The 55000-nt window shown below is 66.6% G+C and carries 56 protein-coding genes and 2 pseudogenes (1 of these 58 cut by a window edge); 47 read left to right on the forward strand and 11 right to left on the reverse strand.

Annotated elements, in window-relative coordinates:
- Positions 1 to 380 precede the first annotated feature (380 nt).
- Positions 381 to 554 (forward strand): hypothetical protein, encoded by a 174-nt coding sequence (locus H165_RS19790; RefSeq protein ID WP_169333532.1) that lies wholly within the window; start codon positions 381 to 383, stop codon positions 552 to 554.
- A 109-nt stretch (positions 555 to 663) separates the two neighbouring features.
- Here the strand turns inward: H165_RS19790 and H165_RS0113740 are convergent, their stop codons facing one another.
- The 3 genes from H165_RS0113740 to H165_RS0113745 all read right to left on the reverse strand — a co-directional run bounded on the left by H165_RS0113740 (position 664) and on the right by H165_RS0113745 (position 4067).
- Positions 664 to 3204 (reverse strand): penicillin acylase family protein, encoded by a 2541-nt coding sequence (locus H165_RS0113740; RefSeq protein ID WP_017939514.1) that lies wholly within the window; start codon positions 3202 to 3204, stop codon positions 664 to 666.
- A 170-nt stretch (positions 3205 to 3374) separates the two neighbouring features.
- Positions 3375 to 3566 (reverse strand): SEC-C metal-binding domain-containing protein, encoded by a 192-nt coding sequence (locus H165_RS19255; RefSeq protein WP_040640654.1) that lies wholly within the window; start codon positions 3564 to 3566, stop codon positions 3375 to 3377.
- Positions 3567 to 3572: 6 nt separating this feature from the next.
- Entirely contained in the window at positions 3573 to 4067 is a 495-nt protein-coding gene (locus H165_RS0113745) for an LEA/WHy family protein (RefSeq protein WP_026146631.1), read from the reverse strand.
- Between the two features lie 113 nt (positions 4068 to 4180).
- Between H165_RS0113745 and H165_RS0113750 the strand changes: the two genes are divergently transcribed.
- Positions 4181 to 4714 (forward strand): hypothetical protein, encoded by a 534-nt coding sequence (locus tag H165_RS0113750; RefSeq protein WP_017939516.1) that lies wholly within the window; start codon positions 4181 to 4183, stop codon positions 4712 to 4714.
- Between the two features lie 92 nt (positions 4715 to 4806).
- Here the strand turns inward: H165_RS0113750 and H165_RS0113755 are convergent, their stop codons facing one another.
- Together H165_RS0113755 and H165_RS0113760 are read right to left on the reverse strand one after the other, a co-directional pair.
- Positions 4807 to 5274 carry a YchJ family protein gene (locus H165_RS0113755; protein ID WP_026146632.1) on the reverse strand — a complete coding sequence of 156 codons (468 nt, stop codon included), beginning with the start codon at positions 5272 to 5274 and terminating at the stop codon, positions 4807 to 4809.
- Between the two features lie 2 nt (positions 5275 to 5276).
- Positions 5277 to 5774 carry a DUF6231 family protein gene (locus H165_RS0113760; protein ID WP_017939518.1) on the reverse strand — a complete coding sequence of 166 codons (498 nt, stop codon included), beginning with the start codon at positions 5772 to 5774 and terminating at the stop codon, positions 5277 to 5279.
- Between the two features lie 133 nt (positions 5775 to 5907).
- On the opposite strand from H165_RS0113760, the gene H165_RS0113765 reads away from it, so the two are divergent.
- From H165_RS0113765 to H165_RS18625, 3 genes and pseudogenes are all read left to right on the forward strand, one after another.
- On the forward strand, positions 5908 to 6603 hold the full coding sequence (locus H165_RS0113765; RefSeq protein ID WP_026146633.1) for a PA1041 family peptidoglycan-binding anchor lipoprotein: 696 nt from the start codon (positions 5908 to 5910) through the stop codon (positions 6601 to 6603).
- Between the two features lie 187 nt (positions 6604 to 6790).
- Positions 6791 to 7099: a DUF1145 domain-containing protein gene (locus H165_RS0113770; RefSeq protein WP_017939520.1), complete on the forward strand. Its 309-nt coding sequence runs from the start codon at positions 6791 to 6793 to the stop codon at positions 7097 to 7099.
- Positions 7092 to 7909 (forward strand): annotated as a pseudogene (locus H165_RS18625) (collagen-like protein). Before H165_RS0113770 ends, H165_RS18625 begins: the two are co-directional and overlap by 8 nt.
- Positions 7910 to 7965: 56 nt before the next feature.
- On the opposite strand, the gene H165_RS0113780 reads toward H165_RS18625, so the two are convergent.
- The gene (locus H165_RS0113780; protein ID WP_017939522.1) at positions 7966 to 8430 is read right to left on the reverse strand and encodes a CopD family protein; all 465 of its coding nucleotides are present in this window, start codon (positions 8428 to 8430) and stop codon (positions 7966 to 7968) included.
- A 91-nt stretch (positions 8431 to 8521) separates the two neighbouring features.
- Here H165_RS0113780 and dinG point away from each other — a divergent pair, with 91 nt between their 5' ends.
- The 5 genes from dinG to pdxH all read left to right on the forward strand — a co-directional run bounded on the left by dinG (position 8522) and on the right by pdxH (position 16043).
- Positions 8522 to 10666 carry an ATP-dependent DNA helicase DinG gene (dinG, locus tag H165_RS0113785; RefSeq protein WP_017939523.1) on the forward strand — a complete coding sequence of 715 codons (2145 nt, stop codon included), beginning with the start codon at positions 8522 to 8524 and terminating at the stop codon, positions 10664 to 10666.
- A 166-nt stretch (positions 10667 to 10832) separates the two neighbouring features.
- Positions 10833 to 13202: a beta-agarase gene (locus tag H165_RS0113790; RefSeq protein ID WP_420493624.1), complete on the forward strand. Its 2370-nt coding sequence runs from the start codon at positions 10833 to 10835 to the stop codon at positions 13200 to 13202.
- A gap of 77 nt (positions 13203 to 13279) precedes the next feature.
- Complete coding sequence (locus H165_RS0113795; RefSeq protein WP_017939525.1) at positions 13280 to 14428, forward strand: EstA family serine hydrolase; 1149 nt, start codon at positions 13280 to 13282, stop codon at positions 14426 to 14428.
- Positions 14429 to 14563: 135 nt separating this feature from the next.
- Positions 14564 to 15244, forward strand: coding sequence for an OmpA family protein (locus H165_RS0113800; RefSeq protein ID WP_017939526.1), 681 nt, complete (start codon positions 14564 to 14566; stop codon positions 15242 to 15244).
- Positions 15245 to 15395: 151 nt separating this feature from the next.
- Positions 15396 to 16043: a pyridoxamine 5'-phosphate oxidase gene (gene pdxH, locus H165_RS0113805; protein ID WP_026146634.1), complete on the forward strand. Its 648-nt coding sequence runs from the start codon at positions 15396 to 15398 to the stop codon at positions 16041 to 16043.
- Positions 16044 to 16055: 12 nt separating this feature from the next.
- On the opposite strand, the gene H165_RS0113810 is transcribed toward pdxH, so the two are convergent.
- Entirely contained in the window at positions 16056 to 16298 is a 243-nt protein-coding gene (locus tag H165_RS0113810) for a hypothetical protein (RefSeq protein WP_017939528.1), read from the reverse strand.
- 166 nt (positions 16299 to 16464) lie between these two features.
- Between H165_RS0113810 and H165_RS0113815 the strand changes: the two genes are divergently transcribed.
- Entirely contained in the window at positions 16465 to 16929 is a 465-nt protein-coding gene (locus H165_RS0113815) for an outer membrane lipoprotein (protein WP_017939529.1), read from the forward strand.
- A 70-nt stretch (positions 16930 to 16999) separates the two neighbouring features.
- On the opposite strand, the gene gap is transcribed toward H165_RS0113815, so the two are convergent.
- Both gap and H165_RS0113825 read right to left on the reverse strand, forming a co-directional pair.
- Positions 17000 to 17998, reverse strand: coding sequence for a type I glyceraldehyde-3-phosphate dehydrogenase (gap, locus tag H165_RS0113820; RefSeq protein ID WP_017939530.1), 999 nt, complete (start codon positions 17996 to 17998; stop codon positions 17000 to 17002).
- A gap of 86 nt (positions 17999 to 18084) precedes the next feature.
- Positions 18085 to 18732, reverse strand: coding sequence for a COG3650 family protein (locus H165_RS0113825; RefSeq protein ID WP_017939531.1), 648 nt, complete (start codon positions 18730 to 18732; stop codon positions 18085 to 18087).
- 69 nt (positions 18733 to 18801) lie between these two features.
- Between H165_RS0113825 and H165_RS0113830 the strand changes: the two genes are divergently transcribed.
- The gene (locus H165_RS0113830; protein WP_017939532.1) at positions 18802 to 19206 is read left to right on the forward strand and encodes a DUF488 domain-containing protein; all 405 of its coding nucleotides are present in this window, start codon (positions 18802 to 18804) and stop codon (positions 19204 to 19206) included.
- Between the two features lie 12 nt (positions 19207 to 19218).
- Here the strand turns inward: H165_RS0113830 and H165_RS0113835 are convergent, their stop codons facing one another.
- Together H165_RS0113835 and H165_RS0113840 are read right to left on the reverse strand one after the other, a co-directional pair.
- The gene (locus tag H165_RS0113835; RefSeq protein ID WP_017939533.1) at positions 19219 to 19992 is read right to left on the reverse strand and encodes an MlaA family lipoprotein; all 774 of its coding nucleotides are present in this window, start codon (positions 19990 to 19992) and stop codon (positions 19219 to 19221) included.
- Positions 19985 to 21286 carry an alpha/beta fold hydrolase family protein gene (locus tag H165_RS0113840; protein WP_017939534.1) on the reverse strand — a complete coding sequence of 434 codons (1302 nt, stop codon included), beginning with the start codon at positions 21284 to 21286 and terminating at the stop codon, positions 19985 to 19987. Before H165_RS0113840 ends, H165_RS0113835 begins: the two co-directional genes overlap by 8 nt.
- 198 nt (positions 21287 to 21484) lie before the next feature.
- Between H165_RS0113840 and H165_RS0113845 the strand changes: the two genes are divergently transcribed.
- The 35 genes and pseudogenes from H165_RS0113845 to fliN all read left to right on the forward strand — a co-directional run.
- Positions 21485 to 21862 carry a hypothetical protein gene (locus tag H165_RS0113845; RefSeq protein WP_017939535.1) on the forward strand — a complete coding sequence of 126 codons (378 nt, stop codon included), beginning with the start codon at positions 21485 to 21487 and terminating at the stop codon, positions 21860 to 21862.
- A gap of 181 nt (positions 21863 to 22043) precedes the next feature.
- Complete coding sequence (gene flgB / locus H165_RS0113850) at positions 22044 to 22451, forward strand: flagellar basal body rod protein FlgB (protein ID WP_017939536.1); 408 nt, start codon at positions 22044 to 22046, stop codon at positions 22449 to 22451.
- Positions 22452 to 22465: 14 nt separating this feature from the next.
- Positions 22466 to 22915: a flagellar basal body rod protein FlgC gene (flgC, locus tag H165_RS0113855; protein ID WP_017939537.1), complete on the forward strand. Its 450-nt coding sequence runs from the start codon at positions 22466 to 22468 to the stop codon at positions 22913 to 22915.
- A gap of 21 nt (positions 22916 to 22936) precedes the next feature.
- Positions 22937 to 23617 carry a flagellar hook assembly protein FlgD gene (gene flgD / locus H165_RS0113860; protein WP_017939538.1) on the forward strand — a complete coding sequence of 227 codons (681 nt, stop codon included), beginning with the start codon at positions 22937 to 22939 and terminating at the stop codon, positions 23615 to 23617.
- A gap of 44 nt (positions 23618 to 23661) precedes the next feature.
- Positions 23662 to 24975: a flagellar hook protein FlgE gene (gene flgE, locus H165_RS0113865; protein ID WP_017939539.1), complete on the forward strand. Its 1314-nt coding sequence runs from the start codon at positions 23662 to 23664 to the stop codon at positions 24973 to 24975.
- 219 nt (positions 24976 to 25194) lie between these two features.
- Positions 25195 to 25935 carry a flagellar basal body rod protein FlgF gene (locus tag H165_RS0113870; RefSeq protein ID WP_017939540.1) on the forward strand — a complete coding sequence of 247 codons (741 nt, stop codon included), beginning with the start codon at positions 25195 to 25197 and terminating at the stop codon, positions 25933 to 25935.
- Between the two features lie 47 nt (positions 25936 to 25982).
- Positions 25983 to 26768 carry a flagellar basal-body rod protein FlgG gene (gene flgG / locus H165_RS0113875; RefSeq protein WP_017939541.1) on the forward strand — a complete coding sequence of 262 codons (786 nt, stop codon included), beginning with the start codon at positions 25983 to 25985 and terminating at the stop codon, positions 26766 to 26768.
- A gap of 32 nt (positions 26769 to 26800) precedes the next feature.
- Positions 26801 to 27493, forward strand: coding sequence for a flagellar basal body L-ring protein FlgH (flgH, locus tag H165_RS0113880; RefSeq protein ID WP_017939542.1), 693 nt, complete (start codon positions 26801 to 26803; stop codon positions 27491 to 27493).
- Between the two features lie 8 nt (positions 27494 to 27501).
- Positions 27502 to 28815, forward strand: a complete 1314-nt coding sequence (locus H165_RS0113885; RefSeq protein ID WP_017939543.1) for a flagellar basal body P-ring protein FlgI — start codon at positions 27502 to 27504, stop codon at positions 28813 to 28815.
- Positions 28816 to 28824: 9 nt separating this feature from the next.
- The gene (gene flgJ / locus H165_RS0113890) at positions 28825 to 29964 is read left to right on the forward strand and encodes a flagellar assembly peptidoglycan hydrolase FlgJ (protein WP_017939544.1); all 1140 of its coding nucleotides are present in this window, start codon (positions 28825 to 28827) and stop codon (positions 29962 to 29964) included.
- A 12-nt stretch (positions 29965 to 29976) separates the two neighbouring features.
- Positions 29977 to 31992 carry a flagellar hook-associated protein FlgK gene (gene flgK / locus H165_RS0113895; RefSeq protein WP_017939545.1) on the forward strand — a complete coding sequence of 672 codons (2016 nt, stop codon included), beginning with the start codon at positions 29977 to 29979 and terminating at the stop codon, positions 31990 to 31992.
- Positions 31993 to 32141: 149 nt separating this feature from the next.
- On the forward strand, positions 32142 to 33395 hold the full coding sequence (gene flgL, locus H165_RS0113900; protein ID WP_017939546.1) for a flagellar hook-associated protein FlgL: 1254 nt from the start codon (positions 32142 to 32144) through the stop codon (positions 33393 to 33395).
- Between the two features lie 457 nt (positions 33396 to 33852).
- Positions 33853 to 34770: pseudogene (locus H165_RS20260) on the forward strand (flagellin N-terminal helical domain-containing protein); the annotation flags it as partial.
- A gap of 60 nt (positions 34771 to 34830) precedes the next feature.
- Positions 34831 to 35331, forward strand: coding sequence for a flagellin (locus H165_RS20265; protein WP_420493625.1), 501 nt, complete (start codon positions 34831 to 34833; stop codon positions 35329 to 35331).
- Between the two features lie 74 nt (positions 35332 to 35405).
- On the forward strand, positions 35406 to 35756 hold the full coding sequence (locus H165_RS0113910) for a flagellar protein FlaG (RefSeq protein ID WP_026146635.1): 351 nt from the start codon (positions 35406 to 35408) through the stop codon (positions 35754 to 35756).
- 90 nt (positions 35757 to 35846) lie between these two features.
- On the forward strand, positions 35847 to 37280 hold the full coding sequence (fliD, locus tag H165_RS0113915; RefSeq protein WP_017939549.1) for a flagellar filament capping protein FliD: 1434 nt from the start codon (positions 35847 to 35849) through the stop codon (positions 37278 to 37280).
- A gap of 2 nt (positions 37281 to 37282) precedes the next feature.
- The gene (gene fliS, locus H165_RS0113920; RefSeq protein ID WP_026146636.1) at positions 37283 to 37660 is read left to right on the forward strand and encodes a flagellar export chaperone FliS; all 378 of its coding nucleotides are present in this window, start codon (positions 37283 to 37285) and stop codon (positions 37658 to 37660) included.
- Between the two features lie 105 nt (positions 37661 to 37765).
- A complete protein-coding gene (gene fliS, locus H165_RS0113925) occupies positions 37766 to 38152 on the forward strand; it encodes a flagellar export chaperone FliS (RefSeq protein ID WP_017939551.1) in 387 nt (128 codons plus the stop codon).
- Between the two features lie 14 nt (positions 38153 to 38166).
- Positions 38167 to 38463 carry a flagellar protein FliT gene (gene fliT, locus H165_RS0113930; RefSeq protein WP_017939552.1) on the forward strand — a complete coding sequence of 99 codons (297 nt, stop codon included), beginning with the start codon at positions 38167 to 38169 and terminating at the stop codon, positions 38461 to 38463.
- Between the two features lie 249 nt (positions 38464 to 38712).
- Entirely contained in the window at positions 38713 to 40185 is a 1473-nt protein-coding gene (locus H165_RS0113935) for a sigma-54 dependent transcriptional regulator (RefSeq protein ID WP_017939553.1), read from the forward strand.
- Positions 40186 to 40399: 214 nt separating this feature from the next.
- A complete protein-coding gene (locus tag H165_RS0113940) occupies positions 40400 to 41629 on the forward strand; it encodes a sensor histidine kinase (RefSeq protein ID WP_017939554.1) in 1230 nt (409 codons plus the stop codon).
- Positions 41626 to 43017 carry a sigma-54-dependent response regulator transcription factor FleR gene (fleR, locus tag H165_RS0113945; RefSeq protein ID WP_017939555.1) on the forward strand — a complete coding sequence of 464 codons (1392 nt, stop codon included), beginning with the start codon at positions 41626 to 41628 and terminating at the stop codon, positions 43015 to 43017. The genes H165_RS0113940 and fleR overlap by 4 nt, the downstream gene beginning before the upstream one ends.
- A 192-nt stretch (positions 43018 to 43209) precedes the next feature.
- A complete protein-coding gene (gene fliE / locus H165_RS0113950; RefSeq protein WP_017939556.1) occupies positions 43210 to 43539 on the forward strand; it encodes a flagellar hook-basal body complex protein FliE in 330 nt (109 codons plus the stop codon).
- A gap of 15 nt (positions 43540 to 43554) precedes the next feature.
- The gene (gene fliF / locus H165_RS0113955) at positions 43555 to 45351 is read left to right on the forward strand and encodes a flagellar basal-body MS-ring/collar protein FliF (RefSeq protein ID WP_017939557.1); all 1797 of its coding nucleotides are present in this window, start codon (positions 43555 to 43557) and stop codon (positions 45349 to 45351) included.
- Positions 45344 to 46360 carry a flagellar motor switch protein FliG gene (fliG, locus tag H165_RS0113960; RefSeq protein ID WP_017939558.1) on the forward strand — a complete coding sequence of 339 codons (1017 nt, stop codon included), beginning with the start codon at positions 45344 to 45346 and terminating at the stop codon, positions 46358 to 46360. Before fliF ends, fliG begins: the two co-directional genes overlap by 8 nt.
- Before the next feature lie 74 nt (positions 46361 to 46434).
- Entirely contained in the window at positions 46435 to 47232 is a 798-nt protein-coding gene (gene fliH / locus H165_RS0113965) for a flagellar assembly protein FliH (RefSeq protein WP_017939559.1), read from the forward strand.
- Complete coding sequence (gene fliI / locus H165_RS0113970; protein ID WP_017939560.1) at positions 47222 to 48568, forward strand: flagellar protein export ATPase FliI; 1347 nt, start codon at positions 47222 to 47224, stop codon at positions 48566 to 48568. The genes fliH and fliI overlap by 11 nt, the downstream gene beginning before the upstream one ends.
- 16 nt (positions 48569 to 48584) lie before the next feature.
- Positions 48585 to 49031: a flagellar export protein FliJ gene (gene fliJ, locus H165_RS0113975; protein ID WP_017939561.1), complete on the forward strand. Its 447-nt coding sequence runs from the start codon at positions 48585 to 48587 to the stop codon at positions 49029 to 49031.
- Between the two features lie 96 nt (positions 49032 to 49127).
- Positions 49128 to 49433, forward strand: coding sequence for an STAS domain-containing protein (locus H165_RS0113980; RefSeq protein ID WP_017939562.1), 306 nt, complete (start codon positions 49128 to 49130; stop codon positions 49431 to 49433).
- 2 nt (positions 49434 to 49435) lie between these two features.
- On the forward strand, positions 49436 to 51121 hold the full coding sequence (locus tag H165_RS0113985; protein ID WP_017939563.1) for an ATP-binding SpoIIE family protein phosphatase: 1686 nt from the start codon (positions 49436 to 49438) through the stop codon (positions 51119 to 51121).
- An 80-nt stretch (positions 51122 to 51201) separates the two neighbouring features.
- The gene (locus tag H165_RS0113990; protein WP_017939564.1) at positions 51202 to 51558 is read left to right on the forward strand and encodes an Hpt domain-containing protein; all 357 of its coding nucleotides are present in this window, start codon (positions 51202 to 51204) and stop codon (positions 51556 to 51558) included.
- A gap of 74 nt (positions 51559 to 51632) precedes the next feature.
- Positions 51633 to 52865: a flagellar hook-length control protein FliK gene (locus H165_RS0113995; RefSeq protein ID WP_017939565.1), complete on the forward strand. Its 1233-nt coding sequence runs from the start codon at positions 51633 to 51635 to the stop codon at positions 52863 to 52865.
- Positions 52866 to 53080: 215 nt separating this feature from the next.
- Positions 53081 to 53602, forward strand: a complete 522-nt coding sequence (fliL, locus tag H165_RS0114000; protein WP_026146637.1) for a flagellar basal body-associated protein FliL — start codon at positions 53081 to 53083, stop codon at positions 53600 to 53602.
- A 9-nt stretch (positions 53603 to 53611) separates the two neighbouring features.
- Positions 53612 to 54583 (forward strand): flagellar motor switch protein FliM, encoded by a 972-nt coding sequence (fliM, locus tag H165_RS0114005; RefSeq protein WP_017939567.1) that lies wholly within the window; start codon positions 53612 to 53614, stop codon positions 54581 to 54583.
- A 33-nt stretch (positions 54584 to 54616) separates the two neighbouring features.
- Positions 54617 to 55000, forward strand: the 5' portion of a protein-coding gene (gene fliN / locus H165_RS0114010; protein WP_017939568.1) for a flagellar motor switch protein FliN. It continues 75 nt past the right edge of the window; the window shows 384 of its 459 coding nt (coding positions 1–384); it begins with the start codon at positions 54617 to 54619; the stop codon falls past the right edge of the window.

Here is a 55000-nt window from a genome sequence, read left to right on the forward strand (position 1 = left end):
TCGAACCAGTCTCGATCGCGCACCCGGCGTCGCCGGCGCTCGTGGAGCAGAACACAGTCGCTACCGCAGCGCCCACATCGCGGGCGGTGTGAGGGGTCTTCAGAGAGGGTGAGAAGCAGCGAACCGTCGGCTCGCTCCTGGCATGAATCGACGAGGCGGCCTTCCCAGAAGACCACGCCCAACATAGCATCGCACATGACGGGGAAGAGGAAGGGGATCGGTTTGTTTGGCGACTGCCAATCTACCAACCTCCGAACCGTCAACCACTACTTCCCCCAGATCGCGCGAAGAACCTTTTTTCTTGGACAGTCGTCGTCGGCCCCTGGCGCCCGGGCGGGACGCGGGCAAGACTTCAGCAAAAAGTCATGGAGATGGAGACGATGCCTGCAAGCGAACCCAAGGGCACTCGGTCAGTGCGGATCGGCGTCGGCGGCATTCCCGGTCAGCCGGAGCCGGACCTGCCCGACCAGCCGGCCAGACCGTTGCCGCCGCAGCCCACCGAGCCGGACGAACCCGGGGTGCCGGACCAACTGCCGCTGGTGTCGAGCGCCTGAGCGTGGGCAAAAGAAAGGGGCGCCCGTGGCGCCCCGAAGTGATCTCTAGGAGTAAGTCCGTTCACTGGGACCCTGATACCGGCGGGAAGTTCAGCGCCGGGAGTTCCGGTCATTTCTGCGGAATCAGCATCAGCCGCCGGGTGCCGTAGACCTTGTCGAGGTTCTGCGGCTGGAACGGGAAGCTCTGATACTGGCCGTTGCGCCAGGCCTCGATGCCGTCGGCGTAGTGCGGGCTGGCTGGGTTGCCGGACTGCCCGGAGCTGTTGGCACCATACATCGGCTCCTCCTGGGCGAAGTCCACCACGATGCGCATCGCTGGGATCAGCCAGGTGTCGAAGTTCTGGCCCCAGTGGTAGGCGGAAACGTTGAGGGTGGTGTGGTCGCCACCGGCCGGATAGGGGCCGCGGTCCAGGTAGCCCTTGATGGCGTTGATCCCGGCGCGCTGGCTGGCGCTCAGGTAGGGCGCCAGCTTGGTGGTCTCGGTGGCCCAGGTGTAGCTGTGCAGCTTGCCCCACTGCCAGGCCTTGCGGTCGCTGCCCAGACGTTTTTCCAACAGGCTCACCGCCGCCGCCAGGCTGCGCGCGAGTATCGCTGGCTTGTCCTCCTGCTGCGGAGTGCCGACGTCGTCCCAGAACGGGCTGTCGTCCCGGCCGAGCAAGTGGTCGGCTTGCGCCGAGTAGGAGAGGTCTGCCAGGTCCACCAGGGCCTGCCAGGCCGGGCTATCCTCCGGGCCCAGCTCGTCGAGGAAGATGTGTCGGGCGCTTTCATGAAGGAAGGCCGAGTAGAGCGCGGCGTCTGCGGAGGCGGGCGAGAGGTTGCCGTCAAAGGCCAGCAGCCGGTCGAGGGCTGCCTGCGCCTTGCCGCGCTCGGTGGCCGGCAGGGCACGGATCGCCTGGCGCAGCGGCTCGGCCATGCCGGGGGCCTGGAACATCGCCTGCAGCTTGGCGACGAAGGGCGAGGTCTGGTCCAGCTGCATGGCCATCATGCTGCGGGCGTCGTGGCGACTGCCAGCAGCCAGCTGGGCGATGCGCTCGGCGCGTTCCGGGTAGTACCAGGAGTTCGACAGCTGCATGCCGTAGCCGGCCGGAACCGTGCGCTGGTTGGCGGTGCCCAGCCAGCCCTGGGGTGGATCCTGGTCGTAGGGATGCAGCATCGGATCGGCGAAGCCGTCCCACTCGTAGCGTCCGTCCCAGCCCGGAGAGGGCAGCAGGCCGGTGCCCTCCAGGCGGTTCGGGTAGCGTCCGGTGACCTGCCAGCCGATGTGCTGGGCGTCGGCGAACAGCATGTTCAGGGCGATGGCGCGGATCTCGCGACTGGCCTCGAAAGCTTGCTCCACCGACTGGGCGCGGGACAGTTCGAAGAAAGCGTCCAGGCTGCGGTCATCGTCCACTGGCGCGCGGCGCAGCGCCAAGCCGTAGCCGGAGCTTAGGTGCAGCGGCTGGAGCATGTGCTTGCGCTCACCGAGCACGCTGTTGAGCAGCGGGCCGTGGCGGGTTTCGTAGATGGTCTCGCGGATCGGTCGGCCGCCCTTGACGAAGAAGGTCTCCTGACGCTCGCGGGCCGGCAGCCACTGGCCGTCTGCCAGGTAGTAGAGGCGCTCGCCCTGGCGGCGCACCTGCTCGAGGAACAAGTCCTGATTGTCGCCCATCACCATGGTCATGCCCCAGGCGAGCTTGCCGTTGTAGCCGGCCACCACCGCGGGCACCCCGGCGACGCTGACCCCAGCGGCCTGGAAGCGTGGCGAGCGGATCTGCACGAAGTTCCACGCCGAAGGCATGGACAGCGGCAGGTGGGTGTCGTTGGCCAGCAGGCTCTTGCCGCTGCGGCTGAGCTGTGGGGCGATCGCCCAGTTATTGGAGGCGGCGACGCCGAGCTTGTCGAGGCGGGCGATGGCTCCGGCGGTGGCGCCGAGAGCGGCCAGGCCGGGGATCTGTCCGCCGAGGTTGAGGCCCTTGAGCTTCTCGGCCTCGGCGAAGGGCAGCGGTTCGTCCGGGTAGGTGGGCAGCAGCCAGGCCAGCTTGTCGGCGCCGACCCGCTGGGCGAGCACCAGCGCGGCGATCTCCTCCTGCAGGTTGACCGCCAGGCCGAAGTTCAGCAGGCAGAACACCAGCACCGAGTCCTCCGGCTTCCAGTAGGCCGGGCGATAGCCGGACTGGGCCAGGTCCATCGGCAGCTTGTCGCGGTAGCGGAACAGGTAGGCGTTGACCCCGCGGGCGTACACCTCGAAGAACGCTTTCAGACGCGGCGAGGCGTTCCGGTAGAGGGTCTCAGCCTCGTCACGCAAATTGACCGCGCGCATGAAGCGGTCGATATCCAGCACCCCGGGACCGACCATCTCCGCTAGCCGGCCCTCGGCCATCAGGCGCATGCCGACCATTTGGCTGAGGCGGTCGCTGGCGTGCACGTAGCCCAGGGCGAACAGAGCGTCGTGGAAGTTGGTGGTCTCGATCAGCGGCATGCCCAGGGCGTTGCGGCGGATGGAGACGCTTTCCGCCAGGCCCTTGATCGGCTGCGTGCCGCTGGTGGGCGGCAGGCTGGCGGCGTACTGGGCGTTCAGCCAGCTCTGGCAGCCGGCCAGGCCGGCAAGTCCGGTGAACAGGGCAGCGGCCGTGGCGAGGCCGAGGAATCGCGAGAAGGCTGGCGAGGCCATGGGGACAGGCTCCTGCGGAGGGGGTGGCATTGGGCTGCGCTACGTTAGTGAGCGACGCCGGGCCGTGCAAGACATGCCAGGGAGAATAGCCGGGGCGAAGGGCGAGAGGGCTCAGGCCCGGAAAAAGGCGGGCCCGCGTGCTGCGGGCCCGTCGGAACTGCCGGGGGCGCTCAGGCGCCGTGGCACTTCTTGAATTTCTTCCCGCTGCCGCAGGGGCAGGGATCGTTGCGGCCGACGTCTCTCAGCGCATTGCGCACTGGCGCCTGGTGGCCGTGGTTGCAATGCGGGCCGTGCACGTGACCATGGTCATGATCGTGGTCGTGATTGCAATCGGGGCCGTGAACGTGGGGTTGCTGCGTCATGAAGCACTACTCCGGGATGAAATCGCCGGGAATTATCTCGCCATTTCGGCTCAGGTGCACGCTACGGCCGAACAGGAAGCCGGTCTTCACCTCGCCCTGCAAGCGGTAGCGGATCGGCTCTTCCGGGCTCTCCAGCAGCTTGACGATGGGTTTCACGTGGCGCCAGAGGTTGGTGCGCACCGGTACCTCGAAGACCTTGTGGCCGTGGGCGGGGATGGTGAAGCGGCTATTGGACTCGCCGTCGGCGAGCTTCATCTCGTTGAGGTAGACGCTGTAGTTCAGGCCGCGGATGGTGAGGCTGGCCGGGTTCGGGTTGTCGATGCGAAAGCGCAGCAGGAAGCGCTGTTCCAGCAGCTTGGCCCTGACCACCTCCACTTCCAGCAGATGGACGGCAGGATCCTTGAAGCTGCTCCACATGGATGAGCAGCCGGAGAGCCCCAAGCTCAGAGCCAGGATGGCGACAAATCTGAGAATTCTTATCATTTGTGCCTGTAAAGGCATTTCAATACTCCGTTTGCTCCCCCAGTGTGTAACAAGCGCGTGTCTGGCTGCAACGTTGTGGGCAGGAAAAAACCTGCGCCATACTGGTCGCCGAATGGGACAGGAGTGTGACCATGAGCCTCTATGAAATCGCTTTCTCCGGTCAGTTGGTGCCCGGTGCCGATTCGGAACAGGTCCGTACCAATCTGGCCAGGCTGTTCCAGGCGGATGCACAACGCATCGCCGCGCTGTTCTCCGGCCGGCGTATCGTAATCAAGAACGGCCTGGATGCCAGCACGGCGGAGAAATATCGCCTGGCCATGGAAAGGGCCGGTGCCCGCGCCGAGGTTGTGGAAATGGCCGTGGAGGTCGAGGAGGTGGAGCTGGCTCCGCCACCGCCGGTCGAGCCCGCGCCGGCAGCGCGCCCGCGCCGCCTGCAGGTGGCGCCGCGCGACGAGTACATGGCAGCCTTCAGCGAGGTGGATGCGCCGGACTTCGGCCTCGCTCCGCTGGGGGCCGATCTGCAGGATGCTAGGCCGGAGCCGGTGGCGCCCCGGGTGGACCTGACCCAGTTCAGCCTGGCGCCGGTGGGCAGCGACATGGGGCAGGCCAAGGCGCTGCCCGCCGCGCCGCCACCGGACACCTCCCACCTGCGTCTGCAGGATTGAGGTCACTCCGGACGCGCTTCCCGCGCTCCAACGAAAAAACGCGTCAGGCCGGTTTCCCCGTCTGACGCGTTTTTCGTTGCTCCCGGGCGCGCTCAGATGAAGCCGGCGCAGCACTTCTTGAACTTCAGGCCGCTGCCGCAGGGGCAGGGGTCGTTGCGCCCCGACTTGAGCGGCACCGTGGGATCGAGGAAGTACCACTGGCCGTCGCACTGCACGAAGCCGGAGCGTTCGCGGTGCACTTGCTCGCCCTGGCCGTCGTGCCAGCGGGCGGTGAAGGTGACGAAGGCATGCTCCGGCTTGCCGCCGAGCACCTCCGAGCTTTCCACTTCCAGTCCCAGCCAGGTGCTCTGGCTGCTCCAGGCCAGCAGGGCGGCGCGGTCCAGACCGGCCTGCTGGGCCGGCAGCGTGGTCCGCACCAGATAGTCGATCAGGCCCAGCACGTAGGCGCTGTAGCGCGAGCGCATCAGATGCTCGGCGCTGGGGGCCGGCGTACCGGCATGGTAACGGCCGCAGCAGTCGTCCAGATGACTGCCGCTGCCGCAGGGGCAGGTCGTCTCCATGGTCACCACCAGTATTTCCCGAAGTTCTCCGGATTGGCCCAGAACTTGGCGTTCAGCCAGTCCGGCACCTGTTTGTACTCGTGCAGATCGTAGGTGAAAAGGGTCAGGGTCTGGGCATCGCGGCGGAAGCGTTCGCTGGCCTGTAGGGCCAGGGCGAAGAACTCGGTTTCCTGCCAGCCGCAGGCGGTGAGGTCGACCAGCACGGCGAGGCGACTGGCGTTGAGGTTGCGGATGCCGCCGAGCAGTTCCAGGGCGGTGCGTTTCGGCAGATGCTCCAGGCAGTCGGCGACCAGCGCCAGGTCGAAGCGCCGCGCGGCCAGCTCGACGGGTAGCGGACCGGCCGGTGCGCGGGCGATCTCGCGGTCCGGATGGGCCTCGGCGTAGGCGTGCAGGGCGGGCAGGTCGCTGTCGCTCACCAGCAGCAGGCTGGCCGGGGCATAACGGTCGAGCAGGGCGGCCACGGCTTGTTGCGGAGTCCGCGAGGAATGCTTGTCAGTCATCGAAAATCCTCGAACAGGGCCGCAAAGACTAGAGGGAAACGGGGAAATGGCCTAGTGCTGGCGGATTTTTGTACGGCCGTCTTTACTCAGGAAACCGTCGGTCGTCGGCCGATTCCTCTGAGGAGAAAAACGCATGAGCATCACAAGGACAGCTGTACCTCTGATTCTAGCCAGCGTCCTCCTGTCCGGTTGCGCCGGGTTGCAGAAGGACGACTGGCCCAAGTGTGCGGCCGTGGGCGGTGTGGTCGGCGCCGGCCTGGGCGCGATCGAAAGCAGCTCCTGGGCCGGTTGGGGCGTGCTGGTGGGTGGTGCGACCGCCGCCGCCTACTGCTGGGTGCATGGAGACGGTGACGAGGATGGTGATGGCGTGCCGGACAGCCGCGACAAGTGCCCGGGAACGCCGCCGAACACCCCGGTCGACGCCAATGGCTGCCCGCCACAGGTGGAAACGGTGGTGGAGGAAGCCGCCCCGATGCCGGCGCAGGAAACCATCGTGGTCCGCGACCTGCTGTTCGAGTTCGACTCCGCGCGTCTGACCGAGTCGGACAAGTCGATCCTGGACACCGTAGCCAGCCGGCTGCGCAACGAAGCGCCGAATGCCCGTCTGACCATCACCGGGCATACCGACAGCGTCGGTTCTGAGGCCTACAACCAGCAGCTCTCCGAACGCCGTGCCCAGTCGGTGGCCGACTATCTGGTGGGCAGCGGAGTGCCGCGCTCCAGCATCGTCTCGGTACAGGGCGCCGGGGAAAGCCAGCCGGTGGCCGACAACTCCACGGACAGCGGCCGGGCCCAGAACCGCCGGGTGGAAATCCTCGTCGAGCGCTAGTCCCTTGTCCTCTTGGCTGCCACGCGTACCGCGGTGCCGTGGCAGCACGCTTTTCCTCCTATCCGTTGGTGAGTTTGCCCGATCCGTGGCCTGCTACGTTGTTGCCGGCGCGCCTTGCGGGTATGGTGCGCAGCAGAAGAAAACACCAATGCTTGCCGCCTAGGCGCGGCCATGACCGGGGACGGGGATGAAAGTCGTTCTGCAAGTGGGCAAGGCGCTTGCCTTGCTGTTCTGGGGGGCCGTTCTGGTCAATCTGTCCGAACCGTTCGCACAGCCCTTCGCCGGGTTGCTCCAGCTGGCAGGCGCGCTCCTAGTGGGGCTCCACCTGCTGCAGCTGGTGCTGTTCGGGGCCTGTCTGCGGGGCGCGCCGAGGCTTTGGCTGGCGCGACTGCAGGTGCTGCTGTTCGGCGCCTTCCAGTTGTTCGATGCGTACGAGGCTCAGCCGGCCGTCATGCCGGTCGGGGCATCGGCGTTGGAGGGCGTACAGCATGCGTAAAGCACTTCTGCTCGCCGCCTTCTGTGCCAGCGTCGCGCAGGCCGAGACCAGCATCGAGGTGCGTCCCAATACTCTGCTACGTCTGCCCACCACCAGCGCCCAGTTGGCGCTCGACCGGCTGGAGGTCGGCGACGCCGGTACCCTGCTGATTCCCGCCGGACTCGACGAGATCCGTGTCGGCGAGCTGCGTCTGGGGCGTGAGGCGAGCATCGGCATCGCGCCGAGCGAGTCTTCCGTCTGGAAGCACGGCAAGCCGTGCTGGGCGAGGGAAGCCGGATCAGTGCCCGCGGCGCGGCGGGCAACCACCAGCGGCCGGCGACCGCCGGGCGCGACCTGAGTCTGCGCCTGGAAAGAGCCGAGGTGACCGGGCTTACCCTAGACGTGCGCGGCGGCCGGGGCGCACCGGGCTACCGCGGTCTGGATGGAGCCGATGGAAAGGCCGGCGGCTGCCTGTGGGGCAGTGCCCGCCGGGGTCACGATGGCCAGGCCGGCGGCGACGGCCAGTCCGGCGGCCAGGGCGGGCGCATCCGTCTGGAGGTGCCGGAGGACTTTCCTGCCGAGCGTCTCCAGGTGCTGCTGCAGGGCGGCCCGGGCGGCGAGCCCGGCGCGGGCGGGCAGGGCGGTCGGGCTGGCAAGGCCAAGGGCTGCTGGCTGTACCGTGTCGCCGGGGCTGGCGGTGGCCGCCCCGGTCTGGCCGGCCAGCCTGGAGCGAGTGGGGCGGACGGGGCCTTGGAGCTGGTGCGTCTCACCGCGCCGGCGGAAGAGTCCGTCGGGGCCCTGACTCGCGGCGCGGAAGAGTCCGCGGAGTAGGGCGGCTCTCCCGCGCAAGGCGAGGCAGTCCGGCTCCCGCGCCTCTAGGCTGCCGGCTACAGGGTGGGGCGGAGGGCGGTCACGACCACCAACAGCAGGCCGATCAGCAGGTTGAAGCCCACCACCCGGCGGATCCGCCCCAGCACATTGCCGCCGGTCGGCCAGTCGCCGGCGTCGATGGCGCGGCGCAGCTCCGGCAGCAGCAGGGCCTGGATGCGCAGGAACAGCGCCAGCATGGCGATGTACAGGCCCATCATGATCTGCACGTAGCGCGGTGCGCCCTCCAGGCCGCTGAAGTGCATGTGCAGCATGCCCATGCCGCTGACCGGCAGCAGCACCACCGCGCCCCACACCCAGGTGAAGAAGCGGCGGAAGACCTCGGCCCACAGCTTCAGCCGTTGCGGTGCCTCCAGGGCGGCGACGGCGGCGGGGCGCAGGACCATCCAGGCGAAGAACATGCCGCCCACCCAGACCAGGGCGGCGAGCAGGTGTACGGCATACAGGGCAGCGAAGGCTGTCATCGGTTTCTCCATCGGGCTTCGGTGTGGCGCGCGAGCATAACCTATCGGTAAACTACTGAAAATTTATCCAGTCTCCCGCACGCCCATTCCCATGCTCAGCGCCGAACTCAAGTCCCAGATCCAGGGCGCCTATTCCCGCTTTCTCGAGGCCAAGGGGCTCAAGCCCCGCTATGGCCAGCGCCTGATGATCGCCGAGGTGGCCAAGGTGCTGGGGGCGATCAAGCCCGACGAGGAAGGCCACCGCGACGGCGAGCCGGCGGTGGTGGCGGTGGAAGCCGGCACCGGCACCGGCAAGACCGTGGCCTACAGCCTGGCGGCGATCCCCGCGGCCAAGGCGGCCGGCAAGCGCCTGGTGATCGCCACCGCCACCGTGGCGCTGCAGGAGCAGATCGTCCACAAGGACCTGCCGGACCTGATCCGCAACAGCGGCCTGTCTTTCAGCTTCGCCCTGGCCAAGGGGCGCGGCCGCTACCTATGCCTGTCGCGGCTCGACGCCCTGCTCCAGGAAGGCCAGGCGCAGAGCGCCACCGCCCAGCTGTTCGCCGACGAGGGCTTCCGCATCGACGTCGACGAGGCCAGCCAGAAGCTCTACACCGGCATGGTGGAGAAGCTCGCGGGCAACCGCTGGGACGGCGATCGCGACACCTGGCCGGAGGAGCTGGACGACCAGGTGTGGAGCCGGCTGACCACCGACCACAGCCAGTGCACCAACAGGCACTGCCCGAACTTCCAGCAGTGCGCCTTCTACAAGGCGCGCGAGGGCATGACCAAGGTGGACGTGATCGTCACCAACCACGACATGGTGCTGGCCGACCTGGCCCTGGGGGGCGGCGCGGTGCTGCCGGACCCGCGCGACACCATCTACGTGTTCGACGAAGGCCACCACCTGCCGGACAAGGCCATCGGCCACTTCGCCCACTTCACCCGCCTGCGCTCCACCGCCGACTGGCTCGGCCAGGTGGACAAGAACCTCACCAAGCTGCTTGCTCAGCATCCGCTGCCCGGCGACCTCGGCCGGCTGCTCGAGCAGGTGCCGGAGCTGGCCCGCGAGCTGCGCACCCAGCAGCAGTTCATGTTCACCCTCTGCGAGCAGTTGGCCGACTTCCGCGCCGGCGAGGACATGGAGGGCCGCGAGCGGCCGCGGCATCGCTTCGAGGGCGGCGTGGTGCCCGAGCACCTGCGCGAGCCGGGCATCGAGCTGAAGAAGGGCTTCGCCCGTCTCACCGACCTGTTCACCCGTCTGGCCGAACTGCTCAAGGAGGCCATGGACGGCGAGGGCAGCGTGGGCATTCCCAGCCACCAGGCCGAGGAGTGGTACCCGCTGTTCGGCAGCCTGCTGGCCCGCGCCCAGGGCAACTGGGAGCTGTGGGGCGCTTTCACCTCGGAGGATCCGGAGGACAGCCCGCCCATGGCGCGCTGGCTGACTCTGGTGGAGAGCGGCGTGCTGTTCGACATCGAGGTCAACGCCAGTCCGATCCTCGCCGCCGAGACCCTGCGTCGCAATCTCTGGAACGTCGCCTACGGTGCCCTGGTGACCTCCGCCACGCTCACCGCGCTGAACAGCTTCGACCGCTTCCGCATGCGCGCCGGGCTGCCCAGGTCGGCAGTCACCGTGGTGGTGCCCAGCCCGTTCCGCCACGCCGAGGCCGGTCTGCTACGGGTTCCGGATCTCAAGGCCGACCCGCGCGATGCGGCGGCGCACACCGCGGCGATCATCCGCGAGCTGCCGGCGCTGGTGGAGGGCACCCGCGGCACTCTGGTGCTGTTCTCCTCGCGCAGGCAGATGCAGGACGTGTTCGACGGTCTCGACCGTGAATGGCGCCGCCGCGTGTTGATCCAGGGCAACCTGTCCAAGCAGGAGACCCTCAGCAAGCACAAGGCGCGGGTCGACGAGGGTGAACCCAGCGTGCTGTTCGGCCTGGCTAGCTTCGCCGAGGGCGTCGACCTGCCCGGCGCCTACTGCGAGCACGTGGTGATCGCCAAGATTCCCTTCGCGGTGCCGGACGATCCGGTGGAAGCGGCGCTCGCCGAGTGGATCGAGGCGCGGGGCGGCAACCCCTTCATGGAAATCGCCGTGCCCGACGCCTCGCTGCGCCTGGTGCAGGCCTGCGGGCGCCTGCTGCGCACCGAGACGGACCGCGGCACCATCACCCTGCTGGACCGCCGGGTGGTCACCCAGCGCTACGGCAAGGCGATCCTCAACGCGCTGCCACCTTTCCGTCGCGAGATCGCCTGAGCGCTCGTTTCCGGGGGCGGCGATGGATATGCTTGGCATCTTCCTTCCCGGGGCCGGCGCGCGCAGCGGGCCGCCAGGCCGTGACGGAGCCTTGTCGGACACCGATCGATGTCCGGTTCCGGACCACCTTCGGGAATGCCATGTCGCTCAGGAGTTCTCGTCGATGATCCTCCGTTCCCTGCTCGCCGCCGCCTGCGTCCTGCCGTTGTGGGCCAGTGCGGCCAGTCAGCAGACCTTGTTCAACTTCGTCAGCCCCACCGACGCGGTGCGCGTCGAGCTGCAACACGCCCTGTTGCCCTCGCTGACCGGTGAGGACACCGCGGAAGGAGAGATCCTCCGGCGGATCACCTTCAACCCGGGCCAGCAGCCCAGCCTGCGTCTGATTCCGCAGGGCGGCCAGTGGGATTGGTCGCAGGCGCAGTTGATGAGTCTGCGCATCCAGAACGCCATGGACTGGGCGATCACCCTGCTGGTGCGCATCGAGAGCGCCGACGGCAAGAGCCTCACCAGCCGGGTGGCGTTGCCCGCCGGCCCGGCGCAAAATCTGCTGGTGCCGCTGCAGGCCAGCTCGCCGCTGGCCCACGGCATGCGTGCCGCACCGCCGATGCCGTGGTACCACAAGGGCAAGCGCACCCTGCTCGCCACGGACGTGGAAGGCGAACTGGACCCGGCCAGGGTCACCGCGGTGAGCCTGGCCCTGGAGAATCCCAAGGCGGCACAGAGCATCCTGATCGGCCGCTTCGGCGTCCTGGCCGGCGAGGAAGTGGAGCAGGCCGCCTATGCCGGACTGGTGGACGGCTACGGCCAGTACACCCGGCTGCGCTGGCCGGAGAAGGTGAGCAAGGACGAGGAGCTGCGCACCGCCGCTGCCAGGGAGGCTGCGCAGTTGCAGAAGTGGCTACAGGAACGGCCGAAGACCGATGCCTACGGCGGCCTGCTGGACGGGCCGAAGTTCGAGGCCGGCAACTTCTTCCGCACCGAGAAGCGCGACGGCCGTTGGTACCTGGTCACCCCGGACGGCCATGCTTTCTACTCCCTGGGTGTCAACACCGTGAGCCTGGGCCACAGCGCGACCTACGTGGAAGGCCGCGAGGCCATGTTCACCAGCCTGCCGAAGGAGGGCGAGCCGCTTGCCGCCTTCTACGGGCAGAGCGACAGCCGCAGCGACGGCGGCGCCAACCGCGGTCGGGCCTTCGCCAGCGGGCGCTGGTACGACTTCTACCGCGCCAACCTGTACCGCACCTACGGCAAGACGGACTGCGCGCCGCCCGCTGCGCAGGCGGCCGCCAGCGGGGCGACGACCGAGTCTCCCGCGGTCACCGCGCCGTCCTGCCTGTCGCCGGACGTCGACCTGCCGCGCTGGACCGGTCACGCCCTGGACCGCCTGCAGGCCTGGGGCTTCAACACCCTGGGCAACTGGAGTGACGCCGAGCTGGGCCAGGCCGCGCGGGTGCCCTATACCATTCCTTTGTCGATCAGCGGCGACTACGCCACCATCAGCACCGGGCTGGACTGGTGGGGCGGGATGCCCGATCCCTTCGACCCGCGCTTCGCCATGGCTGCCGAACGGGCCATCGCCATCGCCACCCGCGACCACCGCGACGATCCCTGGCTGCTCGGCTACTTCGCCGACAACGAGCTGCCCTGGGCCGGTCCGGGGGAGGGCCCGCGGGCCCGCTACGCACTGGCCTACGGCACCCTGCGACTGAGCACCGACGTGCCGGCCAAGCGTGCCTTCCTCAAGCTGCTACGCGACAAGTACCGCAATCACGAGGGCCTGTCCCGGGCCTGGGGCATCGAACTGCCGGCCTGGGAGCTGCTGGAGGATCCGGGCTTCGAGGCGCCCCTGCCGAACCCGGCGTATCCGGCCATCGAGCAGGATCTCCAGGACTTCCAGCGGCTGTTCGCCGATGCCTACTTCAAGACCATCGCCGACTCCCTGAAATGGCACGCCCCCAACCACCTGCTGCTGGGCGGCCGCTTCGCCAGCGCGACGCCCGAGGCGGTGGCCTCCTGCGCCCGTTACTGCGACGTGCTGAGCTTCAACCTCTACACCCGCGAGCCGCAGCACGGCTACGACTTTGCCGCCCTGCGCGCGCTGGACAAGCCGGTGCTGGTCAGCGAATTCCACTTCGGCTCCCGTGACCGCGGGCCCTTCTGGGGCGGCCTGCAGGAGGTCTACAAGGAAGAGGAGCGCGGCCAAGCCTACGCCCACTACCTGCAGAAGGCCCTGGAGGAGCCGCTGATCGTCGGCGTGCACTGGTTCCAGTACCTCGACCAGCCGGTGACCGGCCGCCTGCTGGACGGCGAGAACGGCCACCTGGGCCTGGTGGGCATCACCGACCGACCCTGGCAGGGCTTCGTCGCCGCGGTGCGCAAGGCCAACCTGGAGCTGGGCCGGCAACTGCTGACCGATGCCGGCAGGCGCGCCGCCGCGGCGCAGCAGGCCGAGGCGACGCAGCCAGGCGCTGCCGGGCAGGCCGATCGGCCGGACAGGCTGGCCCATCCCGAATCTCCAGGGCCGGCCGGGCAATAGCCCTCGCAAGGATCGGTTCACAATCCCGTGGCCGACTGGGACAATCCGCCCCCATCACAGAATTCGAGGAATTTCGCGTGCAGATCCAGGGCTATTTCGATCTCAGGTTCGAGGCGGTGAAGGAAGCCTTCGCCAGCCTCTTCGAGGATCCTCAGCAGCGTGGCGCCGCGCTCTGCGTGCAGGTAAGCGGGGAAACCGTGCTGGACCTCTGGGCCGGCACCGCCGACAAGGACGGCAGCCAGGCCTGGACCAGCGACACCCTGGTCAACCTGTTCTCCTGCACCAAGACCTTCGCCGCGGTGGCTGCGCTGCAGCTGGTCGGCGAGGGCAAGCTGGACCTGGACGTGCCGGTGGCCCGCTGGTGGCCGGAATTCGCCGCCGCCGGCAAGGAGCGGGTGACCCTGCGGCAGATCCTCAGCCACCGTGCCGGCTTGCCGGCGCTGCGCGAGTTGCTGCCGGCCGAGGTGCTCTATGACTGGCAGCGGATGACCAGCGCCCTGGCCGCCGAGGCACCCTGGTGGACGCCCGGCGAGGCCCACGGCTACGCGGCCATCACCTACGGCTGGCTGGTGGGCGAACTGCTGCGTCGGGTGGACGGGCGCAGTCCCGGAACGAGCATAGTGGCGCGTACCGCCCGGCCGCTGGGCCTGGATTTCCACATCGGCCTGGCAGACAACGAGTTTCCGCGGGTCGCCCACGTGGCACGGGCCAAGGGCAGCTTCGGCGACGCCGCGGCGCAGCGCCTGCTCAAGTGCATGATGAGCGAACCGACGGCACTGACCACCCGCGCCTTCGCCAACCCGCCGTCGATCCTCACCAGCACCAACAAGCCGGAGTGGCGGCGCATGGAGCAGCCGGCGGCCAATGGCCACGGCGGCGCGCGGGCGCTGGCCGGCTTCTACGCCGGGCTGCTCGATGGTCGCCTGCTGGAGGCCGAGCTGCTCAACGAGATGACCCGCGAGCACAGCCTCGGTGAGGATCTCACCCTGCTGACCCGCACCCGTCTCGGCCTGGGTTGCATGCTCGACCAGCCGGATGTGGCCAACGCCACCTACGGGCTCGGACCCAAGGCCTTCGGCCACCCGGGGGCGGGCGGTTCGGTGGGCTTTGCCGATCCGGAGCGCGAGTTGGCCTTTGGCTTCGTCACCAACACCCTGGGGCCCTACGTGCTGATGGACCCGCGAGCACAGAAACTGGCGCGCGCCGTGAAGGACTGCCTGGGCTGACCGCTCGTCAGGATGAACGGATAAAACTTTTAGGGATTAGTGGGTTGCGTCCAGAATTTAACGCACCGAATAAGAGTTACCATATGCCGCTTTCCGGCCGCCTCACCAGCCGACACAACTGACGGAGCCCTTTCCATGCGCACGCTGCTGCTCAAGACAGCTACCCTCGTTCTCTGCCTGACCGCTGCCGGTTGCAGCAACTTCAAGTTCGACAACCTGTTTGCTTTCGACAAGGACAAGCCCCTGGCGCAAGAGGTCACCGAAGCGGCCAAGGCCAGGAAGGCCAAGATCGACCACGAGGCCACCGCCGCCTGGCTGGACAAGTACGAACAGCGCCTGCGCGACGAGCTGAAGGGCAGCAAGTTCGAGGTCAGCCGCGAGGAGAACACCCTGATCGTCACCGCTCCGGTGGATTCCTCCTTCAATCCGGACCGTCCGGGGCTGCTGATGCCGGCAGTGCTCGCGCCGATCACCAAGGTGGCCAAGCTGGTCGAAGCCGATCCGGAAACCGGCGTGCTGGTACTCGGTCATGCCGACAGCTCCGGCGACGACAAGCGTAACCGCGAGCTTAGCCAGGAGCGCGCCTCGGCGGTGGCTTCGATCTTCCGCCTCAGCGGCCTGCGCAGCGACCGTCTGATCCACAAGGGCGTCGGCTCCGACATGCCGCGCGCCGCCAACGACAGCAAGGAAGGTCGCGCCCTGAACCGCCGCGTGGAAGTGGTGCTGACCCAGCGCCACACCCTGGTCGCCCTGCTGGCGCGCTACGTCAAGCCCGCCGAGCCGAAGCCGGAGCTTGCCGCAAGTCAATCCAAATGACCCCCGGTAGGATAATCTAGGGCCATTGCCGTTCCGGCACGTTCGCCGTTCCGGCGACGCAGCGGCGACGGCCCGCGGGCCTGCCGGCACCTGACGCCTCACGTGGGATCTGGCGGCCCTCCGTACCCCATGAGCCGACAGGATGACCGCCATGTCTAAGTCCCTGGCCGATATGCGTCGCGAGTACACTCGTGACGGCCTCAGTGAAAACCAAGCCCCAGACGAACCCTTTGCGCTGTTCCGCCGCTGGTTCGACGATGCCGTGAAGACCGAGCAACTGCCGGTCGAGCCGAACGCCATGACCCTGGCTACGGTGGACGCCGAAGGCCGACCGCACTGCCGGGTGCTGCTGCTCAAGGGGGTCGACGAGCGCGGCTTTACCTTCTTCACGAACTACGAAAGCGCCAAGGGCCAGCAGCTGGCCGTGCGGCCGTTCGCCGCAATGACCTTCTTTTGGCCGGCGCTGGAGCGCCAGGTGCGCATCGAGGGGCGGGTGGAGCGGGTCACTCCGGAGGAATCCGACGCCTACTTTCAGGTGCGCCCGCTGGGCAGCCGCATCGGCGCCTGGGCGTCGCCGCAGAGCCGGGTGATCCGCGGTCGCGGCGAGCTGGAGGAACTGCTGGACGAGACCCGGCGGCGCTTTCTCGACGTCGCCCCGCACTGCCCGCCACACTGGGGCGGCTACCGTCTGCTGCCGGAGCGCATCGAGTTCTGGCAGGGCCGGGAGAGCCGCCTGCACGACCGCCTCAACTACCGTCTGGTCGACGACGCCTGGGTTCGCGAGCGGCTGGCGCCCTGAGGGTTCGATTGCTTACTGGCGGGACGCGCGGTATTCCGCGGCGGCGCGTTCCAGCCAGGCTGGCAGGTCGCTACGGCGCACTCCGCTGGCCTGTGCCTGGCTCAGACAGGCGAGCATGTGCTCGCGCATGGCCGCGTCGTCGCCGGCCAGGGACAGCGCCAGGTCGCGGTCCATCCAGCGCTTGATGCGCACGTAGATCCACCAGTGGAAGTACAGGCCAGCCACGGTGGTGATGACGATGATGAAGTAATCCATGCTTTCCTACTCTTGCGGTCTTGCTACCCTTGGGGTGTTGCCGTCGTTCGTGGACGCAAACGGTAACAGACCCACGAGCGCCTCGCGGGGGATTTTCTCTGGAGCCGTCGTGACAGGGGCGTGGTGCCGGAGTCTAATGCTCAAGTCTGTCGTTAGGAGAAACCTTATGCGTAAGTCTATTGTGCTGGCCGCTTCGCTTCTGAGCGTCGGGCTGACGTTGGGCGGTTGTCAGTCCAGCCTCACCGGCGACACCTATTCTCGCGATGAGGCCCGCCAGGTCCAGACCGTGCGGATGGGCACCATCGAGTCCCTGCGCCCGGTGCGCATCGAGGGCACCAAGACGCCGATCGGCGCAGGTGCCGGCGCGGTGGTCGGCGGCGTGGCCGGCAGCGGCGTTGGCGGCGGCCGCGGGAGCGCGGTGGCGGCGGTGATCGGGGCCGTGGCCGGCGGTCTGCTGGGGGCGGCGACCGAGGAAGGCCTGACCCGCACCCAGGGCGTGGAAATCACCGTACGCGAGGACGATGGCTCCCTGCGCGCATACGTGCAGGAAGTGGAGGAGAACCAGATCTTCCGGGTCGGCGACCGGGTACGCATCCTCACCGTCAACGGCACCAGCCGAGTGGCGCACTGAGTCCGGACGGCAAGCGGCCCCTCTCCCGGCAACGGGGGAGGGGCCGTTTCGTTCGGGCCGCAGACGTTCCTCAGCGCTTCAGCCAGGCCAGGGCCACGTCCAGCATGCGGTTGGCGAAGGCCCATTCGTTGTCGTACCAGGCCAGCACCTTGACCAGGTCGTCCTGCACCCGGGTGTGGTTGAGGTCCACCACGCAGGATACCGGGCAACCGATGAAGTCGCTGGACACCAAGGGCAGCGCGTTACATTCCAGCACACCGGGCGGCAGTTCGGCGGCGCCGCGGCGCAGACAGGCGTCGATGGTCTCGCGGCTGGTCGGACGCTCGGCCGTGAAGGTCAGGTCGAGCAGTGACACCGTGGGCGTCGGTACCCGCACTGCCAGGCCGTCGAGACGCCCGGCCAGCTCCGGCAGGACCAGACCGATGCTCCTGGCCGCGCCGGTGCTGGTGGGAATCATCGACAGGGCCGCGGCGCGCGCCCGGTAGGGATCGGCATGGGCCTTGTCGAGCAGGTTCTGATCATTGGTGTAGGCGTGTACCGTGGTGATCAGTCCCTGGCGGATGCCCACCTCGCGGTGCAGCAGCATGGCCAGCGGAGCCAGACAGTTGGTGGTGCAGGAGGCGTTGGAGACGATCCGCTGTGCGCCGAGTCGTTCGTGGTTGACCCCGTAGACCACGGTGAGGTCGGCGTCGTCCAGCGGATGTGAGGTTAGCACCCGCGGCGCGCCGGCCTCCAGGTGCTGTCCGACCTGCGTGCGGCGCTTGAGCTTGCCGGTGCATTCCAGGACTAGGTCGACCTCCAGGCGGCGCCACGGCAGGGCCTGCGGCTCGCGTTCGCGGAACAGGGGGATGGCCTGCCCGGCGATCTGCAGCTGGCTGCCGTCCAGACCGATCTCGCCGGGGTAGCGGCCGTAGGTCGAGTCGAAGCGGGTGAGGTGGGCGAGGGTGGCTGGTTCGCCGAGGTCGTTGATGGCCACGAGGCGCAGCTCGTCTTGCAGGTCCCGGTCGAACAGCGCGCGGACCAGCATGCGGCCGATTCGCCCATAACCGTTGATGGCGATGCGCGACATAGGCTTCCTCCTTCGTCACTCCCCGTTCAGCTTAGGCCCGGGAAGGAAGACGAGGGGCAGCGGGCTTGTGTCCGCAGGTTTCCCTGTCAGTTGCCGAGCTGGCCGCCGTAGTAGGCACAGCCACGTTGCAGCTGGCCGTCGATGCGCAGTTCGGCGCTCAGATGGCTGAGGGTGCCGCTCATGCCGTCCACGCAGCGCTGCGGGGTGACCCACAGCTGGATGCGCTGGCCGTTGGCCTCGCTGCTGAAGTCGAAGCGCCCATCGGGCAGCTGTTCCTGCACGTAGGGCAGAACCAGGCTGGGCTGGTCCTGGCGCTGCAGGAGCATGCCCCGGCGACCGATCTCCACGCTCCAGCCCGGCTCGTTGCCGCTGGCGCGCAGCAGCAGGCGTTTGAACTCGGGATCGTCGCAGCCGTGGCCCTGCTGTTGCAGGCGATAGAGCTGGGTGACCTTCAGGTGGCCGTCGCTGGGGATGCCCAGGACGTCGACGAACAGCGGGCCGGAACCGTCGGAAAAGAGCGCGGCGGCATCCCGGCTGAGGCTGGTGGGGCCGTTGTCGCCGAGGACCAGCTGGCGTTCGTCGCCGCAGGGGCGCAGCGTCAATCGTCCGGCGCTGACGCTCAGCTCGCCCTGCAGGCGGACCTGCCCGGCATTCGAGTCGCCGCGGGTGTCGAACAACTGACAACTGGCCAAGAGGGGCAACAGGGCAAAGAATAGGGGGCGGGCGGCGCGCATCGTCGATCTCCGAAACAATTGTGGCCACGTTACCCAGCGCGCCGGTCCGGCTCAAGAGCGGAGGCGGAAATGATCCAATGCAAGCGGGTGCATGAGGCACGCACGGCCGACGACGGCTACCGGGTCCTGGTCGACCGTCTGTGGCCGCGCGGCTGCCGCAAGGACGAGCTGCGCCTGGACGCCTGGGCGCGCGAGGTGGCGCCGTCGGCCGAGCTGCGCAAGGTCTTCCACCACGAGGCCGAGCGCTTCGCGGAATTCCGCGAGCACTACCGCGCCGAGCTGGCTGCCCATCCGGAGTATTGGATGCCGCTGCTGGACAAGGCGCGCAGCGGCACCCTGACCTTGCTGTTCGCTGCCCGTGACGAGGAGCGCAATAACGCCAGGGTGCTGGCGGAGTTCCTCGAGGAAGAGCTGGAGCGCCAGGGCCCGCCCAGCTCACCGGTGTGCTATGCCGGCGAGCCTTCCGGCGAATAGCGTGGATGCGCGTCAGTCGGCGATCTGCAGCTTGCGCGATTCGGTGTAGACGTAGCGGATTTTCTCGTACTCGAACGGTGAGTTGGTCTGCCCGTAGCGGAAGTTGGTGACGTGACGCTTGTCCACCGCCTTGAGCACGGTGATCTCTGGATGCTCGCTGCTGGTCTGTGCCACGTCGAGGTAGTTGACCCCGAACTCGACGGCGTAGTCGGTCACCAGGCCGGCGGTGTCGCGCAGGTTGGAGGGGCCGAGCAGCGGCAGCATCAGGTAGGGGCCTTCCGGCACGCCGTAGAAGCCCAGGGTCTGGCCGAAGTCCTCGCTGTGCTTGGGCAGGCCCATGCGGCTGGCCGGGTCCCAGAGGCCGAGCACTCCGAAGGTGGTGTTGAACAGCAGGCGGCAGGTGATCTCCATGGAACGCCGGCCCTTGAGCTGCAGCAGGCTGTTGACCAGGTTGGGCACGTCGCCGAGGTTGGCGAAGAAGTTGCTCACCCCGTTGCGTACCGGTCGCGGCGTCACGTAGCGGTAGCCGCGTACCATCGGCAGGAACACCCACTCGTCGAAGCGGTAGTTGAAGTGGTAGACCCGGCGGTTCCAGCGCTCCCAGGGGTCGTAGACGTTCAGCGCATCGAAGCTGGCGCGCTCGAATTCGCGCTGATCGAGGCCGGGGTTGAACTTCAGGTGCTCCAGCGGACGGGTGAAACCGTCCGGATCGGTGATGTGGTCGGCCCAGGCCAGGTTGGCGGTCACGGCCAGCAGCAGGGCAGGCAGGAAGGGCTTGTTAGCCACGGAGGAACTCCAGCATGTCGTTGGCGTTGACGCGGTAGTTGAGGTTGCCGCAGTGCCCGCCGCGAGGGTAGAGAATCAGTCGCTCGCCCAGGGCGCGGCGCAGGAAGCCGAGGTCGCCGGGGCCGAGAATGATGTCGTCGGCGTTGTGCATGACGAGGATCTTGCCGCTGCGCCTCAGGTAGTCCTCGAGGGCGTAGAGGCTGATCTGGTCGACCATCTGCATCAGGCTGTTGCCGTTGGTTTGCACCCGCCACATGGGCAGCAGCTGCTCGCGGATGTAGCAGTCGAAGTCGCACTGCAGGGCGCGGCGGAAGAACGGCTCCAGGCGTGTGCTCTCGGTGATCGGGTAGTTCGGCGGGGTGATCAGGCCGCGGCGGTTGAGCAGGTCCGAGGTGAACACGATGTCGGCCGCGGAGAAACGGAACACGCTGCCGATCAGCATGGCCATCTGCTCGTCGGAGAGCTGCTCCTTGGACTGCTGGAAGTCGTAGAGCAGCGCCTCGCTGAGGTCGATGTAGCCTTTTTCCCTGAAGTAGCGGGTCAGCTTGGCCATCACCACCTGGTAGAAAGTGGTGCTGTCGTCGATGCCGCTGACCCGGGTCTGCACCAGGCGGTCCAGATTGCTGGTCGAGGTGTAGAGGTTGACGGGTGGGTTGAGCATCAGCACGCGCTTGAAGTTGAAGGCGCGCCGGCTCTCGTCCAGGCGGCTGACGAAGGCGGCGTGGAGGGCGCCGAGGCTGTAGCCGGCCAGGTGGTAGTCGGTGACCTGTAGGTGCGGATGACGGGCGCGCACCGCCTGCATGACCCGGTAAAGGTCGTCCGCATCCTCGCTGGATATCCCCGGTGTGGCATGCCGTGAGGCGGCGGCCATGAAGTCGTAGCTGGTCGGTGAGGACAGCTGCACCACGTGGAAGCCGGCGCCGTAGAGCAGCTTCTTCAGGTATTCATTGAGGCTGCTGGCGTAGTGGGCGCCGGTGCCGGCAATCAGGAAGACCAGCGGTGCCGGGCCGTCCTGGCGGGCCAGACGGTAGGTCAGGCGGCTCACCGGCCAGAAGTTCTTCTGCAGGCTGAATTCCCGTTCCGGGCGCAGACGGAGGGAATGGTCGGCCTGGTCGATGTCCTCGTCGTCCGGCAATGCCGGACGCAACGCCGGCGGCGTGGTGGCGATGGTCGCCTCGAAGGGGTTGGCCAGCGGATAGCCGTAACTGGTCGCATCCGGCTGCGTCAGCGCCTGGCTGGTGGCGCTTAGAACAAGGGCCGCGAAGAGTACGGCCAGGCGGAGAAGGACGGACATGGGGCGAATCCCTTTGAACGAAACGGGGCTGAGTGAAGCCGTTTGCCGGCCATCCTGCAAGGCCTGCGGCCCGGATTGGAGTCGCTCGGGGCGCTACGGTTCAAAATATTGGCGGTGGCCGGCCGGAGCCGGCGGCAAGGCTTGAACCGTGGTCGGGAGGGATTATGCTGGGCGGCGTTTTGTTGCCGGAGAGCCTCCATGTGCCGTTCCCCGTCCCTGATCCTCTTGCCGGTCTCGGTGGCGCTGTGGCTGGCCGCCTGCTACGGGCTGCGCTTCGCGCTGATGGAGGATGACCAGTGGGTCGGGCTCTGCGCGGAGGCGGCGCACTGGGAATGCCGCCTGCGCTCCGGGCTGGGCATGCTCATCCACTTCAAGGTGATCGCCTGGAGCGCCCTGGCGGCAGCAGTGCCGGCCTTCCTCCTACCCGGCCGGAACGGCTGGTGGCTGGCGCTGCTGGGCCTGTTCCTCGCCATTCTGGCGCTGGTGCTCTACACCGCCAGCCTGGCGGTGTTTGCCCTGGTGATCGCCGCTCTGCGCCTGGTGCGGGCGCCGCAGGTGGCGGCTCGACACTGCTAGCGGCGGTCGCTTGGCGGCAGGGCGGCAATGCGCCATTGCCTCCGAGCGGTAATGGCTTGCCGCAGCCGGCGGCAAATTGACTGGCGGCAAGCGCCAAATCCTTGAATTAAAAGGCCGATTTTTTCTGGCACGCACTTTGCTGAATCTCTGGCAAACCAGCAGAACGGCAAGGTTCGTTGACATGAGCATCAGCTTCGACAAGGCCCTCGGCATCCATGAAAAGGCACTCGGCTTCCGCGCCCAGCGCGCCGAAGTGTTGGCCAACAACGTCGCCAACGCCGATACCCCTAACTACAAAGCGCGCGATCTGGAGTTCGCCGCGGTGCTCGCCGAGCAGAGCGAGCGGGCCCAGCGCGGCACCTTCCAGCTGACCCGGACCAACAGCCAGCACATCGCCGGCGAAGGGCTCGACCTCGCCAGCGAGGTGCTCAAGTACCGTATTCCGATGCAGCCGGCCATCGACGGCAACACCGTCGACGCTCAGCTGGAGCAGGCCAACTATACCGAGAACGCGGTGCAGTTTCAGACCAGCTTCACCCTGCTCAACAGCAAGTTCAAAGGCCTGATCAGCGCCCTGCGCGGCGAATGACGGAGAGCCCCAGCATGTCCCTGTCCAAAGTCTTCAACATCGCCGGTACCGGCATGAGTGCCCAGACCACTCGTCTGAACACCATCTCCAGCAACATCGCCAACGCCGAGAGCGTGTCCTCCAGCATCGAGCAGACCTACCGGGCGCGTCATCCGGTGTTCGCCACCATGCTGCAGAGCGCGCAGAACGGCACCGGCGACCGTGGCTCGCTGTTCGCCGACGAGGTTCAGGCCGGCGTTGGCGTGCAGGTGCTCGGCGTGGTGGAGGATCAGAGCAGCCTGGTGCCGCGCTATGAGCCGAACCACCCGGCGGCCGACGAGAACGGCTACGTCTACTACCCGAACGTCAACGTGGTCGAGGAGATGGCCGACATGATCTCGGCCAGCCGCTCCTTCCAGACCAACGCGGAAATGATGAACACCGCCAAGCAGATGATGCTGAAAGTGCTGACCCTGGGTCAGTGACAGCACGGATGAGGAGCAGAGATGAGCATCGATAGCACCGCTGGTGTCAGTTCCGTCCTGGATCAGTACCAGATCAAGAGCGGCACCAGCGCCAAGAAAGACGAGCTGGGCAAGGATGCCTTCCTCAATCTGCTGGTGGCCCAGCTGAACAACCAGAACCCGCTGGAGCCTCAGGGCAACGGCGAATTCATCGCCCAACTGGCCCAGTTCACCCAGGTGGAAGGTGTGCAGCAACTGAACGACAGCCTCGGCACGCTGCTCTCCAACTACCAGTCTTCCCAGGCTCTGCAGGCGTCCTCGCTGGTCGGCCGCAAGGTCATCGTGCCGACCGACAGTGCGGTGGTGGATACCAGCGAAACCTTCAAGGCCAGCCTGATACTGCCGGTGAGCAGCAGCAACGTCTACGTCAACATCTACGACAGCAGCGGCAAGTCGGTGAGCCGCATCAACCTTGGCCAGCAGCAGGCCGGCAACGTGAGCTTCATGTGGGACGGCAAGGATGCCAGCGGCAACCTGTTGCCGCCCGGCACCTACAAGTTCGAGGCGCAGGCTGCCTACGCGGATGGCACCAAGGGGCTCTACACCTTGCTTCCCGCCAACGTGGATAGCGTCACTCTCAGCCAGAACGGCGGCGAGCTACAGCTCAACCTGGCCGGTCTCGGCAGCGTTCCACTCTCCCAGGTCCAGATCATCGGTCAATAACCAACCGGTCATAACCGCCGGTTGTCCCGGCACAGGAGTCTTCCATGGCGTTCAACATCGGGCTCAGCGGTCTGCGAGCCGCCACTAACGACCTCAATGTCACCGGCAACAACATCGCCAACGCCGGCACTGCCGGCTTCAAGCAATCGCGCGCGGAGTTCTCCGACGTCTATGCCGCCACGATTCTCGGCAATGGTTCCAACCCGCGTGGCAGTGGCGTGCTGCTGTCCAACGTGTCGCAGCTGTTCAATCAGGGCAACATCAACTACACCCAGAACACCCTGGATCTGGCGATCAACGGCAGCGGTTTCTTCGTCACCAGCAACGGCGGCGACATCAGCTATACCCGCGCTGGTTATTTCGGCACCGACCGTGACGGCTACATCGTCAACAACTTCGGTTACCGCCTGCAGGGCTACCCGGTGGACGGCGACGGCAACCTGCAGAACGGCGTGGTCGGCGACCTGCGGGTAGAAACCACCAACCAGGCGCCGAAGGCCTCCACCAAGCTGGAGCAGGCCTTCAACCTGAACTCGACGAACACCGCGCCGACTGGCGGGCCCTTCGATCCGAACGATCCGACCACCTACAACTCGTCAACCTCGGTGAACATCTACGACACCCAGGGCAATGCCCATGTGTTCACCCAGTACTTCGTCAAGACCGGAGAAAACACCTGGAACATGCATGTGCTGGTTGACGGTCGCAACCCGGCAAACCCTGGCTCCACCACGCCCTACACCATGGAGCTGCAGTTCAACCCCGATGGCTCCCTGAACCAGGCCGGCATGGCTGCCGGTGGCCCGCTGAACTATGACCCGGCCACCGGGCTGATGAGCCTCAACGACTGGGTGCCGGCGGCTTCGGACGGCGGCGTTCCGCCGGTCTGGGGACCCAATGGCGCCAATGCCAGCCCGACCGGCATCTCCATCGACCTGCGTGCCTCCACTCAGTACGCCAGCAGCTTCGCGGTCAACCGGGTGAGTCAGGATGGCTACACCACCGGTCAGCTGTCCGGTCTGGAGATCGACGACACCGGGGTGATCTTCGCCCGCTATACCAACGGCCAATCCAGGGTGCAGGGTCAGGTGGTGCTGGCCAACTTCGCCAACGCGCAGGGCCTGAGCCCGGTTGGCAAGACGGCTTGGGTACAGACCTTCGACTCCGGCGAGCCGGTGATCGGCACGCCGCGCTCCGGCACTCTGGGAGCCCTGCAGTCCGGTGCGCTCGAAGATTCCAACGTGGAGCTGTCGGACCAGTTGGTCAACCTGATCGTCGCCCAGCGTAACTACCAGGCCAACGCCAAGACCATCGAGACCGAGAGCGCCATCACCCAGACCATCATCAACATCCGCTGAATCTGAGGGCCCCGCCTGGCGGGGCCTGTCATCTTCTCTCCTTTGCCGCAAGCGGCAATCTTCCGCCGCTCTGCAGCCTCCAGGCTCCCGCAAGGGAGCTTTTTCTTTTGTTTTTTCCTTTTGAATCAAACGCTTGTCTGTGTTTTTGGAGACTGGCACAGCCTTTGCTGGATAACCTCCGAGAGAGCAGTGGATTGACGCCCGATCCCGGAGAACACCATGGACAAGATGCTGTACGTGGCCATGAGCGGAGCCAGCCAGAACACCCTGGCCCTGCGCGCCCATGCCAACAACCTGGCGAACGTCTCCACCAGCGGTTTCCGCCGCGACTTCGAGCAGGCGCGCGCCATGCCGGTGTTCGGCGACGGTTTTCCGTCGCGTGTCTATGCGATGAGCGAGCGGCCGGCCACCGACTTCACCAGCGCCACCCTGCAGGAAACCGGCAACGAGATGGATATCGCCATTAGTGGCGACGGCTGGCTGGCGGTCCAGGCCCCGGACGGCAGCGAGGCCTACGTGCGCACCGCCAGCCTGCAGATCGACGCCCTCGGCCAGCTGCGTACCAGCAGCGGCCTGCCGGTGCTCGGCAACGGCGGTCCGATCGCCGTGCCGCCGCAGGAGAAGGTGGAGATCGGCGAGGACGGCACCATCACCATCCGTGCGCTGGGCGAAGCGCCCAACGTGCTGGCCGAGGTGGACCGCCTGAAGCTGGTCAATCCGGACCTCAGGATGATGGAGAAGGGCCAGGACGGCCTGATCCGCTACAAGGGCGGCGAGCCGCTGCCAGCGGACAACAACGTGCGGGTGACCTCCGGCTTCCTGGAGGCCAGCAACGTCAACGCGGTGGAGGAGATGACCGCGATCCTCTCACTGTCCCGCCAGTTCGAGCTGTCCGTGAAGATGATGCGCACCGCCGAGGACGATGCGGCGGCCATGGCGCGGGTATTGCAACTCAGCTAACCACTTGAACGCGGCGCCATGAATCCGGCGCCCGAGGGAGAAAGAACATGATTCCGGCACTCTGGGTCAGCAAGACCGGCCTGTCCGCCCAGGACATGAACCTGTCCACCATCTCCAACAACCTGGCCAACGTCTCGACCACCGGCTTCAAGCGCGACCGCGCCGAGTTCCAGGACCTGCTCTACCAGGTGCGCCGCCAGCCCGGTGGCCAGAACAGCCAGGACAGCCAGCTGCCTTCCGGCCTGCAGCTGGGTACCGGCGTGCGCATCGTCGGCACCCAGAAGATATTCACCGCTGGCAGCCTGCAGACCACCGAGCAGCCGCTGGACATGGCCATCAACGGCCGCGGCTTCTTCCAGATCTTGATGCCCGACGGCACCATCGGCTACACCCGCGACGGCAGCTTCCACCTCAACTCCGACGGCCAGCTGGTGACCTCCAACGGTCTGCCGCTGGAGCCGGCCATCGTCCTGCCCAACGAGGTGAAGACCTTCACCGTCGGCGAGGATGGCACCGTGTCGGTGACCACCGCCAACGACCCGCAGCCGCAGATCCTCGGCAACATCCAGATCGCCGACTTCATCAACCCGGCCGGCCTGCAGGCCATCGGCAACAACCTGTTCCTGGAAACCGCCGCCAGCGGGGCGCCGCAGGTCGGCACTCCGGGACTCACCGGCCTGGGCACCGTGCTGCAGAACACCCTGGAGAACTCCAACGTCAGCGTGGTCGAGGAACTGGTGAACATGATCACCACCCAGCGCGCCTACGAGATGAACTCCAAGGTCATCTCCACCGCCGATCAGATGCTCGGCTTCGTGTCCCAGAATCTGTAGCGCCTGAGTCGCCCGCCGCGAGGTTTTAAGCAATGAACCGGCTGTCCATCTTCCCGCTGCTCGCCGCCGTGACCCTGGCCGGCTGCGTGGCGCCGCCGCCGAAGCCGAACGATCCCTACTACGCCCCGGTGCTGCCGCGCACGCCGCAGCCGGTGGCGCAGAACAACGGCGCCATTTACCAGCCCGGCTTCGAGACCAACCTGTACACCGACCGCAAGGCGTATCGGGTGGGCGACATCATCACCATCACCCTCAACGAGCGCACCCAGGCTAGCAAGAACGCCAACTCCCAGCTGCAGAAGGACAGCAGCTCGAAGATCGGCCTGACCTCGTTGTTCGGCGCCGGAGTGCGTGCCAGCAACCCGCTGACCGGCGGCTCCCTGGACCTCAGCGCCCAGTACGGTGCCGAGCGCGACACCAAGGGCGACGCCAAGGCGGGGCAGAGCAACAGCCTCATCGGTTCGATCACCGTCACCGTCTCGGAGGTGCTGCCCAACGGCATCCTCGCCGTGCGCGGCGAGAAGTGGATGACCCTGAACACCGGCGACGAGTTGGTGCGCATCGCCGGACTGGTCCGCGCCGATGACATCGCCACCGACAACACCGTGCCCTCGACCCGTGTGGCCGATGCGCGCATCACCTATTCCGGCACCGGCGCCTTCGCCGATGCCAGTCAGCCGGGTTGGCTGGACCGCTTCTTCATGAGTCCGCTGTGGCCGTTCTGAGCAGGGGGATGCAGATGAAATCCTGGCAGTCGCTGATGGAATCGGGCTCGACCCGCCAAGCCTTCGCCCTGGGCCCGCGGCAAGACGCCTCCCCGGCGCTGTGCCTGCGCCGTCAGCCGGACCGGTCGCGTGCAGAGCGTGAAGCGGCGCCCCGCAGCCATTCCTGCCGGCAGCAGTTCGCCAGCAACTGGCGCGCCTACCGCCGCCGTGGCGCCAACGACTGGCTGCTGCTGGCGACCCTGCTGTTCGGCCTGCTGCTCAGCCCGCTGGCCCACGCCGAACGCCTCAAGGATCTGGCGAGCATCCAGGGCGTGCGCAGCAACCAACTGATCGGCTACGGCCTGGTGGTGGGCCTCAACGGCAGCGGCGACCAGACCACCCAGACGCCGTTCACCCTGCAGACCTTCAACAACATGCTGGCGCAGTTCGGCATCAAGGTGCCGGCCAGTGTCGGCAACGTGCAGCTGAAGAACGTCGCTGCGGTGTCCGTGCACGCCGAGCTGCCGCCCTTTGCCAAGCCGGGGCAGACCATCGACATCACCGTGTCGTCCATCGGCAACGCCAAGAGCCTGCGCGGCGGCAGCCTGCTGATGACCCCGCTGAAGGGCATCGACGGCAACGTCTACGCCATCGCTCAGGGCAACCTGGTGGTCGGCGGCTTCGACGCCGAGGGTGGCGACGGCTCGCGGGTCACCGTCAACGTGCCGTCCACCGGGCGGATACCCGGCGGCGCCACCGTGGAGCGCCCGGTGCCCAGCGGCTTCGACCAGGGCAACAGCCTGGTGCTGAACCTCAACCGCCCGGACTTCACCACCGCGAAGAACATCGTCGACCAGATCAACCAGTTGCTCGGCCCCGGTGTGGCCCAGGCCATCGACGGCGGCTCGGTGCGGGTCAGCGCGCCCCTGGATCCCGGCCAGCGCGTCGACTACCTGTCGGTGCTGGAGAACCTGGAGATCGAGGCCGGCCAGGCGCAGGCCAAGGTGATCATCAACTCACGCACCGGCACCATCGTGATCGGCCAGAACGTCCGCGTGCAGCCGGCCGCCGTGACCCACGGCAGCCTCACCGTGGCGATCACCGAGGACCCCATCGTCAGCCAGCCGAACGCCTTCTCCGGCGGGCAGACCGCCGTGGTGCCGCGCTCGCGGATCGACGCCAGCGAGGAAGCCAAGCCGATGTTCAAGTTCGCTCCCGGCACCAGCCTCGACGAGATCGTCCGCGCGGTGAACCAGGTCGGCGCCTCGCCGTCGGACCTGATGGCCATCCTCGAAGCCCTCAAGCAGGCCGGCGCGTTGCAGGCCGAGCTGATCGTGATCTGAGGAGGCGACATGAATTCCAGGCTGCCTGCCGGCATCGACTCCGGCGCCTACACCGACCTCAACCGCCTCAACCGATTCAAGGTCGGTGGCGACAACGAAGGCAACCTGCGCAAGGTGGCCCAGGAGTTCGAGGCGCTGTTCCTCAACCAGATGCTCAAGGCGATGCGCTCGGCCAATGAGGTGTTCGCCGAGGGCAACTTCATGAACAGCAACGAAACCAAGCTCTACCAGGACATGCACGACCAGCAGCTGGCGATCAGCATGTCCAAGGATAAGGGCATGGGCCTCGCCGACGTGCTGGTGCGCCAGCTCTCGCAGCTGAAGAAAGGCAGCGCGCGGCTCAATCCCTTCGCCGAGATCGGGGTGAGCGAGGTGGCCAAGACCGAGGCCCGGAAGCGGCCGGCGGTGGACAGCAGTCGCGACGACTCCAAGCTGATCAACCAGCGCCGCCTGGCCCTGCCGGGCAAGCTCACCGACCGTCTGCTGGCCGGCATCGTGCCCAGCGCCAGTCCGGCCGACGGCCAGCCGCTGGCCCAGGACGATTGGGCGCCGGCCAAGGTCTACCCGGCACCGGAAGGCAAGCAACTGGAGACTGCCGATGCCTTCGCAGGGCGCCGCCTGGCCCAGCCGCCATTGGCACCGGGCAGGTCGGCGTTCAACTCGCCGGCCGAGTTCGTCGCCACCATGCTGCCGATGGCCGAGGAGGCCGCCGCCAAGATCGGCCTCGACGCCCGCTACCTGGTGGCCCAGGCCGCCCTGGAAACCGGCTGGGGCAAATCCATCCTGCGCCAGGCGGACGGCAGCAGCAGCCACAACCTGTTCGGCATCAAGGCCCACGGCTGGGACGGCAAGTCGGCCCGCGCCCTGACCACCGAATACAAGGGCGGCCAGGCGGTGAAGGAGGCGGCCAGCTTCCGCGCCTACGATTCCTTCCGGCAGAGCTTTCACGACTACGTGGACTTCCTGCGCGACAACGGCCGCTACCGTACCGCGCTGAGCAGCACCGCCAACCCCGAGCGCTTCGTCCAGGAACTGCAGCGCGCCGGCTATGCCACCGACCCGAACTATGCGCGGAAGGTGTCGCAGATCGCCCGCCAGATGCAGACCTACCAGACCATCGCCGCTGCCGGCGGCGCGCCCACGAGCTGATAAGGGACTCTCATGGCTGATCTCCTGAACATCGGGCTGTCCGGACTCTCTGCGAGCAAGACCCAGCTCAGCATCACCGGCCACAACATCACCAACGTCAATACCGCCGGCTACAGTCGTCAGGACGCCATGCAGGTGACCCGCGCGCCGCAATTCAACGGCGCCGGCTACCTCGGTTCGGGCACTACCCTGACCGACATCCGCCGCACCTACAGCGAATTCCTCACCACCCAGCTGCGTTCGGCCACCGCCCTGAGCAGCGACGTGGCCGCCTACAAGAGCCAGATCGACCAGCTCGACTCGCTGCTGGCTGGCTCCACCACCGGCATCACGCCATCCCTGCAGTCGTTCTTCTCGTCCCTGCAGAGCGCCGCCGAGGACCCTTCGAACATTCCAGCCCGGCAGTTGGTGCTCTCCGAGGCCGAAGGCCTGGCACGCCGCTTCAACACCGTCTACGACCGCCTCAACGAGCAGAACAGCTTCACCAACAAGCAGATGGTCGCGGTGAGCGATCAGATCAATCGCCTGGCTGGCTCCATTGCCAGCCTCAACGATGCCATCGCCAAGGCTGCCGCCAGCGGCCACCAGCCCAACGACCTACTCGATGCCCGCGACGAGGCGATCCGCCAGCTGTCCAGCTACATCGGCGTCAACGTGGTGGTCCAGGATGATGGGGCGCACAACGTGTTCATCGGCACTGGCCAGCCACTGGTCATCGGCTCCAGGGCCAATAGCCTGGAAGTGGTGCCGGGGCAGGGCGATCCGAATCGCTTCGAGGTGCAGTTCGTCAGCGGCGGCTCGCGTCAGGGCATCACCACTCAGATCACCGGCGGCGAACTGGGCGGTCTGATCCGCTACCGCGAGGAAGTGCTGGACAACACCATGAATGCCCTGGGGCGTCTGGCCCTGGCAATCAGCGACCAGGTCAACGGACAGCTCGCCCAGGGGCTCGATCTCAAGGGGCAGGTCGGCGCCAAGCTGTTCGGCGACTTCAACGACCCGAGCCTGGCCAGGCTGCGTGTGCAGAGTTTCTCGACCAACACCAGCGCCGCTCAGCCCCGGCTGAACATCACCGACACCACGGCGCTGACCACCAGCGACTATCGTCTGGAGTTCGACGGCACCAGCTACAGCGCGCGCCGGCTGAGCGACAACGTGGTGATGAGCGTCGTCGAGAACCCGCCAGGCACCCTCAGCTTCAGCGACCCCAACGGTCGTGACCAGGGCTTTCAGGTCGAGATCGGTACGCCGGCTCCCGCGGCGGGTGACCGCTTCCTGCTCCAGCCGACCCGCCGTGGTGCGGCGGACATCTCGAGCGTACTGGATCAGCCTGATCAGCTCGCTTTGGCCGCGCCGGTGCGCAGTGAGGCCAATGCGCAGAACCGCGGTACCGGGGCGATCAGCCAGCCGGATTTGCAATCGCCCCTGAACCTTGCCAGCCTGACCGGCGCACTGCCGGTGAGCCTGACCTACGATGCGGGCACTGGCGACTTCACCTTGCCGGCCGGCGCGACCCTGACGCGGATCAATCCGAACGACGGCTCGCCAGCCACCCCGGCCACTTTCCTGAGCGGCCAGACCAACACCTACCAGCTGACCCTGGCGGACGGCAGCAGCCTGCGCCTGACCCTGAGCGGCCGTCCGGAGAATGGCGACACCTTCAGCGTGGCGTTCAACGACAAGGGCGTATCCGACAACCGTAACGGCTTGAAGCTGGCGGGCCTGCAGAACAAGGCCACCATCGGCATCGACCCCGGCTCTCCAGACACGACCGGAGTGACCTTTTCCGATGGCTATGGTGACCTGGTCGAGCGGGTCGGTACCCTGACCGCCCAGGCCCGCCTGGACAGCGAAGCCACTTCGACGATCCTGAAGCAGGCCACCGACAACCGCGACTCGTTGTCGGCGGTGAACCTGGATGAGGAGGCGGCCAACCTGATCAAGTTCGAGCAGTACTACAGTGCCTCGGCGCAGATCATTCAAGTTGCCCGCTCCATGTTCGATACCCTGCTGGGAGCCTTCCGCTGAGGCAGAGGCTCCGGTACCCAGCGCCTGTTCCTGGGCAGACTGGGATAGGGGGGGCAGGCCCCCGTCGAATCACCAGGCTTTCCTTCAGGGGAAGACAATAGGAGTAGGGCAGAGGATTTGCCCTGTACCGACCAACCAGAGGCACGAGTATGCGTATCTCCACACTCCAGGCGTTCAACAACGGCGTCAACGGCCTGCAGCGCAACTACGCCAACGTCACCCGCACCCAGGAACAGATCAGTACCGGCAGCCGCATCCTCACTCCGGCCGACGATCCCGTTGCTTCCGTGCGGCTGCTGCAGCTGGAGCAGCAGCAGAATGTGCTTGGTCAGTACAAGGCCAACCTGACAGCGGCGAAGAACAGCCTCAGCCAGGAAGAATCGACCCTCAACTCGGTCAACAACGTGTTGCAGCGTGTACGCGAGCTGGCGCTGCAGGCCGGCAATGGAGCTCTGAGCGCAGAAGATCGCAGGTCCATCGCTGCTGAACTGGCCGAGCGCGAGGATGAACTGCTGAGCCTGATGAACACCCGCAACGCGCGGGGCGAGTACCTGTTCTCCGGCTTCCAGGGCAAGACACAGCCTTTCCTGCGTAACGCCGATGGCACCTACGTCTATCAGGGGGATGACGGACAGCGGAAACTGCAGGTCGCCAGTTCTCTGGAGCTGCCGATCAGCGACAGCGGCCGGGCCGTTTTCGAGGGTGGCCGCAATGCGGGGCGGCTGAGCATTGCCGGGACGCCGGCCGGCACCGTCAGCGGGGCGCTGGTCGATGACGAGGTTTCCTTCGTCAACTTCCCCACCGGCGGCATCCGCCTGGAGTTCACCGATCCGGACAACCCACTGAGCTATACCTTGACCCCGGTCGATGCCGGCCCGCCACCGGTGGATGGCACGCCGATCACCGGAAGCCTGGTCGAGGGCAAGGACAATCTGCTGCATTACAGCGGCGTGGCCTTCTACGTGAACGGCACGCCCACTGTGCCTTCCACCTACACCATCACCGGACCCGACTCCGATCCGGCCACCGCGCCGGATAACAGGGTGGGCATTCTCAATACCGTGGCCGCCTTGCGTAAGGCGCTGGAAGAGGGCGTCGACTCTCCGCAAGGCAACCGTGACATCAGGGATGCCGTTGGGCTGGCCGTCACCAACCTCGATAACAACATGACCGCTCTGGATCAGGCTCGCGGCCAGATCGGCGCCCGCCTCAACGTGGTGGAGTCGACCCTGACCGACAACGAGGATGTCACTCTGGTCAACAAGTCGGTGCAGGCCGACCTGCGCGAGCTGGACTACGCCGAGGCGCTGTCGCGTCTGTCGTTCCAGTCCATCATTCTCGAGGCGGCTCAGCAGAGCTACGTGAAGATCAGCAGCCTGAACTTGTTCAATCACCTCAAGTAGTCGCTTGCCGCCCCGCTTTTCCTCGACCCGCCCGAGGGCGACTCCGTTTCGGTGACGGGCTGGACGCCGCCAGCCACCGGACCGAGTCGCTCCGTCGTCTGCAAGGCTTTCTCCCGCCTTTTCGATGTTGCCGCAGCAAATCTGCCCTAAAGAAAAGCTTTCCGGTGCCGAAACCCCGGGTAAGCGGCCTTGCCGAAGCGCAGGGCGCAGCGGCGCAGCATGCGGTTGATGCCAATGGGCCGGAGGGAGCTTCTACTGAAGTTTCCGAGGTCACTTGGGTGGCCTGGCCAGGAGGGGGCGCCCGAAATGGCAGGCCACAAAAATTTTCCGAAAGTCCCCTAAAGGTCCGTAGGAAAGCGCCGATAAAAGAAACGAATGCGAACTTTACGGGTGCCTGGGAACTGCTCCCCGAAGGTCGCAAGCTCAGGCAAACAGACTGTCCTCGGAGGACCCCATCATGGCCTTGACCGTCAATACCAACGTCGCTTCGCTGAACACCCAGCGCAACCTGAATGCGTCGTCCAGCTCGCTGAACAACTCCCTGCAGCGCCTGTCCACCGGTCTGCGCATCAACAGCGCGAAGGATGATGCTGCCGGTCTGCAGATCTCCAACCGCCTGACCAGCCAGATCAACGGTCTGAGCGTTGCCGTTCGTAACGCCAATGATGGTATCTCCCTGGCCCAGACTGCCGAAGGTGCCCTGCAGCAGTCCACCAACATCATGCAGCGCATGCGTGACCTGGCTCTGCAGTCGGCCAACGGTTCCAACTCCGGCACGGAGCGTGCGGCTCTGCAGCAGGAAGTCTCCGCTCTCCAGCAGGAGCTGAACCGTATTGCCGATACCACCAGCTTCGGCGGTCGCAAGATTCTCGATGGCACCTTCGGCAGCCAGAGCTTCCAGGTGGGCGCCAATGCCTTCGAAACCATCAATGTCACGCTGAGCAGCTTCCGTGCCGATGATATGGGGGCCTATCAGCGCAGTCTGAACGCCGCTGCTGGCGCGAACAAGGTTGACCAGCTCGGTAGTGCTGAGGCTGGTACGGCCCTGGCAGCTAACAGTGTTACCGCCGACCTGACCATCCAGGGGCTCAAGTCGGAAAAGGTGAAGGTGTCCGGATCGGCCAAGTCGGTTGCCGATGCAATCAACGCGGTCGCAGGCTCGACTGGCGTAACGGCGGATGCCCGCACCGTTGTTGGTCTGTCGGGCATTGCTAATGATACCTACAAGTTCACTCTTGCCGGCAGCAATGCTTCTTCTCCCGTCACTATCCGGGCAACTGTCGCGAACGGTGATCTGAACGAGCTGGCGCGTACCATCAACAGTGAAAGTGGCAAGACGGGTATTACCGCTACTGTGGATGGCAGCGGAATCAAGCTGGTCAGCGAGAACGGCGATGACATCGAGATCGGTGGCTTTGAGGCAGGGAGCGGTTCGATGACGTTGCAGGTCTACGACTACTCCGGAGAGAAGGAGCTCACTTCCGCAACCGCAATTTTGGACAACACCAACAAAACGGCTCGTGCCGTGGGTACCGTCGAACTGAGCAGTGCCAAGTCGTTCACCACCGAAGCCTCTGCCGTTACCTTGGAAGGTAACACGGGTGTCAATGTCTCTGCTCTGAATGACGTGAGCAAGATCGACATCAGCACCCAGATCGGTTCCCAGAAGGCTCTGAAAGTACTGGACAAGGCCTTGAGCTTCGTTGACAGCGCCCGTGCCGAGCTGGGTGCCGTGCAGAACCGCTTCGACAACACCATCGCCAACCTGCAGAACATTGCGGAGAATGCGAGCGCCGCACGCAGCCGCATCCAGGACACCGACTTTGCTGCCGAAACGGCCAACCTGACCAAGAACCAGGTGCTGCAGCAGGCTGGCACGGCGATCCTGGCCCAGGCCAACCAGCTGCCGCAGGCGGTGCTCAGCCTGCTCCGCTAAGTCCGGACGCCGATGCGAGAAAACGGGGGGAAGCGCTTGCGCTTCTCCCCGTCTTGCCATGAGGGTTAATGACGATGGATTTCTCGAACCTTAACGGCGGCCTGTCCATCACTCCCGGCCTTCGCTTGCCTGGCTCGACACCGGGCGCCCATGCTCGCGAGTCGGGTGCATCCGGAGCCGGGCAGCTTCAGGGGCAGGTTGCGAAGCAGACGGTAGAGCAGGTCGTGACCACCATGCAGGCCTTCACCCAGAGCATCAGTCGCAACCTGAACTTTACCCTGGACGATTCCACCGGCCGGCTCGTGGTCAAGGTGACCGATGCTTCCTCCGGCGAGGTGATCCGCCAGATCCCGTCCGAGGAAGCGCTGCGTCTGGCCGAGCGTCTGGAAGAGGCACGTAGCCTGCTTTTCAAGGCACAGGCCTGACGTTTCCGGGAAATGGGCAAACCAGCACGACTTTTGCTTGCATGCCTGCATCAATGGAATTCGCGTCAATGAACTGACGAGGTAAGGCACATGGCGACGACCATCAACGGCTACAACTCCGGCTTGGATATCCAAACCATCGTTTCGAGTCTGGTTGCGGCCGAGAAGGCACCCAAGGAAGCGCAGCTGTCGCGTCTGGAGTCGGCCACCACGGCGAAGATCACCGGTATCGGCCAGCTCAAGAGTGCCATTGCCGACCTGCAGAGCGTGCTCAAGGATCTGAACAAGCCGGAACTCTTCGAAAAGTGGAGTGCGACCTCCTCCGACTCCAAGCTGGTCAGCGCCTCCGCCAGCAAGGACGCGCTGGCAGGCAGCTACAAGATCGAAGTGAGTCGCCTGGCGACCTCCAGCAAGGTGGCCACTGCGGCCGTCAGTGGTGGGGGGGAGCACAGCTTCGCTAGTGGCGGATCTCTGGTCATCAGCATGGGCGACGAGGCCCTCCCCGCCATCGAGGTGGCGGCCGGTGCAACGCTCAAGGAAATTCGTGATGCCATCAATGCCCAGCTCAAGGAGCAAGGCGTCAGTGCCAACATAGTCACCGATCCCAAAACCAACACTTCACAGCTGGTACTCACCTCCAGCAAGACAGGAGCGGGCAACGACCTGACCATCCAGGCGTTCGATGCCGACGGCAATCCCGGCGGGGATCTCGCTGCACTGGACATCCCGACCTACGATGCCGGCAATCCGGCAGCGGGAGTCAGTTACATATCTATGGCCGCCGATGCGGAGTTCAGCATCGACGGTCTGGCACTGAAAAGTGCGACCAACAACGTGGCAGGTGCCATCGAGGGGGTGACTCTCAATCTGGTCGCTACCACCGAGGCTGGAAAGCCGGTCACCCTGACCGTGGATCGGGACAAGGCGGGGGTTACCAGCACCATCAAGAAGTTCGTCGATGCCTATAACAAGTTGATGAATACGGCCGCTACCCTGACTGCCGTAGCCAGTGTGGGCGAGGACAAGGCCCCGGTCACGGCAGCGTTGGTGGGGGATGCATCCGTTCGCAATCTGCTTACTACGGCCCGCAATGAGTTGGTGAAGGTTTCCGGCGACGAGAGCGATGGAATTCGCATCCTGGCTGACTTGGGCATCACTACCCAGAAGGACGGGACTCTCAAGATCGACGACAGCAAACTGGACAGGGCGTTGAACGAAAATTTCAACTCACTGACCAGCTTCTTCACCGGCGACAACGGACTGATGAGTCGCCTGGATGCCAAGCTTGACCCTTACACCAAAACCGATGGCGTGCTGGAACAGCGCCTGAGCGGCCTGAACAAGACCATCAGTTCCGTGGACGATCAACGCGAGGTGCTCGCTCGACGCATGCAGCAACTCCAGGCCCGTCTGCTGGCACAGTTCAACGCAATGGATGCCTTGGTCGGCCAGCTCAACCAGACCAGCAGCCGCCTGGCGCAGTCCCTCGCCAGCCTGCCCGGCCTGATCAAGAGCGACAGCTGAGCATGAGCAATTCACTCGACACCTATAGGCGGGGCAGCCCTAGCACTGAGGTTTCTCCGTACCGGGCCGTGCAGATGCTGCTTGGCGGCGCGCTGGAACGCCTTTCCCTCGCACGTTGGGCGCAGCAGCAGGGCAATTCGGATATCCGGGGCCTGGCCGTGAGCGACACCCTGAGCATCATCGGTGCGCTGCAGGCCGGGCTGGACAGGGAGCTGGGTGGCGAGATCGCCGCCAACCTTGATGCCCGCTATGACTACATGACTCGGCGGCTGGCCGGAGTCGCCCTGGACGACACGCCGCGTCGTTTGGATGAGGTCGAGGCACTGCTCAGTGAGATCAAGCTGGCCTGGGACGCCATTGGGCCCGAACGAGTGGAGTGACGGCGCTCCCCTCAGTGCGTCGGCGCGAATACATCCAAAACCCTAAAGCTTCGATCGCTCCGGCCGATACATCGGGTATCCAGTCAGTGATCAAGGCGATACCACATGAATGCGATGGTTGCACTGCGCCAATACCAGACCGTGAACACCCAGGCCCAGGTGGTCGAGGCCAGTCCGCACCGACTGATCCAGATGCTGATGGAAGGTGGTCTGACTCGTCTGGCCCAGGCTCGCGGTGCAATGGAGCGGGGGCAAGTCGGCCTGAAGGGCGAGCTGATCGGCAAGGCCATTGCCATCATCGGCGGTCTGCGTGACGGCCTGAACATGGAAGCCGGCGGCGAGCTGGCGCAGAATCTCGACCGCCTCTACGAGTACATGAGCGCCCGCCTGTTCGAGGCCAACCGCGAGAACGATTTCGCCAAGCTCGACGAAGTGGCCGGGCTGCTGCGCACCATCAAGTCCGCTTGGGACGCCATCGCCCCCGCGGCCTGAGCGAGGAAACCTTCATGAATCCATCCGTACGGCTCCTGGAAGAAACCGGCAGTGCCCTGCGCAGTGCGCTGGCTAGCCAGGATTGGTCCGCCATCGGCGAGCTGGACATGCAGTGCCGTCAGGCCGTGGAAGAGGCCATGGCGGAACCGACGCGCGACGACGAACTGCTGCGTGCGCGCATGGAGGAGTTGCTCGAGCTGTACCGCGAGCTCGTCACCCTGTGCCAGGAGGAGCAGAAGCGCCTGGCTGGCGAGCTGGTTCAGCTCAACCATTCCCGTCAGGGCGCCAAGGTCTACCAACTGTTCGGCTGATCCCGCACCAGGCAGTCGGCTGCTGGGCTCAGCCGATTGTCTGGTGGCCGCAAACCGGCAATTTTGCTATCGTGCCCATCCTTCCCAGGTCCGTACCCGCCCCGAGTTTTCGGGGATTGTTCGGAAAGATCACGCCATAAATTTGACTCTAGAGTCTTTTTTGACTTTACTAGTGGCTAAATGATGGCGCGTTCTGGGCTTCACCAGCGGGCCAGCCGCTCTCACACCTCCTGCAAAGATCAGAGAAAGATGTGGCGTGAAACCAAGATTCTGCTGATTGACGACAACAGTGAGCGTCGCCGTGACCTGGCGGTCATCCTGAATTTTCTGGGGGAAGAGCACGTCGCCTGCGACAGTCGCGAATGGCGGGAGGCCGTGGGGAGTCTGGAAAGCCCGCGCGAAGTGACCTGCGTGATGCTCGGCGAAGCCAGCGCCAAGGGCGGTGCGCTGGAGCTGCTCAAGCAGCTCGCCAACTGGGACGAGCAGTTGCCCATCCTGCTGATCGGCGAACCGCCACCGCCGGAGTGGACCGAGGAGCAGCGCCGCCGCGTCCTGGCCACCCTGGAGATGCCGCCGAGCTACAGCAAGCTGGTCGATTCCCTGCACCGTGCCCAGGTCTACCGCGAGATGTACGACCAGGCCCGCGAGCGCGGCCGTTCCCGCGAGCCCAACCTGTTCCGCAGCCTGGTCGGTACCAGCCGTGCCATCCAGCAGGTGCGGCAGATGATGCAGCAGGTCGCCGACACCGATGCCAGCGTGCTGATCCTGGGCGAGTCCGGTACCGGCAAGGAAGTGGTGGCGCGCAACCTGCACTACCACTCCAAGCGCCGCAATGCGCCCTTCGTTCCGGTCAACTGCGGGGCGATTCCCGCCGAGCTGCTGGAAAGCGAGCTGTTCGGCCACGAGAAGGGCGCCTTCACCGGGGCCATCACCAGCCGCGCCGGCCGCTTCGAACTGGCTAACGGCGGCACCCTGTTCCTCGACGAGATTGGCGACATGCCGCTGCCGATGCAGGTCAAGCTGCTGCGCGTGCTGCAGGAGCGCACCTTCGAGCGGGTCGGCAGCAACAAGACGCAAACCGTGGACGTGCGCATCATTGCCGCCACCCACAAGAACCTCGAGCAGATGATCGAGGCCGAGACCTTCCGCGAAGACCTCTACTACCGCCTCAACGTCTTCCCCATCGAGATGGCGCCGCTGCGCGAGCGGGTCGAGGACATTCCGCTGCTGCTCAACGAGCTGATTTCCCGTCTGGAGGTGGAGAAGCGCGGTTCTATTCGCTTCAACTCCGCCGCCATCATGTCGCTGTGCCGCCACGACTGGCCGGGCAACGTGCGCGAGCTGGCCAACCTGGTGGAGCGCATGGCGATCATGCATCCCTACGGGGTGATCGGCGTGTCCGAGCTGCCCAAGAAGTTCCGCCACGTCGACGACGAGGACGAACAGCTGGCCAGCATCCGCGAGGAAGTGGAGGAGCGCGCGGCGATCGCCGCCGGCAACCTGCCGGGGCTGAACGGCACCGCCATGCTGCCGCCGGAGGGGCTGGACCTCAAGGACTACTTGGGCAACCTCGAGCAGGGCCTGATCCAGCAGGCGTTGGACGATGCCAACGGCGTAGTGGCGCGGGCCGCCGAACGCCTGCGCATTCGCCGCACCACACTGGTGGAGAAGATGCGCAAGTACGGCATGACACGCCGTGAAGAGGAGACCGAGCAGAGTTAGGCCGCAGGCTCCACGTCGGAATGGAAGAGGCGTCACCCCGTGGTGGCGCCTTTTTCATTGCGGCCGGGAAAGGCGCCGGATCGTGCCGGAGCCGTCACGGATTTGACGTGTGTTTTACAACTATATGATTTAAAAGGTAAAAATTTCAGGCACGTTGCTTGCTATAGCCCTGTCGACCAACCGTTTACTGACGGTTCGAGACAGAGAGATGAGCATGAGTCACGCTGCCCAGCAATCCGCTGTTCCTTCCCTTGCTCCGGCCCAGGTTCTGCCAGCGGCCGCGGCGTCGAGCCAGGCCGGCATCGAGCAGGCCCTGGCGCTGTTCGAGCGGATGTCCAGTCAGCTCAGCGAGTCCTACAGCCTGCTGGAGGAGCGGGTCGCCGACCTCAAGGGCCAGCTCGCCCTGGTCAGCGCCCAGCGCATGCAGGAGCTGGCGGAGAAGGAGCGCCTGGCCCACCGCCTGCAGAGCCTGCTTGACCTGCTGCCCGGCGGGGTGATCGTGATCGACGGCCAGGGCGTGGTGCGCGAGGCCAACCCGGTGGCGGTCAGCCTGCTCGGCAAGCCGCTGGAGGGCATGCTCTGGCGCGAGGTGATCGCCCGCTGCTTTGCGCCACGCGAGGACGACGGCCACGAGATTTCCCTGAGGGACGGCCGCCGGCTGTCCATCTCCACCCGCTCGCTGTCCGGCGAGCCGGGCCAACTGGTGTTGCTCAACGACCTGACGGAAACCCGGCGCCTGCAGGATCAGCTGGCCCGTAACGAACGGCTGTCAGCCTTGGGACGCATGGTCGCCTCGCTGGCCCATCAGATCCGCACGCCGCTGTCGGCGGCCATGCTCTACGCCAGCCACCTCAGCGAGCAGGTCCTGGAGGTGAATCAGCAACAGCGCTTCGCCAGGCGCCTCAAGGAGCGCCTGCAGGAGCTGGAGAACCAGGTGCGTGACATGCTGGTGTTCGCCCGCGGCGACCTGCCGCTGCCCGACCGGCTGAGTCCGAAGGCCCTGTTCGCCGCCCTGCGCGCCGCCGCCGAGCCGCATCTGGCTGGCCTGCAGGTACGCTGGCAGTGCGACGCGCGCGACGGCGAGGTGCTGTGCAACCGCGACACCCTGGTCGGCGCCGCCCTCAATCTGATCGACAACGCCGTGCAGGCCGCCGGCCGCGAGGCGCGCCTGAAGATCCATCTCTACCGGCGCGGCGACAACCTGCGCCTGTGCGTCAGCGACGACGGCCCGGGCATCGATGCCGTCACCCTGGCGCGCCTGGGCGAACCCTTCTTCACCACCAAGACCACCGGCACCGGGCTCGGCCTGGCGGTGGTCAAGGCCGTGGCGCGCGCCCATCGCGGCGAGCTGCGCCTGCAGTCGCGTCCCGGCCGTGGTACCTGCGCAAGCCTGCTGCTGCCGCTGCTGCCGGCGGCTCACCCGGTTCAGGAGGAATCCCGATGACTGTCAAAGTCCTGCTGGTCGAAGACGACCGCGCGTTGCGCGAGGCCCTGGCCGATACCCTGGAGCTGGGCGGCCACGCCTACCAGGCGGTGGACTGCGCGGAAGCCGCGCTGCAGGCGCTGGAGCGTGAGGCCTTCGGGCTGGTGATCAGCGACGTCAACATGCCCGGCATGGACGGCCATCAGTTGCTAGGCCACATCCGTGCCCGCTACCCGCAGCTGCCGGTGCTGCTGATGACTGCCTTCGGCGCCGTGGAGCGTGCCGTGGACGCCATCCGCCAGGGGGCGGTGGACTATCTGGTCAAGCCCTTCGAACCCCGGGTGCTGCTCGAGCTGGTGGCGCGTCATGCCTTGGGGCGCCTGGGGCAGACCGACGACGACGGCCCGGTGGCCAGTGATCCGGCCAGCCGGCAGTTGCTGGAGCTGGCCGCGCGGGTCGCGCAGAGCGATTCCACGGTACTGATCACCGGCGAATCCGGCACCGGCAAGGAGGTGCTGGCCCGTTACATCCACCAGCGCTCGCCGCGCGCCGCCGGCCCCTTCATCGCCATCAACTGCGCGGCCATTCCGGACAACATGCTGGAGGCCACCTTGTTCGGCCACGAGAAGGGCGCCTTCACCGGCGCCATCGCCGCCCAGCCGGGCAAGTTCGAGCTGGCCGACGGCGGCACCATCCTCCTCGACGAGATCTCCGAAATGCCCCTGGCGCTGCAGGCCAAGCTTCTGCGCGTGCTGCAGGAGCGTGAGGTGGAGCGGGTCGGCGGACGCCGGCCGATCAGCCTGGACATCCGCGTGCTGGCCACCAGCAACCGCGACCTGGCCGCCGAGGTGGCCGCCGGGCGTTTCCGCGAGGACCTCTACTACCGGCTGTCGGTGTTCCCGATGGCCTGGCGTCCGCTGCGCGAGCGGCCTTCCGACATCCTGCCGCTGGCCGAACGTCTGCTCGCCAAGCACGCCCGGAAGATGAAGCTGGCCGGGGTGCGCTTCTCCACCGAGGCGCAGCAGAGTCTGCTGGCCCATGCCTGGCCGGGAAACGTGCGCGAGCTGGACAACGCCATCCAGCGCGCGCTGATCCTCCAGCAGGGCGGGCTGATCCAGCCCCAGGACCTGTGCCTGAGCGCGTCCATCGGCTTGGCTCCCGTCAATCCTCCGACGCTGCCGGCAGTTCCGGTCGCCGCGCCCGGGCCGGCGGAGGAGGGCAGTGGTGGCCTGGGCGACGACCTGCGCCGCGTGGAGTTCCAGAAGATCATCGACACCCTGCGCGCCGAGCGCGGGCGCCGCAAGGAAGCCGCCGAGCGCCTCGGCATCAGCCCGCGCACCCTGCGCTACAAGCTGGCCCAGATGCGCGACGCGGGGATGGACGTGGAAGCCTACCTGTTCGCCAGCTGAGCCCAGCGGCCGACCGGCCGCGTCTTCCGACCTTTCCCAGGGCCCGCCTCTTTCCAGCGAGAGAGGCGGGCCCGGCGTTTCTGCCCGGTTTCCAGGGCTTTGCCACGCAGTCGAGAGCACTTGGCACCCTAGTTGCAAATACCCCCGCACAGTGCCGGCGGCGTCAAAAAACCGCGGCTAGCGGAGGAAGTCATGAGCCAGGGTGTCGAATTCAATCGTCTGATGTTGGAAATGCGCTCCATGCAGATGGAGGCGATGGCCCGTGCCAGGCAGGCGGCGGCTGCGCCCAAGGCGGAAGTGCCGAGCTTCTCCGACATGCTGGGCCAGGCGGTGAACAAGGTCGCTGAGACCCAGCAGGTCTCCAACCAACTGGCCACCGCCTTCGAGATCGGTACCAGCGGTGTCGACCTGACCGACGTGATGATCGCGCAGCAGAAGGCCACCGTGTCCTTCCAGGCACTGACCCAGGTACGCAACAAGTTGGTCCAGGCGTACCAGGACATCATGCAGATGCCGGTTTGAGGACGAGGCTGACCCATGTCTGATGCAGTGATCGCCAACACTCCCGCCAAGACGGACGCTTCGGAGACCCTGGAGAAGAAGCCGCTGTTCGGCCTGTCCTTCCTGGAGAACCTTGCCGAGATGAGCATGCTGCGGCAGATCGGCCTGCTGGTCGGTCTGGCTGCCAGCGTGGCGATAGGCTTCGCCGTGGTGCTCTGGTCGCAGCAGCCCGACTACCGGCCGCTGTACGGCAGCCTGGCCGGGGTGGATGCCAACCAGGTCACCGAGGCGCTGAGTGCTGCCGACATCAAGTACCGCATCGAACCCAACTCCGGCGCCCTGCTGGTCAAAGCCGAGGACCTGGCGCGAGCGCGCCTGAAGATGGCCAGCGCCGGCATCGCGCCGCAGGACAGCAATGTCGGCTTCGAGATCCTCGACAAGGACCAGGGCCTCGGCACCAGCCAGTTCATGGAAGCCGCCCGCTACCGTCGCGGCCTGGAAGGCGAGCTGGCGCGCACCATCGCCAGCCTGAACAACGTCAAGGGCGCCCGCGTGCACCTGGCCATCCCGAAGAGCTCGGTGTTCGTCCGCGATGAGCGCAAGCCCAGCGCCTCGGTGCTGGTGGAGCTGTACCCGGGGCGCAGCCTGGAGCCCAGCCAGGTGATGGCGATCGTCAATCTGGTGGCCACCAGCGTGCCGGAACTGGAGAAGTCGCAGGTCACCGTGGTCGACCAGAAGGGCAACCTGCTTTCCGATCAGCAGGAGCTCTCCGAGCTGACCATGGCCGGCAAGCAGTTGGACTACACCCGCCGTCTGGAAGGCTCGCTGAGCCAGCGGGTGGACAACATCCTGCGTCCGGTGCTCGGCGTCGGCCGCTACAAGGCCGAGGTCTCCGCGGACGTGGACTTCAGTGCGGTGGAGTCCACCTCGGAAATGTTCAATCCCGATCAGCCGGCGCTGCGCAGCGAGCAGCGGGTCAACGAGGAACGCCAGAGCAGTCTGCCGCCGCAGGGCGTGCCCGGGGCGCTGTCCAACCAGCCGCCGGCCGCCGGTGCCGCGCCGCAGCAGGCGGTGGGCGCCGCGCAGACGGCCGGCGGGCCGGTACCGCCGGGCCAGCCGCTGGTGGACGCCAACGGCCAGCAGGTAGTCGATCCGGCCACCGGTCAGCCGAAGTTGGCACCGTACCCGACCGACAAGCGCGAGCAGGCGACCCGCAACTTCGAGCTGGATCGCTCGATCAGCTACACCCGCCAGCAGTCCGGACGCCTGCGTCGGCTTTCCGTCGCCGTGGTGGTGGACGACCAGATCCGCGTCGACCCGAAGACCGGCGAGACCACCCGTACCCCCTGGAGCGCCGAAGACATCGCCCGCTTCACCCGCCTGGTGCAGGATGCGGTAGGCTTCGACGCCAGCCGCGGCGACAGCGTCAGCGTGATCAACACGCCGTTCTCCGCCACGCAGAGCGAGGAAGTGCTCGACGTGCCCTTCTACACCCAGCCGTGGTTCTGGGACATCGTCAAGCAGGTGCTCGGCGTGCTGTTCATCCTGGTGCTGGTGTTCGGCGTGCTGCGTCCGGTGCTCAACAACATCACCGGCGGCGGCAAGAGCAAGGAGCTGGCGGAGGCCGCGGAGGACGGGGACGGCGAGCTGCAGCTCGGCGACATGGACGGACTGGCCGCCGACCGCGTCAGCCTGGGCGGTCCGCAGCCGCTGATGCTGCCGAGCGCCACCGAGGGTTACGAAGCACAGTTGAACGCGATCAAGAACCTGGTCGCCGAGGACCCGGGCCGGGTCGCCCAAGTCGTGAAAGAGTGGATCAACGCCGATGACTGAGAATCGCGTCGCTACCAAGCTGAGCAAGGTCGACAAGGCCGCCATCCTCCTGCTGTCTCTCGGCGAGACCGATGCCGCCCAGGTGCTGCGCCACCTGGGGCCCAAGGAAGTGCAGCGGGTCGGCGTGGCCATGGCGCAGATGCGCAACATCCAGCGCGAGCAGGTCGAGCAGGTGATGGGGGAGTTCGTCGAGCTGGTCAGCGACCAGACCAGCCTGGGCGTCGGCTCCGACAGCTACATTCGCCGCATGCTCACCCAGGCCCTCGGCGAGGACAAGGCCGGCAACCTGATCGACCGCATCCTCCTCGGCGGCAGCACCAGCGGCCTGGACAGCCTGAAGTGGATGGAGCCGCGCGCGGTGGCCGACGTGATCCGCTACGAGCACCCGCAGATCCAGGCCATCGTGGTCGCCTACCTGGACCCCGATCAGGCCAGCGAGGTGCTCAGCCACTTCGACCACAAGGTGCGCCTAGACATCCTCCTGCGTGTCTCCTCGCTGAACACCGTGCAGCCGGCGGCGCTGAAGGAGCTCAACCAGATCCTCGAGAAGCAGTTCTCCGGCAGCGCCAACAGCTCGCGCACCTCCATGGGGGGGGTGAAGCGCGCGGCGGACATCATGAACTATCTGGACAGCTCCATCGAAGGCCAGCTGATGGATGCCATCCGAGAGGTCGACGCCGACCTCTCGGCGCAGATCGAGGACCTGATGTTCGTCTTCGACAACCTCGCCGACGTCGACGACCGCGGCATCCAGGCGCTGCTCCGCGAGGTTTCCTCCGACGTGCTGGTGCTGGCCCTGAAGGGCGCCGACGAGGCGGTGAAGGAGAAGATCTTCAAGAACATGTCCAAGCGCGCCGCCGAACTGCTGCGCGACGACCTGGAGGCGCGCGGCCCGGTGCGGGTCAGCGAAGTCGAGGCGGCGCAGAAGGAAATCCTCACCATCGCCCGGCGCATGGCCGAGGCCGGCGACATCGTGCTCAGCGGCAAGGGCGGAGAGGAAATGCTGTAGGTTGAGCAGCCGGCCGTCGGCGCCATCCGTCATTCCGCAAAGCCTCCGCACCAGGTACCGAGTGAACCCGAACCATGCCGAACAAGGACAATCCCAGCGAACTGATCCGCGCCCAGGACATCAGCGTCTTCGACCGCTGGGCCTTGCCGAGCTTCGATGCCGACGCCGGCGCGGTGGTCAGCGTGGTCGAGGAGGCCCCGCTCGCGGAGCCGGAACAGCCGCCTGCCGAGCCCGAGCCGCAGGTCAGCGAGGAGGTGCCGGTCGAGACCGTCAAGCCGCTGACGCTCGAAGAGCTCGAGGCGATCCGTCAGGAGGCCTACAACGAGGGCTTCGCCACTGGCGAGAAGGACGGCTTCCACGCCGGCCAACTGAAGGCCCGGCAGGAGGCCGAGCAGGTCCTCGCTGCCCGGCTGGCCAGCCTGGAAACCCTGATGAGCCAGCTGCTCGACCCCATCGCCGAGCAGGACCGGCAGATCGAGCAGTCGCTGCTTTCTCTGGTCAACATCGTCACCCGCGAGGTGATCCAGCGCGAGCTGGCCCTGGACTCCAGCCAGGTCCGCCATGTCCTGCGCGAGTCGCTCAAGCTGCTGCCTATGGGCGCCGACAACGTGCGGATCTTCGTCAACCCGCAGGACTTCGCGGTGGTCAAGGCGCTGCGCGAACGCCACGAGGAGAGCTGGAGGATCATCGAGGACGAGTCGCTGCTGCCCGGCGGCTGCCGCGTCGAAACCGAGCACAGCCGCATCGACGCGAGCATCGAGACGCGCCTGGTCCAGGCGGTCAAGCAGCTCTTCGAGCAGCAGCGCGAACAGGCGGTGCATCCGCTGCCCAGCGACATCGCCATCGACCTGGAGGCCGGCGATGCGTCTTGAGCGTACCAGCTTCGCCAGACGTCTGAGCGGCTATGCCGAGGCCGTGCACCTGCCCGCCCAGCCGGTAGTGGAGGGCCGCCTGCTGCGCATGGTCGGCCTGACCCTGGAGGCCGAGGGGCTGCGTGCCGCGGTGGGCAGCCGCTGCCTGGTGATCAACGACGGCGGCTACCAGTCGGCGCAGGTGGAGGCCGAGGTGATGGGCTTCTCCGGCAGCAAGATCTTCCTCATGCCGGTCGGCTCGCTGGCCGGCATCGCTCCCGGCGCTCGGGTGGTGCCGCTGCCCGACACTGGCCGCCTGCCGATGGGCATGAGCATGCTGGGCCGGGTCCTCGATGGCGCCGGCAACGCGCTGGATGGCAAGGGCCGGATGCGCGCCGAGGACTGGGTGCCGATGGACGGCCCGGTGATCAACCCGCTCAAGCGCGATCCGATCAGTCAGCCGCTGGACGTCGGCATCCGTTCCATCAACGGCCTGCTCACCGTGGGCCGCGGCCAGCGCCTCGGACTGTTCGCCGGCACCGGGGTGGGCAAGTCGGTGCTGCTCGGCATGATGACCCGCTTCACCTCGGCGGACATCATCGTGGTCGGGCTGATTGGCGAGCGTGGCCGCGAGGTCAAGGAGTTCATCGACCACATCCTCGGCGAGGAGGGCCTCAAGCGCGCCGTGGTGGTCGCCTCGCCGGCCGACGACGCACCGCTGATGCGCCTGCGCGCCGCCCAGTACTGCACGCGCATCGCCGAATACTTCCGCGACAAGGGCAAGAACGTCCTGCTGCTGATGGACTCGCTGACCCGCTACGCCCAGGCCCAGCGCGAGATTGCCCTGGCCATCGGCGAGCCGCCGGCGACCAAGGGCTATCCGCCCTCGGTATTCGCCAAGCTGCCCAAGCTGGTCGAGCGCGCCGGGAATGCCGAGGCCGGTGGCGGCTCCATCACCGCCTTCTACACGGTGCTGTCCGAGGGCGACGACCAGCAGGACCCGATCGCCGACTCCGCGCGCGGCGTGCTCGACGGCCACTTCGTGCTGTCGCGCCGGCTGGCGGAGGAGGGCCATTACCCGGCGATCGACATCGAGGCGTCGATCAGCCGGGTGATGCCCCAGGTGGTCGGCGAGGAGCATCTGCGCCAGGCGCAGCGCTTCAAGCAGCTGTGGTCGCGCTACCAGCAGAGCCGCGACCTGATCAGCGTCGGCGCCTACGTGGCCGGCGGCGACCCGGAAACCGACCTGGCCATCGCCCGCCTGCCGGCCATGCAGCAGTTCCTCCGCCAGGGCCTGCGCGAGAGCGTCGATCTGGCGCAGAGCCAGGCGCAGCTGGCCACGGTGTTCTCCCAGTGATCGCTGAGGTCGGCCGATGAGTCTCAGCCGTGCCAAGCGCCTGCAGCCGGTGGTGGAAATGGCCGAGAAGGCCGAACGCGAAGCGGCCCGCCAGCTCGGCCAGTGCCAGAGCCAGCTCGCTCAGGCCGAGGCGCAGCTCGATGAACTGGAGCGCTACCGCGCCGACTACCACCAGCAGTGGCTGACCGAGGGACGCCAGGGTGTCTCCGGGCAGTGGCTGATGAGCTACCAGCGCTTCCTCTCCCAGCTGGAGACTGCCATCGGCCAGCAGGAGCGCAGCGTGGCCTGGCACCGCAGCAACGTGGAGAAGGTCCGCGCCCAGTGGCAGGAGCGCTACGCCCGCCTGGAGGGGCTGCGCAAGCTGATCCAGCGCTATCAGGACGAGGCCCGGCTGGCCGAGGACAAGCGCGAGCAGCGACTGCTCGACGAGCTGTCCCAGCGTCTGCGCCAGCCCGAGTGGTGAGGCTGAGGGGGCGACGGGAAAACGATTGCCGCGGCTTGCGACGAATGTTTAATCTGCGCCTGTCATGGTTGCAGTTAGCCATTAAGGAGCTATGAAGTGGCTATCAGTTCACAGCTGTCGAGCGACGGTCAGGAGTTGACCATCTCCATCCAGGGGCGTTTCGATTTCAGCCTGCATCAGGCATTCCGCGATGCCTACGAACGCGCCGACATCCGGCCCCGGCGCTACGTGATCGATCTCGAAGGCACCAACTACCTCGACAGTTCGGCGCTCGGCATGCTCCTCCTGCTGCGTGACTATGCCGGCGGCGACGACGCCCTGATCAGCCTGATCAACTGCAACCCCGACGTCCGGAAGATCCTCGGCATCTCCAACTTCGGCCAGCTGTTCCAGATTTCCTGACCATGGCCAGCGACCGGCTCGTGGTGCTGATTGCCGAGGACAGCCCGGCCGACCGCATGCTGCTGTCCACCATCGTGGCTCGCGAAGGGCACCGCGTGCTGACCGCCGCCAATGGCCTGGAGGCAGTGGCGCTGTTCGAGCAGGAGCGCCCGCAGCTGGTGCTGATGGACGCGCTGATGCCGGTAATGGACGGCTTCGAGGCGGCACGGCGGATCAAGCAGATGGCCGGCGAGGCGCTGGTGCCGGTCATCTTTCTCACCTCGCTGACCGAGAGCGAGGCGCTGGTGCGCTGCCTGGAGGCGGGCGGCGACGACTTTCTGGCCAAGCCTTACAACCGCGTCATCCTCGTCGCCAAGATCAAGGCCATGGAGCGTCTGCGCCGCCTGCAGGCCACGGTGCTCGAGCAGCGCGACCTGATCGCCCGGCACAACGAGCACCTGCTGTCCGAGCAGCGAGTGGCCAAGGCGGTGTTCGACAAGGTGGCCCATTCCGGCTGCCTGGACGCACCGAACATCCGCTACCTGCAGTCGCCCCACGCGCTGTTCAACGGCGACCTGCTGTTGGCCGCCTACAACCCCTCCGGCGACATGTACGTACTGCTCGGCGATTTCACCGGCCACGGCCTGCCGGCGGCGATCGGCGCCATGCCGCTGGCCGAGGTGTTCTACGGCATGGCCGCCAAGGGTCATTCCATGCCGGAAATCCTTCGCGAGATGAACGCCAAGCTGAAGCGCATCCTGCCGGTGGGGGTGTTCTGCTGTGCGACCCTGGCCAGCGTGAGCTTCCAGCGCCGTACCCTGAAGGTCTGGAACGGCGGCCTGCCGGACGGTTACCTGCTGCGCGCCGACGGCAGCCGCGAGCCGCTGGTGTCCCGTCACCTGCCGCTCGGCGTGCTCGACGCCGAGGACTTCGACGAGCGCTGCGAGGTCTTCCCCATGGCCCCCGGCGACCGCCTGTTCCTGCTTTCCGATGGCGTGCTGGAGGCGGAGAACGCTGATCACCAGTTGTTCGGCGAGCAGCGCCTGCTCGCGGTGTTCGACGCCAACCGCCAGCCGCAGCGGCTGTTCGACGAGATCCTGACGGCGGTCGAGCGCTTCCGCGGCCGAGCGCAGGATGACCTCAGCATGATCGAGGTCGGCATGATGGACGTCGGCATGCTGTCCTCGGCACCTGTCCCCTTCGTCGATACCGGCCAGCAGGGGCCGCTGGACTGGTCGGCCAGCTTCGAGTTCCGCGCCGAGTCGCTACGCTCCTTCAACCCGCTGCCGTTCCTCCTCCAACTGCTCCTCGAGGTGCGCGGCCTGCGCGGTCAGGGCGGCGCGCTGTACAGCGTGCTGGCCGAGCTCTATTCCAATGCCCTGGAGCACGGGGTGATGGAGCTGGACTCGAGCCTCAAGCGCGACGCCGCCGGGTTTTCCCGCTACTACCGCGAGCGCGGCGAGCGGCTGGCGTGCCTGGAGCACGGCTTCGTGCGCTTCCACCTGCAGGTGCGCGGTGACCAGCAGGGCGGCCGCCTGGAACTGGGGGTCGAGGACAGCGGCAAGGGCTTCGACGTCGCGCGGGTGCTGGCCGAGCAGGAGCGCCTGGACGGCTTCTGCGGACGGGGCCTGAGCCTGGTCCGGGCGCTCAGCAAGCGCTGCGCCTGGGAGCGGGGCGGCACCCTGGCGCGCGCCGAGTTTCACTGGTGACGTATCGGTCAGTGCATAATCCCCTGGCCAGCGCCGAAGGCTCTGGCTCGCGTCCGTCAGCCTAGCCAGGGAGACAACGGGTGGACGATCAGCATCTCGACAATGCCGTGCTGCTAGGCCTCCAGGAAGTCATGGAGGACGAGTATCCGCAATTGCTGGAAACCTTCATCAACGACTCCAGGGACCGCCTGGGCACGCTGCAGCAGGCGCTGGGCGCGGCCGATGCCCAGACCCTGCGGCTCGCCGCGCACAGCTTCAAGGGTAGCTGCAGCAACATGGGCGCGCCGCTGCTGGCCGGCCTCTGCCGCCAGCTGGAGGACGCCGCCCGCCGCGAATGCCTCGAAGAGGTCCCCGCGCTGCTGGAGCGCATCGCCGCCGAATTCGCCATCGTCAGCATCCGCCTCAAGGGCGAGCTGCAACGTCATCGCTTTGGCTGAAGGCGGCCGCCCGCGAGTTGGCCCGCTGCTTGCTACGTACCGGGCACCACCCAATTCCCTGACGGAGAGTGCCCATGGCCCTTGCCACCGACCCACTGCTCGCCTTGACCCCCGAGGTGAAGCCACGGGCGTCCGCGGCGAAAGCCACCACCCAGGCTGCGGAGCCGCGTCCGAGCGAGGCTTCCAGCTTTGCCGAACTGTATGCCCGAGAGCGCCAGGCCAAGCCTGTCGAGCGTCCCGAGACCAAGGTCCGCCAGCAGCGTGATGACGCTGCGGCGCCCGAGCGGGCGCAACAACCGGAGCAGCCGGTTGCCGCCCAGGAGTCCGAACTTGCCGATGACGGCAAAGCCTTGCCGGGTGAGGAGAACGAGCCGAGCGACGTCGATGCGGCCTTGCTGCTGGGTCTGGCCGGACAACTGCCAGTCGCCGAGGAGACACCTCTGGAAACCGGCGGGGCTGCGCTGTCCGCTGCCAGCTTGATCGGTGCGGCACCGGCCGGCATGACTGAGGCCAGCCATGATCCGCAGATCGATCTGCTCAACGATGCCGCCAACCTGCAGGTGACCCTGGGCGCCACGGCCAAGGCGCAGGCCGCCCAGGCAGCGCAGGCCGCGGCGGTCAACGCGCCGCAACAGGCGCTGGCGGACGGCCCGGACTTCGCCGCGGCCCTCGCGGCGACGGTCGAGTCGGCCGCAGGGCAGGGCGAGGCCGAGCTGTCCCTGGACGAGGCGGAAGTGGAGCTGGACGGGCTGCTGGGCAGCCGCCCGGAGATGCGCAGCGAAAGCTTGGCCGCGCGCCTCACCCAGCTTGGCCAGGCCATCCAGCAGGTGACTCCGATCCAGCGCCCGGTGGAGGTGCCCGGTCAGCCGCTGTCCCTGCAGCAGGGCAACCTCAGCGAGGCGCTGGTCGACAAGGTGATGTGGCTCTCCAGCCAGAATCTCAAATCCGCCGAGATCCAGCTCGATCCGGCCGAGCTGGGGCGCCTGGAGGTGCGCATCCAGATCGTCCAGGACCAGGCCCAGGTGAGCTTTGCCAGTGCCAACGCCGGGGTACGCGACGCTCTCGAGGGCCAGCTGCACCGCCTGCGCGAGATGTTCGCCCAGCAGGGCATGAACATGCTGGATGTCAACGTCTCCGACCAGTCCCTCAGCCGCGGCTGGCAGGATCAGGGTGAGGCCGGCGGCCGGGGCGTCGGCTCCCTGACGGCGGGCGGCGAGCCCGGCGACGAGGAACTGACGATGGGCGTCAGCGAAATCCGCAGCGCGGCCGGCGGCGTGGGCCGTGGACTGGTCGACTACTACGCCTAGCTACCGGATTGCCGGTCGGTGAATCCACCCGGCCGGCGCCCCGTTGTCTCACTAACCCCGAGCCGGCCGCTCTGCCACGGGCCCGACGCGCAGCCGACGCTCGACAGCCACCGGCCATCCTGCTATATCCGCGAGCCTCCGAACGGCTGGCCGGACGAGCTGGCACAGCCCTTGCTCCAACTACTGGAAACCGCAGCTAGCGACGGATTATTGGCATGGCGAAGAATCAAGCGGCTCCCCTTCCTCCCGGCGTGGCCGCCGAGCCGAAGAGCAAGCTCAAGCTCATCATCCTGATGGTGGTGGCCCTGCTGTTGGCGGTCGGCCTGTCCGTCGCCGGTACCTGGTTCGTGCTCAGCAAGAGCGGCGGCAACGAGGCCAGGCCCGCCGAGCCCGCCGAGGGCGCGACGTCGCTGCGCCGGGCGGCCGTCTACGAGGATCTGTCGCCGGCCTTCGTGATCAATTACCGACAGGGCAACCGGCAGCGCTATCTGCAGGTCAGCATCGCTCTGATGGCCCGCGACGAGGAGCGCCTCAAGGCTCTCCGGGTGCACATGCCGGTGTTGCGCAACGAGCTGGTGATGCTGCTTTCCGGCCAGGACTTCGACAGTCTGCTCACCCCGGTGGGCAAGGAGATGCTGCGCCAGCAGGCTACCGCCAAGGTGCAGGAGCTGGCGCTGAAGGAGACCGGCCATCAGGTGGTCGAGCAGGTGCTTTTCACCAACCTGGTTCTGCAATAGGGGACATCCATGGCCGTACAGGATCTGCTCTCCCAGGATGAGATCGACGCCCTGCTGCACGGGGTGGACGACGGGCTGATCGAAGCAGAGGAAGTAGTCGAAGAGGGTGGCGTCAAGAGCTACGACCTGTCCAGCCAGGATCGCATCGTCCGCGGACGCATGCCGACCCTGGAGATGATCAACGAGCGTTTCGCCCGCTACACCCGCATCAGCATGTTCAACCTGCTGCGCCGCTCCGCCGACGTGGCGGTTGGCGGCGTGCAGGTGATGAAGTTCGGCGAGTACGTGCACTCGCTCTACGTGCCCACCAGCCTCAACCTGGTGAAGATGAAGCCGCTGCGCGGCACTGGGCTGTTCATCCTCGACGCCAAGCTGGTGTTCAAGCTGGTGGACAACTTCTTCGGCGGCGATGGCCGTCACGCCAAGATCGAGGGCCGCGAGTTCACCCCCACCGAGCTGCGCGTGGTGCGCATGGTTCTCGACCAGGCCTTCGTCGATCTCAAGGAAGCCTGGCATGCGGTGCTCGACGTCAACTTCGAGTACATCAACTCCGAGGTGAACCCGGCGCTGGCCAACATCGTCAGCCCCAGCGAGGTGGTGGTGGTGTCCACCTTCCACATTGAGCTGGACGGTGGTGGCGGCGACCTGCACATCACCCTTCCGTACTCGATGATCGAGCCGATCCGCGACATGCTCGACGCCGGCGTGCAGTCCGACGTGGATGACCAGGACGAGCGCTGGACCCGAGCGCTGCGCGAGGACATCCTCGACGTCCGTGTGCCGCTGTCGGCCACCGTGGCGCGCCGCCAACTGAAGCTGCGCGACATCCTCCACATGCAGCCGGGCGACGTGATCCCGGTGGAGCTGCCCGACGAAATGGTCATGCGCGCCAACGGCGTGCCGACCTTCAAGGTCAAGCTGGGGGCCCACAAGGGCAACCTGGCCCTGCAGGTGCTCGCGCCCGTCGAGCGTCAACGTTAACCGATCCGATTCAGAGCCAGCCGAGGACTTTCCATGGCAGACGAACATACCACCCCCGAGGAACAGGCCCTGGCCGACGAGTGGGCCGCCGCGTTGGCCGAGGCGGGCAACGCCAGCCAGGACGACATCGACGCCATGCTCGCCCAGAGCGAAACCAAGCCGGCCGCGCCGCGCGCGCCCATGGAGGACTTCGCCAGCGCGCCGAAGAACAAGGAGCCGGTCAACCTGGACGGCCCCAACCTGGACGTGATCCTCGACATCCCGGTGACCATCTCCATGGAGGTGGGCAATACCGAGATCAGCATCCGCAACCTGCTGCAGCTCAACCAGGGCTCGGTGATCGAGCTGGATCGCCTGGCCGGCGAGCCGCTCGACGTGCTGGTCAACGGCACCCTGATCGCCCACGGAGAGGTGGTG

This window comes from Pseudomonas thermotolerans DSM 14292 (assembly GCF_000364625.1).
GTDB classification, from domain to species: domain Bacteria; phylum Pseudomonadota; class Gammaproteobacteria; order Pseudomonadales; family Pseudomonadaceae; genus Aquipseudomonas; species Aquipseudomonas thermotolerans.

Excerpts from the sequence above, each read along its gene's own strand:
- H165_RS19790 (WP_169333532.1), top strand. The coding sequence starts at position 381 with ATGCCTGCAAGCGAACCCAAGGGCACTCGGTCAGTGCGGATCGGCGTC.
- H165_RS0113740 (WP_017939514.1), bottom strand. The coding sequence starts at position 3,204 with ATGGCCTCGCCAGCCTTCTCGCGATTCCTCGGCCTCGCCACGGCCGCT.
- H165_RS19255 (WP_040640654.1), bottom strand. The coding sequence starts at position 3,566 with ATGACGCAGCAACCCCACGTTCACGGCCCCGATTGCAATCACGACCAC.
- H165_RS0113745 (WP_026146631.1), bottom strand. The coding sequence starts at position 4,067 with ATGCCTTTACAGGCACAAATGATAAGAATTCTCAGATTTGTCGCCATC.
- H165_RS0113750 (WP_017939516.1), top strand. The coding sequence starts at position 4,181 with ATGAGCCTCTATGAAATCGCTTTCTCCGGTCAGTTGGTGCCCGGTGCC.
- H165_RS0113755 (WP_026146632.1), bottom strand. The coding sequence starts at position 5,274 with ATGGAGACGACCTGCCCCTGCGGCAGCGGCAGTCATCTGGACGACTGC.
- H165_RS0113760 (WP_017939518.1), bottom strand. The coding sequence starts at position 5,774 with ATGACTGACAAGCATTCCTCGCGGACTCCGCAACAAGCCGTGGCCGCC.
- H165_RS0113765 (WP_026146633.1), top strand. The coding sequence starts at position 5,908 with ATGAGCATCACAAGGACAGCTGTACCTCTGATTCTAGCCAGCGTCCTC.
- H165_RS0113770 (WP_017939520.1), top strand. The coding sequence starts at position 6,791 with ATGAAAGTCGTTCTGCAAGTGGGCAAGGCGCTTGCCTTGCTGTTCTGG.
- H165_RS0113780 (WP_017939522.1), bottom strand. The coding sequence starts at position 8,430 with ATGACAGCCTTCGCTGCCCTGTATGCCGTACACCTGCTCGCCGCCCTG.
- dinG (WP_017939523.1), top strand. The coding sequence starts at position 8,522 with ATGCTCAGCGCCGAACTCAAGTCCCAGATCCAGGGCGCCTATTCCCGC.
- H165_RS0113800 (WP_017939526.1), top strand. The coding sequence starts at position 14,564 with ATGCGCACGCTGCTGCTCAAGACAGCTACCCTCGTTCTCTGCCTGACC.
- pdxH (WP_026146634.1), top strand. The coding sequence starts at position 15,396 with ATGTCTAAGTCCCTGGCCGATATGCGTCGCGAGTACACTCGTGACGGC.
- H165_RS0113810 (WP_017939528.1), bottom strand. The coding sequence starts at position 16,298 with ATGGATTACTTCATCATCGTCATCACCACCGTGGCTGGCCTGTACTTC.
- H165_RS0113815 (WP_017939529.1), top strand. The coding sequence starts at position 16,465 with ATGCGTAAGTCTATTGTGCTGGCCGCTTCGCTTCTGAGCGTCGGGCTG.
- gap (WP_017939530.1), bottom strand. The coding sequence starts at position 17,998 with ATGTCGCGCATCGCCATCAACGGTTATGGGCGAATCGGCCGCATGCTG.
- H165_RS0113825 (WP_017939531.1), bottom strand. The coding sequence starts at position 18,732 with ATGCGCGCCGCCCGCCCCCTATTCTTTGCCCTGTTGCCCCTCTTGGCC.
- H165_RS0113830 (WP_017939532.1), top strand. The coding sequence starts at position 18,802 with ATGATCCAATGCAAGCGGGTGCATGAGGCACGCACGGCCGACGACGGC.
- H165_RS0113840 (WP_017939534.1), bottom strand. The coding sequence starts at position 21,286 with ATGTCCGTCCTTCTCCGCCTGGCCGTACTCTTCGCGGCCCTTGTTCTA.
- H165_RS0113845 (WP_017939535.1), top strand. The coding sequence starts at position 21,485 with ATGTGCCGTTCCCCGTCCCTGATCCTCTTGCCGGTCTCGGTGGCGCTG.
- flgB (WP_017939536.1), top strand. The coding sequence starts at position 22,044 with ATGAGCATCAGCTTCGACAAGGCCCTCGGCATCCATGAAAAGGCACTC.
- flgC (WP_017939537.1), top strand. The coding sequence starts at position 22,466 with ATGTCCCTGTCCAAAGTCTTCAACATCGCCGGTACCGGCATGAGTGCC.
- flgD (WP_017939538.1), top strand. The coding sequence starts at position 22,937 with ATGAGCATCGATAGCACCGCTGGTGTCAGTTCCGTCCTGGATCAGTAC.
- flgE (WP_017939539.1), top strand. The coding sequence starts at position 23,662 with ATGGCGTTCAACATCGGGCTCAGCGGTCTGCGAGCCGCCACTAACGAC.
- H165_RS0113870 (WP_017939540.1), top strand. The coding sequence starts at position 25,195 with ATGGACAAGATGCTGTACGTGGCCATGAGCGGAGCCAGCCAGAACACC.
- flgG (WP_017939541.1), top strand. The coding sequence starts at position 25,983 with ATGATTCCGGCACTCTGGGTCAGCAAGACCGGCCTGTCCGCCCAGGAC.
- flgH (WP_017939542.1), top strand. The coding sequence starts at position 26,801 with ATGAACCGGCTGTCCATCTTCCCGCTGCTCGCCGCCGTGACCCTGGCC.
- H165_RS0113885 (WP_017939543.1), top strand. The coding sequence starts at position 27,502 with ATGCAGATGAAATCCTGGCAGTCGCTGATGGAATCGGGCTCGACCCGC.
- flgJ (WP_017939544.1), top strand. The coding sequence starts at position 28,825 with ATGAATTCCAGGCTGCCTGCCGGCATCGACTCCGGCGCCTACACCGAC.
- flgK (WP_017939545.1), top strand. The coding sequence starts at position 29,977 with ATGGCTGATCTCCTGAACATCGGGCTGTCCGGACTCTCTGCGAGCAAG.
- flgL (WP_017939546.1), top strand. The coding sequence starts at position 32,142 with ATGCGTATCTCCACACTCCAGGCGTTCAACAACGGCGTCAACGGCCTG.
- H165_RS20265 (WP_420493625.1), top strand. The coding sequence starts at position 34,831 with ATGACGTTGCAGGTCTACGACTACTCCGGAGAGAAGGAGCTCACTTCC.
- H165_RS0113910 (WP_026146635.1), top strand. The coding sequence starts at position 35,406 with ATGGATTTCTCGAACCTTAACGGCGGCCTGTCCATCACTCCCGGCCTT.
- fliD (WP_017939549.1), top strand. The coding sequence starts at position 35,847 with ATGGCGACGACCATCAACGGCTACAACTCCGGCTTGGATATCCAAACC.
- fliS (WP_026146636.1), top strand. The coding sequence starts at position 37,283 with ATGAGCAATTCACTCGACACCTATAGGCGGGGCAGCCCTAGCACTGAG.
- fliS (WP_017939551.1), top strand. The coding sequence starts at position 37,766 with ATGAATGCGATGGTTGCACTGCGCCAATACCAGACCGTGAACACCCAG.
- fliT (WP_017939552.1), top strand. The coding sequence starts at position 38,167 with ATGAATCCATCCGTACGGCTCCTGGAAGAAACCGGCAGTGCCCTGCGC.
- H165_RS0113935 (WP_017939553.1), top strand. The coding sequence starts at position 38,713 with ATGTGGCGTGAAACCAAGATTCTGCTGATTGACGACAACAGTGAGCGT.
- H165_RS0113940 (WP_017939554.1), top strand. The coding sequence starts at position 40,400 with ATGAGTCACGCTGCCCAGCAATCCGCTGTTCCTTCCCTTGCTCCGGCC.
- fleR (WP_017939555.1), top strand. The coding sequence starts at position 41,626 with ATGACTGTCAAAGTCCTGCTGGTCGAAGACGACCGCGCGTTGCGCGAG.
- fliE (WP_017939556.1), top strand. The coding sequence starts at position 43,210 with ATGAGCCAGGGTGTCGAATTCAATCGTCTGATGTTGGAAATGCGCTCC.
- fliF (WP_017939557.1), top strand. The coding sequence starts at position 43,555 with ATGTCTGATGCAGTGATCGCCAACACTCCCGCCAAGACGGACGCTTCG.
- fliG (WP_017939558.1), top strand. The coding sequence starts at position 45,344 with ATGACTGAGAATCGCGTCGCTACCAAGCTGAGCAAGGTCGACAAGGCC.
- fliH (WP_017939559.1), top strand. The coding sequence starts at position 46,435 with ATGCCGAACAAGGACAATCCCAGCGAACTGATCCGCGCCCAGGACATC.
- fliI (WP_017939560.1), top strand. The coding sequence starts at position 47,222 with ATGCGTCTTGAGCGTACCAGCTTCGCCAGACGTCTGAGCGGCTATGCC.
- fliJ (WP_017939561.1), top strand. The coding sequence starts at position 48,585 with ATGAGTCTCAGCCGTGCCAAGCGCCTGCAGCCGGTGGTGGAAATGGCC.
- H165_RS0113985 (WP_017939563.1), top strand. The coding sequence starts at position 49,436 with ATGGCCAGCGACCGGCTCGTGGTGCTGATTGCCGAGGACAGCCCGGCC.
- H165_RS0113995 (WP_017939565.1), top strand. The coding sequence starts at position 51,633 with ATGGCCCTTGCCACCGACCCACTGCTCGCCTTGACCCCCGAGGTGAAG.
- fliL (WP_026146637.1), top strand. The coding sequence starts at position 53,081 with ATGGCGAAGAATCAAGCGGCTCCCCTTCCTCCCGGCGTGGCCGCCGAG.
- fliM (WP_017939567.1), top strand. The coding sequence starts at position 53,612 with ATGGCCGTACAGGATCTGCTCTCCCAGGATGAGATCGACGCCCTGCTG.